Source organism: Paenibacillus assamensis DSM 18201 (assembly GCF_000422445.1).
Classification (GTDB): domain Bacteria; phylum Bacillota; class Bacilli; order Paenibacillales; family Paenibacillaceae; genus Paenibacillus_B; species Paenibacillus_B assamensis.
Genome location: NZ_AULU01000010.1, coordinates 57,672 through 115,342, shown reverse-complemented (window position 1 = coordinate 115,342; position 57,671 = coordinate 57,672). Strand labels below are relative to the sequence as shown.

53 protein-coding genes and 2 riboswitches (2 of these 55 cut by a window edge) are annotated in these 57,671 nt (G+C 43.6%); of the genes, 16 read left to right on the top strand and 37 right to left on the bottom strand.

What is annotated here, in order from left to right; genetic code table 11:
- Positions 1-759, top strand: partial view of a LysR family transcriptional regulator gene (locus H580_RS0106625; protein WP_028594078.1) — the 3' portion only. Its footprint begins 159 nt before the window's first position; the window shows 759 of its 918 coding nt (coding positions 160-918); its start codon lies off the left edge, out of view; the stop codon is at positions 757-759.
- Between the two features lie 156 nt (positions 760-915).
- Here H580_RS0106625 and H580_RS0106620 read toward each other — a convergent pair whose 3' ends face one another.
- Complete coding sequence (locus H580_RS0106620; RefSeq protein ID WP_028594077.1) at positions 916-1,581, bottom strand: potassium channel family protein; 666 nt, start codon at positions 1,579-1,581, stop codon at positions 916-918.
- Positions 1,582-1,699: 118 nt separating this feature from the next.
- Positions 1,700-3,058 carry a TrkH family potassium uptake protein gene (locus H580_RS0106615; protein WP_028594076.1) on the bottom strand — a complete coding sequence of 453 codons (1,359 nt, stop codon included), beginning with the start codon at positions 3,056-3,058 and terminating at the stop codon, positions 1,700-1,702.
- Positions 3,059-3,120: 62 nt separating this feature from the next.
- A riboswitch (cyclic di-AMP (ydaO/yuaA leader) is annotated at positions 3,121-3,278 on the bottom strand.
- A gap of 262 nt (positions 3,279-3,540) precedes the next feature.
- On the opposite strand from H580_RS0106615, the gene H580_RS23575 reads away from it, so the two are divergent.
- Positions 3,541-5,268, top strand: coding sequence for a CPBP family intramembrane glutamic endopeptidase (locus H580_RS23575; RefSeq protein WP_051217295.1), 1,728 nt, complete (start codon positions 3,541-3,543; stop codon positions 5,266-5,268).
- 177 nt (positions 5,269-5,445) lie between these two features.
- Here H580_RS23575 and uvrC read toward each other — a convergent pair whose 3' ends face one another.
- Positions 5,446-7,647 (bottom strand): excinuclease ABC subunit UvrC, encoded by a 2,202-nt coding sequence (gene uvrC, locus H580_RS23570; RefSeq protein ID WP_084509012.1) that lies wholly within the window; start codon positions 7,645-7,647, stop codon positions 5,446-5,448.
- 233 nt (positions 7,648-7,880) lie between these two features.
- Positions 7,881-8,201, bottom strand: a complete 321-nt coding sequence (gene trxA, locus H580_RS0106600) for a thioredoxin (RefSeq protein WP_028594075.1) — start codon at positions 8,199-8,201, stop codon at positions 7,881-7,883.
- Positions 8,202-8,444: 243 nt separating this feature from the next.
- On the opposite strand from trxA, the gene H580_RS26145 reads away from it, so the two are divergent.
- A complete protein-coding gene (locus tag H580_RS26145; RefSeq protein WP_157282730.1) occupies positions 8,445-8,594 on the top strand; it encodes a YqzM family protein in 150 nt (49 codons plus the stop codon).
- A gap of 267 nt (positions 8,595-8,861) precedes the next feature.
- Here the strand turns inward: H580_RS26145 and dnaI are convergent, their stop codons facing one another.
- The 5 genes from dnaI to H580_RS0106570 form a co-directional block, all read right to left on the bottom strand.
- A complete protein-coding gene (gene dnaI / locus H580_RS23565; RefSeq protein ID WP_051217294.1) occupies positions 8,862-9,851 on the bottom strand; it encodes a primosomal protein DnaI in 990 nt (329 codons plus the stop codon).
- 83 nt (positions 9,852-9,934) lie between these two features.
- Complete coding sequence (locus tag H580_RS0106585) at positions 9,935-11,506, bottom strand: DnaD domain protein (RefSeq protein ID WP_028594074.1); 1,572 nt, start codon at positions 11,504-11,506, stop codon at positions 9,935-9,937.
- A gap of 127 nt (positions 11,507-11,633) precedes the next feature.
- Positions 11,634-12,176 (bottom strand): flavodoxin family protein, encoded by a 543-nt coding sequence (locus H580_RS0106580; RefSeq protein WP_028594073.1) that lies wholly within the window; start codon positions 12,174-12,176, stop codon positions 11,634-11,636.
- Positions 12,177-12,323: 147 nt separating this feature from the next.
- Positions 12,324-14,159 carry an ABC-F family ATP-binding cassette domain-containing protein gene (locus tag H580_RS0106575; RefSeq protein WP_028594072.1) on the bottom strand — a complete coding sequence of 612 codons (1,836 nt, stop codon included), beginning with the start codon at positions 14,157-14,159 and terminating at the stop codon, positions 12,324-12,326.
- 504 nt (positions 14,160-14,663) lie between these two features.
- Positions 14,664-14,945 carry a YuiB family protein gene (locus H580_RS0106570; RefSeq protein ID WP_211224392.1) on the bottom strand — a complete coding sequence of 94 codons (282 nt, stop codon included), beginning with the start codon at positions 14,943-14,945 and terminating at the stop codon, positions 14,664-14,666.
- A 285-nt stretch (positions 14,946-15,230) separates the two neighbouring features.
- Between H580_RS0106570 and hemQ the strand changes: the two genes are divergently transcribed.
- The gene (hemQ, locus tag H580_RS0106565; RefSeq protein WP_028594070.1) at positions 15,231-15,980 is read left to right on the top strand and encodes a hydrogen peroxide-dependent heme synthase; all 750 of its coding nucleotides are present in this window, start codon (positions 15,231-15,233) and stop codon (positions 15,978-15,980) included.
- A 111-nt stretch (positions 15,981-16,091) separates the two neighbouring features.
- On the opposite strand, the gene H580_RS0106560 is transcribed toward hemQ, so the two are convergent.
- Entirely contained in the window at positions 16,092-16,346 is a 255-nt protein-coding gene (locus tag H580_RS0106560; protein ID WP_028594069.1) for a hypothetical protein, read from the bottom strand.
- Positions 16,347-16,349: 3 nt separating this feature from the next.
- Positions 16,350-17,546 carry an NAD(P)/FAD-dependent oxidoreductase gene (locus H580_RS0106555; protein ID WP_028594068.1) on the bottom strand — a complete coding sequence of 399 codons (1,197 nt, stop codon included), beginning with the start codon at positions 17,544-17,546 and terminating at the stop codon, positions 16,350-16,352.
- A gap of 494 nt (positions 17,547-18,040) precedes the next feature.
- Between H580_RS0106555 and H580_RS0106550 the strand changes: the two genes are divergently transcribed.
- A complete protein-coding gene (locus H580_RS0106550) occupies positions 18,041-19,072 on the top strand; it encodes an NAD(P)/FAD-dependent oxidoreductase (RefSeq protein ID WP_211224390.1) in 1,032 nt (343 codons plus the stop codon).
- 442 nt (positions 19,073-19,514) lie between these two features.
- Here the strand turns inward: H580_RS0106550 and sda are convergent, their stop codons facing one another.
- Positions 19,515-19,655: a sporulation histidine kinase inhibitor Sda gene (sda, locus tag H580_RS0106545; RefSeq protein ID WP_028594066.1), complete on the bottom strand. Its 141-nt coding sequence runs from the start codon at positions 19,653-19,655 to the stop codon at positions 19,515-19,517.
- A 303-nt stretch (positions 19,656-19,958) separates the two neighbouring features.
- Positions 19,959-20,621 (bottom strand): YheC/YheD family protein, encoded by a 663-nt coding sequence (locus H580_RS0106540; protein WP_028594065.1) that lies wholly within the window; start codon positions 20,619-20,621, stop codon positions 19,959-19,961.
- A 242-nt stretch (positions 20,622-20,863) separates the two neighbouring features.
- On the opposite strand from H580_RS0106540, the gene H580_RS0106535 reads away from it, so the two are divergent.
- Positions 20,864-21,079: a hypothetical protein gene (locus tag H580_RS0106535; RefSeq protein WP_028594064.1), complete on the top strand. Its 216-nt coding sequence runs from the start codon at positions 20,864-20,866 to the stop codon at positions 21,077-21,079.
- Positions 21,080-21,243: 164 nt separating this feature from the next.
- Here the strand turns inward: H580_RS0106535 and H580_RS0106530 are convergent, their stop codons facing one another.
- Both H580_RS0106530 and H580_RS0106525 read right to left on the bottom strand, forming a co-directional pair.
- Positions 21,244-22,323, bottom strand: coding sequence for a Kelch repeat-containing protein (locus H580_RS0106530; protein ID WP_169449351.1), 1,080 nt, complete (start codon positions 22,321-22,323; stop codon positions 21,244-21,246).
- A gap of 347 nt (positions 22,324-22,670) precedes the next feature.
- The gene (locus H580_RS0106525) at positions 22,671-24,173 is read right to left on the bottom strand and encodes a thiol-activated cytolysin family protein (protein ID WP_028594062.1); all 1,503 of its coding nucleotides are present in this window, start codon (positions 24,171-24,173) and stop codon (positions 22,671-22,673) included.
- Between the two features lie 403 nt (positions 24,174-24,576).
- Between H580_RS0106525 and H580_RS26960 the strand changes: the two genes are divergently transcribed.
- Positions 24,577-24,663, top strand: coding sequence for a putative holin-like toxin (locus H580_RS26960; RefSeq protein ID WP_225445992.1), 87 nt, complete (start codon positions 24,577-24,579; stop codon positions 24,661-24,663).
- A gap of 1,475 nt (positions 24,664-26,138) precedes the next feature.
- On the opposite strand, the gene H580_RS0106515 is transcribed toward H580_RS26960, so the two are convergent.
- A complete protein-coding gene (locus H580_RS0106515) occupies positions 26,139-26,498 on the bottom strand; it encodes a HesB/IscA family protein (protein WP_028594061.1) in 360 nt (119 codons plus the stop codon).
- 288 nt (positions 26,499-26,786) lie between these two features.
- Here H580_RS0106515 and mqnE point away from each other — a divergent pair, with 288 nt between their 5' ends.
- Together mqnE and H580_RS0106505 are read left to right on the top strand one after the other, a co-directional pair.
- The gene (mqnE, locus tag H580_RS0106510; protein ID WP_028594060.1) at positions 26,787-27,911 is read left to right on the top strand and encodes an aminofutalosine synthase MqnE; all 1,125 of its coding nucleotides are present in this window, start codon (positions 26,787-26,789) and stop codon (positions 27,909-27,911) included.
- Positions 27,912-28,098: 187 nt separating this feature from the next.
- Positions 28,099-29,172, top strand: a complete 1,074-nt coding sequence (locus H580_RS0106505) for an NAD(P)/FAD-dependent oxidoreductase (RefSeq protein WP_028594059.1) — start codon at positions 28,099-28,101, stop codon at positions 29,170-29,172.
- A gap of 42 nt (positions 29,173-29,214) precedes the next feature.
- Here the strand turns inward: H580_RS0106505 and H580_RS0106500 are convergent, their stop codons facing one another.
- Positions 29,215-29,469: a YuzB family protein gene (locus tag H580_RS0106500; protein WP_028594058.1), complete on the bottom strand. Its 255-nt coding sequence runs from the start codon at positions 29,467-29,469 to the stop codon at positions 29,215-29,217.
- Between the two features lie 90 nt (positions 29,470-29,559).
- Here H580_RS0106500 and H580_RS0106495 point away from each other — a divergent pair, with 90 nt between their 5' ends.
- Both H580_RS0106495 and pnuC read left to right on the top strand, forming a co-directional pair.
- Positions 29,560-29,802, top strand: a complete 243-nt coding sequence (locus tag H580_RS0106495; RefSeq protein WP_028594057.1) for a NifU family protein — start codon at positions 29,560-29,562, stop codon at positions 29,800-29,802.
- Between the two features lie 144 nt (positions 29,803-29,946).
- A complete protein-coding gene (gene pnuC, locus H580_RS0106490) occupies positions 29,947-30,594 on the top strand; it encodes a nicotinamide riboside transporter PnuC (RefSeq protein ID WP_028594056.1) in 648 nt (215 codons plus the stop codon).
- A gap of 162 nt (positions 30,595-30,756) precedes the next feature.
- Here the strand turns inward: pnuC and H580_RS0106485 are convergent, their stop codons facing one another.
- The 4 genes from H580_RS0106485 to H580_RS0106470 all read right to left on the bottom strand — a co-directional run bounded on the left by H580_RS0106485 (position 30,757) and on the right by H580_RS0106470 (position 35,424).
- On the bottom strand, positions 30,757-31,899 hold the full coding sequence (locus H580_RS0106485; protein ID WP_028594055.1) for a glycerate kinase: 1,143 nt from the start codon (positions 31,897-31,899) through the stop codon (positions 30,757-30,759).
- A 77-nt stretch (positions 31,900-31,976) separates the two neighbouring features.
- Positions 31,977-33,245: a GntP family permease gene (locus tag H580_RS0106480; RefSeq protein WP_028594054.1), complete on the bottom strand. Its 1,269-nt coding sequence runs from the start codon at positions 33,243-33,245 to the stop codon at positions 31,977-31,979.
- A 231-nt stretch (positions 33,246-33,476) separates the two neighbouring features.
- Positions 33,477-34,643, bottom strand: coding sequence for a sugar diacid recognition domain-containing protein (locus tag H580_RS0106475; RefSeq protein ID WP_028594053.1), 1,167 nt, complete (start codon positions 34,641-34,643; stop codon positions 33,477-33,479).
- 55 nt (positions 34,644-34,698) lie between these two features.
- On the bottom strand, positions 34,699-35,424 hold the full coding sequence (locus tag H580_RS0106470) for an SDR family oxidoreductase (RefSeq protein WP_051217313.1): 726 nt from the start codon (positions 35,422-35,424) through the stop codon (positions 34,699-34,701).
- 489 nt (positions 35,425-35,913) lie between these two features.
- On the opposite strand from H580_RS0106470, the gene H580_RS0106460 reads away from it, so the two are divergent.
- Entirely contained in the window at positions 35,914-36,513 is a 600-nt protein-coding gene (locus H580_RS0106460) for a DUF11 domain-containing protein (protein WP_028594050.1), read from the top strand.
- A gap of 139 nt (positions 36,514-36,652) precedes the next feature.
- On the opposite strand, the gene H580_RS0106455 is transcribed toward H580_RS0106460, so the two are convergent.
- The 7 genes from H580_RS0106455 to H580_RS0106425 all read right to left on the bottom strand — a co-directional run bounded on the left by H580_RS0106455 (position 36,653) and on the right by H580_RS0106425 (position 44,010).
- Complete coding sequence (locus H580_RS0106455; protein WP_028594049.1) at positions 36,653-37,150, bottom strand: DoxX family membrane protein; 498 nt, start codon at positions 37,148-37,150, stop codon at positions 36,653-36,655.
- Positions 37,151-37,825: 675 nt separating this feature from the next.
- On the bottom strand, positions 37,826-38,665 hold the full coding sequence (locus tag H580_RS0106450) for a MetQ/NlpA family ABC transporter substrate-binding protein (protein ID WP_028594048.1): 840 nt from the start codon (positions 38,663-38,665) through the stop codon (positions 37,826-37,828).
- A gap of 42 nt (positions 38,666-38,707) precedes the next feature.
- Entirely contained in the window at positions 38,708-39,340 is a 633-nt protein-coding gene (locus H580_RS0106445; RefSeq protein ID WP_051217312.1) for a methionine ABC transporter permease, read from the bottom strand.
- 38 nt (positions 39,341-39,378) lie between these two features.
- Positions 39,379-40,407 (bottom strand): methionine ABC transporter ATP-binding protein, encoded by a 1,029-nt coding sequence (locus tag H580_RS0106440; RefSeq protein ID WP_028594046.1) that lies wholly within the window; start codon positions 40,405-40,407, stop codon positions 39,379-39,381.
- 174 nt (positions 40,408-40,581) lie between these two features.
- Positions 40,582-40,731: riboswitch (SAM riboswitch) on the bottom strand.
- 226 nt (positions 40,732-40,957) lie between these two features.
- On the bottom strand, positions 40,958-42,019 hold the full coding sequence (locus H580_RS23560) for a glycosyltransferase (protein ID WP_051217293.1): 1,062 nt from the start codon (positions 42,017-42,019) through the stop codon (positions 40,958-40,960).
- Positions 42,020-42,054: 35 nt separating this feature from the next.
- Entirely contained in the window at positions 42,055-43,131 is a 1,077-nt protein-coding gene (locus tag H580_RS0106430) for a glycosyltransferase family 4 protein (protein ID WP_028594045.1), read from the bottom strand.
- Between the two features lie 165 nt (positions 43,132-43,296).
- Entirely contained in the window at positions 43,297-44,010 is a 714-nt protein-coding gene (locus H580_RS0106425; protein ID WP_028594044.1) for a Cthe_2314 family HEPN domain-containing protein, read from the bottom strand.
- 240 nt (positions 44,011-44,250) lie between these two features.
- Between H580_RS0106425 and H580_RS26140 the strand changes: the two genes are divergently transcribed.
- Positions 44,251-44,403 carry a hypothetical protein gene (locus H580_RS26140; protein ID WP_157282727.1) on the top strand — a complete coding sequence of 51 codons (153 nt, stop codon included), beginning with the start codon at positions 44,251-44,253 and terminating at the stop codon, positions 44,401-44,403.
- A 216-nt stretch (positions 44,404-44,619) separates the two neighbouring features.
- On the opposite strand, the gene H580_RS0106410 is transcribed toward H580_RS26140, so the two are convergent.
- Positions 44,620-45,552 (bottom strand): COX15/CtaA family protein, encoded by a 933-nt coding sequence (locus H580_RS0106410; protein WP_028594043.1) that lies wholly within the window; start codon positions 45,550-45,552, stop codon positions 44,620-44,622.
- A gap of 255 nt (positions 45,553-45,807) precedes the next feature.
- Entirely contained in the window at positions 45,808-46,146 is a 339-nt protein-coding gene (locus H580_RS0106405; RefSeq protein ID WP_028594042.1) for a thioredoxin family protein, read from the bottom strand.
- Between the two features lie 175 nt (positions 46,147-46,321).
- Here H580_RS0106405 and H580_RS0106400 point away from each other — a divergent pair, with 175 nt between their 5' ends.
- Complete coding sequence (locus tag H580_RS0106400; RefSeq protein ID WP_028594041.1) at positions 46,322-47,584, top strand: DUF2515 family protein; 1,263 nt, start codon at positions 46,322-46,324, stop codon at positions 47,582-47,584.
- Between the two features lie 146 nt (positions 47,585-47,730).
- On the opposite strand, the gene H580_RS0106395 is transcribed toward H580_RS0106400, so the two are convergent.
- The 6 genes from H580_RS0106395 to H580_RS0106365 all read right to left on the bottom strand — a co-directional run bounded on the left by H580_RS0106395 (position 47,731) and on the right by H580_RS0106365 (position 55,149).
- Complete coding sequence (locus H580_RS0106395) at positions 47,731-49,362, bottom strand: putative polysaccharide biosynthesis protein (RefSeq protein ID WP_028594040.1); 1,632 nt, start codon at positions 49,360-49,362, stop codon at positions 47,731-47,733.
- 102 nt (positions 49,363-49,464) lie between these two features.
- Positions 49,465-49,950 (bottom strand): DUF456 domain-containing protein, encoded by a 486-nt coding sequence (locus H580_RS0106390; RefSeq protein WP_028594039.1) that lies wholly within the window; start codon positions 49,948-49,950, stop codon positions 49,465-49,467.
- A gap of 59 nt (positions 49,951-50,009) precedes the next feature.
- On the bottom strand, positions 50,010-50,744 hold the full coding sequence (locus H580_RS0106385; RefSeq protein ID WP_028594038.1) for a Cof-type HAD-IIB family hydrolase: 735 nt from the start codon (positions 50,742-50,744) through the stop codon (positions 50,010-50,012).
- A gap of 629 nt (positions 50,745-51,373) precedes the next feature.
- Positions 51,374-53,446, bottom strand: a complete 2,073-nt coding sequence (locus H580_RS0106375; protein ID WP_028594037.1) for a peptidoglycan D,D-transpeptidase FtsI family protein — start codon at positions 53,444-53,446, stop codon at positions 51,374-51,376.
- Between the two features lie 93 nt (positions 53,447-53,539).
- Positions 53,540-54,703, bottom strand: coding sequence for a transglutaminase domain-containing protein (locus H580_RS0106370; protein WP_028594036.1), 1,164 nt, complete (start codon positions 54,701-54,703; stop codon positions 53,540-53,542).
- A complete protein-coding gene (locus tag H580_RS0106365; protein WP_342663181.1) occupies positions 54,703-55,149 on the bottom strand; it encodes an ATPase in 447 nt (148 codons plus the stop codon). The genes H580_RS0106370 and H580_RS0106365 overlap by 1 nt, the downstream gene beginning before the upstream one ends.
- A 183-nt stretch (positions 55,150-55,332) precedes the next feature.
- Here H580_RS0106365 and H580_RS0106360 point away from each other — a divergent pair, with 183 nt between their 5' ends.
- Together H580_RS0106360 and H580_RS0106355 are read left to right on the top strand one after the other, a co-directional pair.
- Positions 55,333-56,550: an MFS transporter gene (locus tag H580_RS0106360; RefSeq protein WP_028594034.1), complete on the top strand. Its 1,218-nt coding sequence runs from the start codon at positions 55,333-55,335 to the stop codon at positions 56,548-56,550.
- A 420-nt stretch (positions 56,551-56,970) separates the two neighbouring features.
- Complete coding sequence (locus H580_RS0106355) at positions 56,971-57,336, top strand: toprim domain-containing protein (protein WP_425414115.1); 366 nt, start codon at positions 56,971-56,973, stop codon at positions 57,334-57,336.
- Between the two features lie 22 nt (positions 57,337-57,358).
- Here H580_RS0106355 and H580_RS0106350 read toward each other — a convergent pair whose 3' ends face one another.
- A protein-coding gene (locus H580_RS0106350) for an SCO family protein (protein ID WP_028594032.1) crosses the window boundary here: on the bottom strand, positions 57,359-57,671 show its 3' end. 341 nt of this gene lie beyond the right edge of the window; 313 of the gene's 654 nt are visible here — the last part of the coding sequence; its start codon lies beyond the right edge, outside the window; the stop codon is at positions 57,359-57,361.

The window sequence follows — 57,671 nt, the reverse complement described above, 5'->3', positions numbered from 1 at the left end:
CTAGAGCTGACAAAAGTCGGTCAAATGACCTATGAATTCGCACTCGATATTCGCAGCAGGCAGCTAAACTTTATGAAATCAATCGCCGCCTATAAATCAGAAGGACTATCTACGGTAACGATCGGGGCGAGTCTCACGACACTCCAAACAACACTGCCTCTATTTGTTGAAGTGTTTATGCAGCAATGTCCTGATGCCCAATTAAAGGCCGTTACTGGCAAAACCCACGAAATCATTTCGTATGTAAGAGAGAAACAAGTGGACTTTGGTTTAGTTGCAGATGCTATTAAGGAGCAAGGGCTCGTATCGATACCACTGCTGTCTGATCATCTGATGCTAGTCATCCCACGCACGCACGAAATGGCTCTATTAGAACAATGGAAAATGGCCCACCTGCATGCACTCCCGATGGTTCTGTTCTCCCATGGAACTTGGTACCGCAAGTTAATCGATGACCTATTCCGTAAACATCGAGTTATGCCGGACATACGTATGGAGATTGACTCTTTTGAAGCGATCATTCGATTGTTGTCCACGACACAAGCTGTAGCTTTACTGCCTAAGTCTTATTTGCGGAGAGCATCACTAGAGGACAACAACTTAATTGCAATAGATATGGAGGAACTCGAACATACAGAGCGCATAACTTCACTCGTCTACGCTGAGCAAGCACCATTAGGTGAAGCTCTCCGCCTATTTATATCAGAAGCTGCCCACCGCTCAGAATCATGGAATATGGACGATTTGGCTTCTTCCTAAAATATAAATGGATCTATTGCTGTTAGACAGCATCAAGTCTATCTGCCTATAAATTACAATTGATGCAATCCACAATTATACTCACTAAAAAAGAACTGCTTCATTTAAGAAGCAGTTCTCATTTCATATACTCACACATTTATACTTTAAAAATAATTAATGCATCATATCTTCTTCAAATTCCTCGATCTGCTGATTTTTCCCTATCATAACCATTACATCGTTCGCAGCCAACACATCATCTGCTGTTGGAGCGATAATCACATCACCATTAGGCTTGTTCAAAGCAACTATGCTGCAACCGAAACGTCCTCGCGAGTCGAGCGTCTTGAGACTTATACCATCCAAGCATTGTGGCACACTCAATTCTGCTATCGTGTAATCTTTAGACAACTCTATATAATCAACCAAGTTTGGTGAAACCAGATGATGTGCCATACGAATCCCCATATCTCGCTCTGGATAAACAATACGATCCACACCTAGCCGCTCTAGCACCCTGCCATGAAGCTCAGACAGTGCCTTGCAGACAACCTTCTTCACACCCAGTTCCTTCACTTGGATACTTACTAAGATGCTTGTCTGAATGTTATCCCCAATACCAATAATGACGCAGTCGAAGTTGCGAATCCCTAGTGAACGCAGCACTTCTTCGTCAGTTGCATCAGCAACAACCGCATGGGTAATATCATCAGCAACTTCTTCAATTGCCTCTTCACTTTTATCAATGCCGAGCACTTGATGACCCAGTTCCATTAACTCACGAGCTAAGCTGGAGCCGAAGCGTCCCATTCCGATAACAGCAAATTGTTGAACTTCCATAGTGTATAAATTCCCCTCATCCATTAAAGCTTCTTTTAATTCTTTTCTAAGTTATAAATTCTAAGTTATAAATAAACATCTATATTGGTCGTAATACATACAATTACCCACTTAATTATTAGCCTATCGTTATTTTGCCTTCTGGATGTCGGTATAATTCACGTTCCGACTTCGGTCCTAATGCATACGCCAGCGTAAGCGGCCCCAATCGCCCTGCAAACATCGTCAAACTAATGAGCACCTTACCGAACGCAGATAACTCCGGTGTAACCCCCATAGACAAGCCTACTGTACCGAAGGCCGACGTCGCTTCGAATAGTATCGCAAGAAACGGCTGATCTTCTGTTGTTGACAGAATCATCGATACCAATAATACAAGGCTAAGGGCAAGTAGTGTCAACGTTACCGCTTTGAAAATCCGATCTTTAGCAAGACGGTATTTAAACATCACGATATCTTCCTTACCTCGAATCATAGCCAGTACAGCACCGATTAGAATCGAAAAGGTCGTCGTCTTAATACCACCCCCAGTAGAGCCTGGAGACGCACCGATAAACATCAAGATGACGATAAAGAACTGAGACGCCTGCCTCATATCAGGGATATTTAAGCTGTTAGCCCCCGCTGTACGAGGTGTAACCGACTGAAAGAAGGAAGCCCAAATCTTATCCATTAAAGGCATATTGGCAATTGTCTTCGTATTAGTGAATTCAAAAATGAAAATGACGATAGCACCAATCACAATGAGAAAACCTGTCGTCGACAACACGACTTTACTGTGCAAAGACAGTCTACGTGTACGTCGATAATCATACAATTCAGATAGTACGATAAATCCGATCCCCCCGGATATGATTAAAAACATCGCCACCACGTTAATGATCGGATCACCCACATAGCTGGTCAAGCTTGAGAAAGGTCCAGTAATTGGTCCGAACAAATCAAAGCCTGCATTGTTAAACAGGGAAATCGCATGGAAAATACCATAATAAATAGCTTGTCCATTTGGCATGTCATAAGAAAACCGAACAAAGAACAACAACGCAGCTATACCTTCTATGACGAGTGCATATCCAATAACTTTGCGAATTAATCGGACAATCCCTTCCATAGAGCCCTGATTCATCGCTTCTTGAAGAATAAGGCGCTCACGCAGCGATATTTTTTTCCGAAACGCAATCGCAAACATTGTAGCCATCGTCATAAAACCAAGACCGCCTATTTGAATGAGCATCAACAGTACGATCTGACCAAACATTGTAAAATGAGTACCTGTATCCACCACAACAAGCCCTGTTACACACGCGGCTGAAGTCGCTGTGAACAGCGCGTCAATAAAGCTCAATGTTTTGCCATCTGCATTCGATATTGGAAGCATAAGCAAGAACGCGCCCAATAAAATAATAAAAGCAAACCCGCATACAAGCACTCTCGGAGGCGTTAACCGCCAACGTCGTTTTTTGTTGGGATCTCTCATGAGAATCACCTCGTTAATGTAAAAACATCACAAAAAAAGCACGGGATACCCCAATGCTTGCGGAATCCTGACGCCATTCGCCTACGAGGTTAGCTGACGGATTCGGGCACGTCCAGGCTGCCCTATTCACGATACGACCATTGTAATCGTTTCGCAAAATTCACCCCTACTAATCGGGTCCCCCGCTTTCATCAATGATGAAACTCGGCTCTATATCGCTCATAACGAGATTATATATCTTTCATGTCACACACACAAAGTCACCAATTGTGCAAAAACTTAGTAAATCAGCGGAAAACGCCATCATTAAGCGCTTACAAAACCTTGTTTTCTCTCCGTGGTTCATCCGCGCGCGTGTTTGCTTGACGTAGCTATTTCTAATCGGCTAATCTGGTTGGAAACAGAGAAGACGATACAGGCAAGTCGTGTTGGGTACTATGTAATAGCAACCATAATCATTTCGTTAATAAGGAGGATTGAAATTGTCCATTTCATCATCTGACTATTCTCACCACTCCAAGGCGCGTAAACGATTGGGCGTATGGATAGCTATATCCGTACTCGGTTTCATAAGCTTTGTATTATTCCAAATTATTTTGCCTAGTGTAAAAAGTAATGAAGCAGCTGAAAAAAGAATTTCAGAGCAGCAGGCCATACAGCGAGCAGAGAAATTTTTGCTGCAGCCGGAAATAGCGGCGTTTATTCAGCCCCCTACAAAAATGTCGACGACAAAACGAATCGAAGCTTATTACCATACCAATGATGAGCTGTCAGGTTATATTAGCCACTCAGGTACAGAAAACACCTATCGTTCTTGGGAGAAGAAAGCCCCTTATGACATGTATCGTGTTCTTGTTCTTGAGCAAGAACATAGCGATCCGTTACTATCCTCTTTCCCTTATGAACGATTAACAAAAATAGATATACATATGAAAACAGGACAAGTCGTAGGATTTCAAACGGAGTCCAATGGAAGCCCACCAGATCAAGACAATCGAACCGAACCAAATGATCCATGGAAACAGTCCGATCAAATATTGCGTCTATTCGGCTGGTCAACAGAGCAAGTGAAGCGAGTGCCACTAGCATCGGAAGATGGGAACTCTGTTTATTATGAAGTACCTCGTGCTGCTGTAGGTGAAGCCAGACTGGAGCTTCAGTTGGAATGGAAAAATCGCTCATTGCTGCAGATGCTGCCTAGCTGGGAAATTCCATCATCCTACAGCACCTTAATCGCACAACAGCGTGCTAGCGCAGAGCGCATACACAACATTGTATACGTGGGAATGTCATTACTGCTTTCTATAGCTTCCATCATTATTACGGTCCTTTACCGTAAGCCAATTGCGTTCCGCTCGCGAACATTAATTTTACTAACCGTAATTTCTTGTTCCATTTCGCTTGTTCACGTCTGGAATATGACCGAAGGCTATTTTATGGTATCTGAACATCAACTTTTGCCAGAAAAGAACTTGCAAACAGCTATCATTATCCAAGCTGTTATTACACTTATACAAGCCGGATTGGCCCTGTATTTCTCGCTTGTAGCCGGGCGGTGGATGTGGCGGCAAACAAAGTTCAACAACATTATGCCTGGTTGGAGCGATGAGAACTTTGGCGAACATCTCGTCCAAGCCTTTTGGAGGGGAATTGGTTGGACTGGTATACTGTTGGGAGCACAAACTCTTATTTTTAGCATCATGGAAAAAGGCTTGGATACATGGGTGTCGACAGAAGCGCTTAACTCACCGATTAATCTTCATGCACCTGTATTGTTTCCGCTGCTAGCATGGGTTGCTGCCATATCGGAGGAAGGATTTTTCCGTTTATTCGCAATCGGTCTATTCCATCGTTTTATTCGAAACGTCTGGATCGCAAGTCTTATACCAACGTTTGTGTGGGCAGCTGGACATGTCATGTACCCTATCTATCCGTTCTATTCCAGACCAGTAGAGCTGATGATTATCGGGATGTTGTTTGTATGGATGATGCTGAAGCATGGCTTCTGGACTGCCGTAGTGGCACATTTAATGTTTGACACGGTATTAATGGCCATCGGATTCTTATTCGGCACCGATTGGACAGATGTCCTGATTGGCGTTGCCTATATCCTATTCCCACTAGTTGTTGTATATGGACTTCGCTACTTGCACAGCAATCGGAAGCAAGCAGCACAGATGGCTTATTCTCAGCCCCCACCCTCATCGTAAATGACAATAACGAAGTAAGATCGCCGCTTACGACCAGCACACTATTGTACAACTTTATTACTGACGCACACTTACGCATTTTTGTAACGAAACAACAAACAGGCTCCCTACAGCAGACATCATGTCGGACTGTAGAGAGCCTGTTTGTTATGAACTACATCAACAATTTCGTAAGTTTTACTCTGCCGATTGCTCAAAATCTAATCCCGTTTCTGATGCCTGTTCAACCTCTGCTTGCTCATCGCGTAACGATGACAAAATCGTGCGAGCTAATTTATCGCCTATTCCAACTTGACGGAACTCTTCTACGGAAGCTTCGCGAATTTTCTTCAATGATCCGAAATGCTTCAGCAGCATTTTGCGGCGCTTCTCCCCAATACCAGGAATAGAATCCAAAGTAGATGTTACCATCGACTTCGCCCGGCTTTCACGGTGGAATGTAATTGCAAAGCGGTGAACTTCTTCTTGGATACGATGCAGCAAGTAAAACTCCTGACTATCTCGCGCAAGCGATACAGGAACTGGAGGGAAGCCTGTCAGCAGCTGCGCTGTCTTATGCTTCTCGTCTTTGACCAAACCGCATACAGGCAGGTCCAGTCCAAGCTCATTTTCCAATACGTCTAAGGCAACGGACATTTGTCCTTTACCGCCATCCACGATAATAAGATCGGGCAGTTCCAAGCCTTCCTTTAATACACGCTCATAGCGGCGACGGATAACCTCGCGCATCGTTTCGTAGTCATCAGGCCCTTCTACGGTACGCACCTTGAATTTGCGATACTCTTTCTTATCTGGCTTGCCATCGATAAAACACACCATCGCAGATACAGGATTCGCACCTTGAATATTGGAGTTATCGAATGCCTCAATACGCCGCGCATTACCGATACCCAATGCTTCACCTAGACGCTCCGCTGCTCGGGACGTGCGCTCTTCATCACGTTCCAGCAGTTTAAATTTCTCTTCCAGTGTGACACGAGCATTATCGACAGCCATCCGTACCATCTGCTTTTTCAAACCGCGCTGCGGTAGACGTACTTTTACGCTTAACCATTGTTGAAGCGCTTCTGCACTCGACAACTGCTCATCACCATCACCAGAAGTTGAAACATCAACACTCCCTGTATCATTGACAGCAGCATCCGCATCAAGTCCTTCATCTTCTTCATCCGCAGCCAATAGCTGCTCCTCAGACCAGAATAAAGGCCGTGCGAGAGCTTTCGCATGAGGATCTACAATCCGAGGGGTAGATGATTGCTCTACTCCCTCCTCTCCTATAGACCACTCACTGCTGTTTGCTTGCGGCAGCAAAATTTCCTTCGGCAGCGCAGGATTATCGCTGTAATATTGCGTAATGAACGACATAAAGTCTCCATAAGCATCTCCATAAAACGGAAACGTAGTAGTATGCCGCTCTACCATCTTACCTTGGCGAATATAAAGAATTTGCACACACATCCAGCCTTTGTCGATAGCAAACCCAAATACGTCTCGATCTTTTAAATCCGCTGAATTGATCGTCTGCTTCTCATTGATTGCTTCAATCGCTTGCAATTGATCACGATATTCCTTGGCACGTTCGAAGTTCAGCTCTTCTGCAGCCTCACTCATCTTGCGCTGCAATTCTTTCCGCACTTCTTCTTGCCCACCGCTTAAAAATTGAGTAATCTTCAATGTCACCGCTTCATACTCTTCCGGCGATACCTCACGGGCGCAAGGCCCTATGCATTGACCAATGTGGTAGTACAAGCAAGCTCTACCCTCTGTGCCGCTGCACTTTCGCAAGGGATACAAACGATCAAGCAGCTTCTTCGTTTGGTGCGCCGCATAGGCATTCGGATAAGGGCCAAAATACTTCGCCTTGTCCTTCAGCACACGTCTTGTCACTTCCAACCTTGGATGACGTTCATTCGTTATCTTAATGTATGGAAAGCTCTTATCATCCTTAAGCAATACATTGTAGCGCGGATGATGCTTCTTAATTAAGTTGCACTCCAAAATGAGTGCTTCCATATTGCTCCCCGTGACGATATATTCAAAATCCCGTATTTCCGATACGAGACGCTGGGTCTTGCCATCATGACTTCCCGAAAAGTAGGAACGAACTCGATTTTTCAGCACTTTGGCTTTTCCGACATATATGATCGTTCCATCATTGTTTTTCATCAAATAACAACCCGGCAAATCCGGCAGCAAAGCTAATTTGTTATGAATCCGCCCCAATGCTTGCTCCCGCTCCGCTATATCCTCAGCTGTTAAAGCCTGTTCTTCTGAAGGAGCATAGCGATCGTTCCAACGTTCCTTCCAGCGCTCTGATCGCCAGTTAGCTGCGGACTTGTCTTCTTTAGCAGCTTGATCATTCGAATGTTGCTGACTCAATCCGTTGCCTCCTCTCCATTTCGTAAAACAGCATACCAGCACACAGTTCTCTTCTCTATTTTAAACGATAGACCTATACAAACAAACTCCTTACCACTCGAAATATTTGGGTCAGTTAGTAAGGAATCCACTTAAAAAGTTGATAAGCCTTTACAGGTTACTTAATCATAAAAAAATAACCCCTCATTCCGCAACGATTGCGAAACTAAGGGGCTATTCCTGCAAATTAGCTCTTATTTGTGCTTGTCGATAAGACCTTTAAGTGCATCTTTGGAGTTAAGACCAACTACTTTATCAACAGGTTGACCGTCTTTGAAGACGATAATAGTCGGGATGCTCATTACACCAAAACGGGATGCAGATTCAGGATTCTCATCCACGTTGATTTTAGCAACAACTGCGCTGTCACTTACTTCTGCATCAAGCTCTTCAAGAATAGGAGCGAGCATTTTGCAAGGTCCACACCAAGGAGCCCAGAAATCAAGTAGTACTACACCTTGCTTATTTTCTACGTCTGCTGAAAAAGACTGATCAGATACGTTTACGATAGCCATAAGTAACTTCCTCCTTTATAGTAAATAACAGATTATCACCTTATACATGTAAAGTATACCACAACTCGAAAAGTTATGCGCAATATAGATGTTGATTTGTACAGAAATTGTCACAAAGTTGACAAGGTTAAACTTTACAGTGCCTAGTGTGTTCGCTATACTAAAAAATAATTGGATTAAAATACCTGTTCAGTTCATGACCTATGTCACAGCAGCTGAACTATACAGATAGGAGGAACGTCGATGAAAGCGAGTACAGTAGATCCTCGTGCGCATGTGAATGAAGAACCACGCAATGACTTCTCAGATACGTTTATGGGCTTCGGTGTTATGTTTGGCTTTATGACAGTTGTTTTTTTTGGAATGGTCATTATTAAGCTCATCATATCTTAACCTTCATTCGACGTTATCCGGATATACCTTGAACATTCAGTTACATCAGAACTTACCTAAGTACGCAAGAAGTCCGGCTATCTACTCGATCAGCACGGACTTCTTTGTTGTCTATATCCTATTATGCTCCATCATGTCCAGCTCATGTGTACTGGTACAAACTTCACTTGGCTTCCATTATACACATGTACCCGCGTACGGCAGATGCAAATCACTGTCTTGATTTGCCCCACCCCCGAAGCAGTCCCGCAACCGCATCGTTCCTCTTTACATATAGTGGTTTGGATTTGAGCTATCTGAGCTACCTCCGCTGCCACCACGCTTGTTCCGACCACTAACTTGTACAACATCAACATACGGTCTAATGCGATCCATTAACCGCTCTGCCTTATGAACATCTTCACCTTCACGCGTATAGCTGAAATGTCTCAGCAACGCATCAAAGTCATAATTTGAAGTAAAGAACGTCGGCTTATTGTTCATTCGATAGTTCAATATCGAGCCAAGTACATGGTCACGTACCCATGGCGTCATATTTTCCGCACCAATATCGTCAAAAACGAGTAAATCCGTCTCTTTCATCATTTCGATCGTTTCACGAAGCCTTTGTGGTTCTTGGAACATGGACTTTAGATCTTCCACGAAATCTGGCATATAGACGATAACGCCTGAATGATTCTCCTGGGCCAACTTATGCAGCATATATCCCATCAAGAACGTTTTTCCCGTACCGAAAGAACCTGACAAATACAAGCCTCGTGATGTTAGTCCATGCTCTTTCGCTTGTATGACATAGTCCATCACCTGTTGAACAGCAGGTCCACGCTCATAGTCGATCGTTATCATCTCTGCTGCTGAATACCCCTGCTTCAATGCTGTTTCATCGACAAAGAAGGAACGGACACGCTTGCGTACAGCCTGTTGGCGATCGTGGGCTGCTTGTCTTTGGCATGGTACTTTGCGGTCATCAATAATAACCCGCCCATTCAACGTAGAAGCAGACAGCTTCGTGAAATGCCCCGGCATATCATTGCGGCATTCCTCTAAACTCGGACAATTGCTGCAGCCGTCATGTTCTTTTACATATTGATACAGCTTATTAATGTTCATTCTCATCGTACGCTGGTCAATATCAGGATGCTGCTTCCACCATTCCTGAACAACCGGGTGCTGCAGCAGTTCTTCAATCTTCGCTTCTGCTTGCTGACGCCGATGCGAAAGCGGTAGTTTCTTCAACACACTACCTAGTGATTCCATATTGTTCACCTCTACGTTCTCAACAACAAGGTTGCATGCTGCTCGCAATGCCTAGCAGCATAGCACCTTATGCTAATGTAGCATCAACTATTTTCATCCAATCGACGAGCCAACTCCAACGCCCGCTCCCGATCCGATTGGGACCAAGCAACGGATTCCGTGGAAGGCTGTACGACAGGGATTGCTGGACGCTGCTGCTTCGCATAGCGTGAGTTGTTGCCTCTTCCACCTGCCGCACGCGGCTTCGATCCAGCTTGTCCTGTACGATTAGCCGATTCTGTCGTTACGGATGCTTGAGTTCGAATATATTGAACCGCTTGTTCATACGTTTGAACTTGTTTGACAAGCATATTGGATGCAATACGCTCAACGAAAGCGCCACTAATGCGCTGTGTTCCTTCTTGTGCAGTCAACATCATAATATAATGAATAAGGACATTAATCACTTCGTCTGGCAGCTTGTAGTTCAAGTCAATTTTCGTAAACATGTCTAGGAATGAATCTGGCACTGCCCCAGGGAAATACTTCTCCAACAGCTTCGTATATGGAGCATTGCGCAGCATCATATTGTATTGATGCACATCGCACTTGTCCTTACATTGAGGTGCTACTTCTACATAGAACTCCATCTCAACAGCGACTTCCTCTTGGATTTGAGCAGCAGCTCGATCTGGTGAATGCATCTCATGAGAAGCTGAACGTTGAGCCTTCTGATCCTTCTGCACTTGTTCTATCTTCTGCTGCTCGCGCTCACGCCATTCTCCGCGGCGCTTCGTCTGACGGAATTGCAAATGAGCGCGGTGCTGAAGCTCATCAAGGACTAGACGTCCTTCCGTATTAAACACACCATCTTCATCAAGCAAGCGACAAATCTCTACAGGAGTAAGCTCGAACTTGCGGGCGATATAATCTAGAATACCCATCCCTTCACGATCCAAGCGCAGCTTCTCCACATAAGGTCGATTATACGAGTATTTTGGAAAGCGCGTTATAATATCTGCATAATTCAGTACGGGTTCTTCTTGTGCAGAATCTTGCGCAGATCCGCCTCTCCGGCTTGGAGTTACTTCATGCAGCGCCTGCTCCAATTCATAATCAATCACATGTGTATTTAAACGGAACATTTCATAGAAAGGTACAGATATATTTTCACGATGTGCATCTGCTTGAAGCTGCGCAAATGGCTCATCTGTAATAAATTGTTCTCGCAAGGACAACACCGTATACTTCCCAACCTTGTCACGAAGCAGCAGCGTTAAATGCTGCGTATTGAAAAATTCATCTGGTGACAGTGGAGACTGCAATGCATATTCGAACATGTAATCTTCAGAATCCTGAAACATAAGACGGGAAGTTTGCAGCAAGCCAACAGCCTCCAGCTTCGTTGTCTGCTCAATAAAATAAGCTCTTCCCTTTTCGCTAGGCTCAATCCCTAGCAGCAAGAACAGCTTGCGCTGCGAATCCATCGCAGAATATCCTACCTTATCTGCGGAGATATGCTGATACAAGAAGTGATACAAACCAATAGCAAATGCACCTATTATCGGCTGATATACTTGTGAGAGCATACGTTGATCCAGTTGACTAAGGCTAAATTCTCGGTAGGCAACGTATCGATGATGCTCAGTAAAATGAAATAGGTTGTTCATTCGCATTGGTAGTACCCTCCCCTTTCCGTAATCATTTCTCTAGTGCAACTATTGTAACATAAAAAAAGTCCATTCGTCTGACAAAATGGTGGTAACAGACGAATGAACACTATTGTTGTCTACTGCTGTCTAATTAGCTTTGCAGCTGACGAAATTGTATATTAAGCTGCTGAACTTCCGCAATCGTTTGCTTATCTTCCCATACATCACCAGGCTTAGATCCGCGCCCGATAACCCATCCTTCAAACGACATTCCCATGAACTCGCAAATATGACGGAACTGCTGTACGAACGGTAATCCTGTCATTTTAGCATTCGGTCCACCTACGACAACAAGGTACACTTTTTTGCCCTTCATCCGCTCCTTGAATTGAAGCTGCTCATCGCGCAAACATTGCGACCAACGATCAATGAACACTTTCATCAATCCAGACATGCCGTACCAATACAGCGGTGTAGCAAATACAAGCGTGTCATGTTCCAGCATCTGCTCTACAAGGGTACGCAGTTCGCCCTCTACAGGTGCAAACCCTTCAGACGCGTGGCGCTTATCTACAATTTGCTCAATTTCATATTCGCGCAATCGGATAGTAGTCGCATCCACTCCTTCTGTAAGAAGCTCCGTCAACTGCTCCGTATTCCCTTGTTCACGAGCACTGCCTTGAATAATAAACATCGTATTTCCCTCCAAATCTCCTGTTATAAGAATTCATTTATCGTCATCATAGCAAGATCAGGGGACAGCAACAAGCAGCGATCCGATTAGCCGAGCTATCATTTCTTCTACCGTCCCCCACAACTGCTTGTTAACAAGATCACGCTCTTAGAAGTTCAACTTTCTCCGATGCACGAGAAGCTGACTGTACTGCTGTTCCAGTTCGGCTTTGGCCGAATCAGATTGAGGAAGTGATAAAGCTGACAACACCCGATTCCATTCCAACTCAAACCTCATACGCTCTTCATCAGTCGTTACATTTCGCTCTTTACTATCCGCAGTTCCACTGGCCTGCCCGTTTGCTTCAACGGCAGACCGAGTAACATCGCTCTCTCCCTTATTTATTTCGTCCATTGCTTTAAAATAAGGTGCTGTGTGATCAATTCGAAGCTCATGCGTAGCTACCGCCGATACGAATGCACGGTCATGAGAAACGAACAATACGGTGCCCGGGTAATCTTTCAATACCCGTTCCAGTTGTTCACGAGCTTGAATGTCCAAATAATTTGTCGGCTCGTCAAGAATGAGTACGTTGCAGCCACTTAGGAGAAGTTTAATAAGCTGCACTTTTACTCTTTCCCCACCGCTTAATGTTCCAACAGGCTGCAAGGCCAAACGCCCAGACAGATGCAGCCTTGCGAGTGCAATTCGGACTATCGATTCTGAATAAGAAGTCGTTGCTCGCACTTGCTCCACAGCGTGCTTATTTCTATCCAATTGGTCTACACGCTGATCAAAATACCCTACTTGCATACGGGGAGATAGTCGCCATTGCCCCGCTGCATAAACTCCATGATCATTCGGCTCAGCTGATCGCTTCCATTCTCCATCATGACAAGCTTGATCATATGCGCGCAGCAGCGTATGCAGTAACGTTGATTTGCCTGATCCGTTGTTTCCTGTAATCGCTACTTTCATGCCCGGTCGAATGCGAAACGACAACGGAGACAACAATACTCTGCCATCACAGGTCGCAGTATCCATACCTTGCTTTTGAGAAACTGTAGGATGAGAATCTAAATTTGATAATTTCGAACCTGAAGCGAGAACAGAAGACAGCCTTAGCTGTAAACTCTCCCCTTCCAGCAGTGTCTTGCTTCGTATAGGGTTATGGTAGTTCACATCGAATACAAGCTTTTCTTCTTCATATGGCCTTGGTAAAGACTCCAATTTGCTAAGACGCTGCTCCATCGCTTTGACCGTCTTTTCCTGCTTCGCTTGCTTGCGATTAAAGTGAGGTCGAGCAAGGCGCATTTCTTTACTCGTCAAACCCTTTTTAGGTCTACTTGCTTTACTGGCACTGCTCTGCTTCTCGCCAATCATCTCTTGAAGTCGGTCTCGCTCTGCTTCTCGGTTATGATAAGCCCGCCACATTTCCTTGTTTATTCGCTCTTTCTCTTCTCGATATTGCTTATAAGCTCCCGGTCGCTCACCACTGTATATATGAAGCTTCTGATCTTCAAGCTCCCAAATTCTCGTACATACTTCATTCAAAAACGTTCTGTCATGTGAAATAACGATTATGAGACCATCATACGCACGTATTTGCTGCTCCAACTCACGAATCGATTGAACATCTAGATGGCTCGTTGGCTCATCCAGCATCAATATATCCGCTTCTGTCGCCAAGGCCGCTGCAATACGTCTTTTCGTCCACTCCCCGCCGCTTAACGTTTGAATGTCAGCTGACGGCTGCTCCATTTGACTGCGTTCATCCCATTGGCTAACGACCTCAATCGTACCGCGACATCGTACATGGCCCGCGTCAGCTTCTAGCTGCCCTGCCAAAACACGCATTAACGATGTTTTACCTGCCCCATTTTCGCCAATTAAACCAATACATTCTCCTCGATACATACGTACTGCATCTGGGATATGCGCAATAAGTCGGTCTCCGTAATAGACCTGAAGTGCATGTATTTCAAGTAACATAGTTGTTGTCATAAAAAAACCTCCCTAGGATGTCCTAGAGAGGATAGCTATGCGATATTTACATCACCTGCAAGACGAATAGGCAGGATGTACGACACTTCTGCAACACGTAATTATACCCTTCATTCTTCCACACATGCATAAAATACACACATGAAAAATGGATTGTACACAATTACGCAATCGCATGGCTTACTGTACATACGTGTACAGCGCCCAAGCATCATCATCAAGAGTCGTACGAGTCGATGTAAATAGACAGACTAATCCCCTCAGAACTATCATTAAAGAATCGATATGTGATTCAAAAATGCAGTTATTAACTGATTCGGAAATTAGTTATTATCCATCGTCCGGCGTACCTTACCCTTTCCTTCGTCTTATACAGTCATACAGTAATTAATACTAAGCACTGTTGTCATCAGTATATAAAAGATGCAATAAGCCGTCAACCCGCAGATGCCCCATACGATATTCTTCCTATATAGGCCAAATTATTTTCGCCATTTAGAACAATTAGAACATTTTATATCCGCCAGCTCGCAAATAGCCAATCGTCTTACCACTAATGTACGCCCCAACCAATCCTGCTATCGCGATTAAGATGTCAACAAAGCCATAGTTCGTGACATTTCCTACAAATGTCAAGGAACTATCCCACATCGCCCACATCGCTAACGGTATAACTAAGACAACATACAGCGCCATCGGAAACCAAGTTGTTTTCATAAGCATATTTAAAATAAATCCGATGCCAAACATCATAACAAATAGCAGTACCATTAATACGATGTACATCAACCATTCCACTTATTTATGCCCCCTCTGCTGCAATCATTGAGTCTTGACTTCAATTGCTGAGAATAACTACGCTTCCGTATCTTGATCGACATTTCTCAACATTTACCTATTTCGCGATTCATTTTACTTTTCCTTCCTTGAAAAATCAACGAACATTCGGTGACATTTCTCACAGGTACATTGCCGCGCCTACTTAGATAAGCTACAATGTGGATAATGTTTGGAAACGTAATCAACACTATATATAGACAATTCTCATGATAAAGGATGGTGGCTTACATAATGAGTGAGGCAACAAAAACACTTGAAGGTTGGTACGCCCTGCATGATTTCCGCACGATGAACTGGGCGCTGTGGAATAAAGCTGACGAGGAAGAGCGTGCTCATGCATTAGATGAGTTGCAAACGTTATGGGAGCAGTGGAAGCAAACAGAGAACGACAATCAAGGCAGTACAGTCGTGTACAGCATTGTTGGTCAAAAAGCGGATTTTGTTATTTTCCACCTGCGTGAAACGCTGGAAGAACTTAACGCACTAGAGACTGAACTAAACAAATCTGCATTTGCTCGCTTTACAATTCCTACTTATTCCTATGTAAGTATTGTAGAGCTCAGCAACTACATGACGAAGCCCGGATCAACAGAAGATCCGATGGAAAACCCAGAAGTGCTTGCACGTCTGAAGCCGATCCTTCCACAGGCGAAGCATATTTGCTTCTATCCGATGAATAAGAAGCGTGATCTAGAGGACAACTGGTACATGCTGTCCGTCGAAGAGAGACGCGGCATGATGCGCAGCCACAGCATGATTGGTCGCGGATATGCTGGCAAAGTGAAACAGATTATTACTGGTTCTGTCGGCTTGGACGATTGGGAATGGGGCGTAACGTTATTCAGTGACGACCCGCTTCACTTCAAGAAGCTTGTATATGAAATGCGCTTCGATGAAGTTAGTGCTCGCTTTGGCGAGTTCGGTTCCTTCTATGTTGGTAATCGACTAACACCTGACCACCTTAAAGATATGTTGAAATAATTTCAATACGCATCACACGAAAGCCCCTTAATCTAATCAGATAAAGGGGCTTTTTCATTGGGTTAGCAAAAACCGCCCCAGGATCACTTATCCTGGAGCGGTACCTATCACTTAGTGATCATCGTCGTCATCTTGTTCATCCATGGATGCCAAATATTGCTCGGTCATTCTATCCCGTTCACGACTTTTTTCTTTCAGTCGTTCAATGCCTGGCTGAATGAGCAGATCAACTTCTTTCTGCACCGTATAAGCCAGATCATGACGGTTCTGCGACTCTAGAAAAGAGCCAACTTCCATAAGCGCGTTATAGCGATCCAGCTCATCACGCGTCAACAATCCTCTAACTTGCACGCTGCAGTGTCTCATCGCTTAGAAGAACTTCCCTTTGCGAAGCGCCAAAGAAATACCGCCAATGATGAACAACCAGCGAATATCGATTACTTTTTTCAATTGTGCTGCCAAGAAGCCTGTAAGCTTCGTATTGCCGACAACACCAATCGCTTGGCCTTTACCCAAAGATGCCACTGTACCTTTGTTATGGAACGTGAACGTCTTGAGTGGTTGCTTACGAATGGAAGCAACGATATTGCTTGCTGCAACAGGTCCTTGCTGCATCGCCATTTGAGCTGTTGGCGGATAAGGACGGTCGATAGCTGTATTGATCATCAAAGAGTTGTCTCCGATAATGTATACATCTTCATATCCTGGAGCACGCAAATGCTCATCCACTTTAACACGGCCGCGCATTGCTTCGAAGCCAGCTTGCTCGATCAAACGGTTACCACGTACGCCACCTGTCCATACAACAGTAGCAGATTTGATCTCTTCTTCAGTAGCCAAAAGTACGCCTTCTGGTGTGCACTCTTTAATCGCAGTAGCGAGTTTGAACGTTACACCTTTGTCTTGAAGCACTTTCATCGCATAGTCAACCAATTTAGGGTCGAAGCCAGGAAGAGCTGTTGGAGCTGCTTCAATGTTGTATAATTTAACCAAGGAACGGTCGATGTTATGCTCACGGCAAAGCTCAGGAATACGATCTGCTAGCTCACCAACGAACTCGATACCCGTGAAGCCTGCACCACCGACAACAAATGTCAAACGATCAACACGAGTTTGATCTTGTTTGAACAATCTGAATTGCTCTTCGATATGCTCACGAATTGCTTTAACAGAGTTGATGCTGCGGATAATCATTGCATGCTCAGCCAATCCTGGAATGCCGAACGTTTCCGGCTCGCCGCCAAGACCGATAACCAAGTAGTCATAGGACAAAGCGCCATCTTCAAGAATAACCTTCTTCTCTTCAGGACGAATTTCTTGAACAGTAGACTTCACGAAATCAATTTTGAATTCATCAATCAATTTTGTAATTTCTACATAGGAGTTCTCCAACTTGTCCGTACCAGCAGCTGGCATGTGGAGATGAGTTGTGAAGTAGTGATACTCATGTTTGCTGACGAGTGTTACATCAGCCTCGTTATAATTCAATTCTTTTTGCAGACGCTTAGCGGCCATAAGACCACCGTAGCCTGCACCTAAAATAACAACCTTAGGAATATGGCTCATTATTGTCTCGTCTCCTTCCATGTTCGATTCGGCTGAGCATCTCTGTTGCTGCATCATTTGCCCGATATATTAATGTGTGAAAAACACCACATAAACGACTACAAAAATTCATGGTCCTGTAATATGTCAGGCTTACAGTATTACATCGATCACATACAACACCGAACGATCCCGATACGATATATTGGGGTAGTACATACAATTTTCATCATTCGTGAAAATTGCAAATCTAACTGCAATCATAACGATTTTCTACTGAAAATACAAGGAAAAAATGATCCAACACATTTTTGTAAGCGCTTTAAATAGGAGCTTATTAATAAATTGTAACCCATTTTTTATTTGAATACGTTGTCATGATATAGCTTTTGCACGATTGAAGGTTTTTATTTCGGGGTGTACCTGCATATTATGTAAATGTGCCGTTTGATAATTAAAACGATAGGATTATAATAAATACATATTTATATCTTAACCAATGTGTATCCATATTTATGGTCACCCACTATTTGGAGGTGTGCAATTTGACGACAACATCTACGCATCAAGATATAACAGACATCATTATCATCGGCGGCGGGCCTGCAGGTATGTTTGCAGCTTTCTACGGTGGAATGAGGCAAGCATCAGTACGAATTATTGAAAGTATGCCCCAACTTGGCGGACAGCTTGCTGCTTTATATCCGGAAAAATATATTTATGACGTTGCCGGCTTCCCTCAGGTTACTGCTCAACAATTAGTAGATCGCCTCAAGGAACAAATGGATCACTTTAATCCTGACGTACGTCTTGAGGAGAAAGTACTTCTCGTAAATAAACTCGATGAGCGGTTATTCGAGGTCAAGACAGATAAGGAAACGCACTACGCACGTGCTGTAATCATTACAGCTGGTATCGGCGCTTTTGAACCACGTAGACTCGACTTGCCTAAAGCAGCTGCATTTGAGAAGACGAACCTTTACTATTTCGTAAATGACTTGCAAAAGTTTAAAGGACAGAAGGTTCTCATTAGTGGTGGCGGTGATTCCGCTGTAGACTGGTCACTTATGTTGGAGCCTATCGCTGAACAAGTTACTCTTATTCACCGTCGAGACAAGTTCCGTGCCCATGAGCATAGTGTTGAGCAATTGATGAACTCCAAAGTTAATGTGGTTACACCTAAAGAAATCGTACAGCTGCATGGAGAAGAACGCATTGAGCGAGTAACGATTAGTGATGTAAAAACAAAAGAAACGACTGATATTGAAGTGGATGCGGTTATCGTCAATTTTGGATTTGTATCTTCATTAGGGCCTATCTCAGATTGGGGAATACATATCGAAGGCGGTTCAATCGTGGTCGATTCACGTATGGAAACGAATGTGGCAGGAATTTTCGCAGCAGGGGATGTTACCACTTATCCGGGTAAATTAAAGTTGATCGCGGTCGGCTTTGGTGAAGCACCTACTGCTATTAACAATGCAAAAGTTTACATTGACCCTACAGCTAAGCTCTCGCCAGGACACAGCAGTAATATGAAACGCTAAGCCTATACCAGCCAGTCCATAAGAGACATGCATAAGAAAGCTTTACGCCTTCACTCTCATAATAAGCATAAAGGAAGGGTATCCTACTCCATATATCTATGTGTGGAGGTAGATACCCTTGTTTAATGTTTGTCCACTATGCAACGGCTTCATCAGTCCGGAATGGTTATGCCCTAACTGCTTGAACCCGGCCGTCGATTGCGGCAAACGAGATGACTATACTGGACCGTATGAACCTTATCAAGAGTTGCCGTCAGTACCATCTCCTGCATTATCAAATGCCACCATCACAGGAGAAGACAACAACGGAGTCTGCCTGCATTTGTTCTATTGTGCATCCTGCCAAAACCTCTCTTACGTAAATGGTCATACATTCGAGGACGGGCAGCATAACATATAGAACAACAGGATTCTCTCTATTGGTAAATGTGAATCATGAGGATTAATGATACTGCGGGATGGTCGGACGAAGACGGCGTCTTTGCATTTCCGCGAGCAACAATGCAATGAATTCTTCATCCAACTGCAAACGTACCGCTTGAGAATACGATTCAAAAAGCATCTCATCGGAAAGTAATGCCATCACAACCACAACCTTTCCTCATATTTCCTTGCAAATTCACTATAGCACGGTCTTATTTCTCAGAACAAGCGTTCTGTTATCCACAGCAAATTGTGGAAAAATTGTGCATACGATGTTGATAACTGTCGGAATCGCCCATCCAGCAGGTGGTATAATGTGGATATTTATATTCACATCATTTTTGCTGCTTTCTTACATAAAAATGTTTAATCACTCTTCCATTCTATAAAAATAGAATCTATCAACTTATTTTGAAAGCTGATAGATTCCCTTTCTATTTCAAATTCTGTCTTCCCAACCTCATTACCGTGGCCTCGTATTTACTTCCAAAATCCATATGAACCCTTCTCGATCAATGCCATAATCAAATCCCAATCTACCTACACCAGGGAATTTCGATTCCATTATTTCACTGCAAATCCGAGTCAGCTGCTTCATTTCCTCCCTTTTCGTATTTACCACATCCTCAGATAGCGAGAGGCCGAGTGCCTCACTAGAAGTAAGCTGTGTACCGCCTTTACTTAAATTCGTAACGAATAGTCCATCTTTCGCTAATCGACCTACAATCGCCCGAAACACCCAAGTACTATCTTTCTTCACAACTTTGACCCTATAATCAATTGGCCTTCCTAAAATAGTAGCCAAATGAATACCTTGCTGAATCAAATACTTACGCTTCTTTTTAGCTTTACCTAAAGCTCGAGCAAGAGTCTGAAAAGAAGAAAAAGTTCGCGTACTTGATAACGAGGTAAAGGAGTAGAAACTATGTGTTTTCGTGACTTTTATAACACCGTAACCACCACCACCTACGACTGGCTTAATTACCACAAACCCAAACTCATTCAACATCTGCAGCAAATGTGCTGGCGAATACATACGAGTTAGTGGTATGTGCGAGGCTACACGAGCATCGGATAGAAGCGCCTCTGTCTTCAACCACTTGCTGGCAACTTGTGTCCCTTCCATTCCGATCCCCCTTTCCCGTACCGTCATTCTATACAGTACTCAGTGTACATGCCCGCTTCTTGTACCCTAGTCCAAGTTGAGAGCCTATTTATTTCAGATGAACTTCGCTTCAATCATGTAATCAGGGATTGTCATTCCCAATATTAGGGTGGTATCGTAGAGTAGATAGTTACAATTAGGCTTAGTGAAGAATCTTGAATCCCTATTTCAAAATAACTTTTCATTAGCAAGGAGAGAACGAGATGGAGACAGCCGAACTTTTTCGAGTTTTATATTGGATTGCAATCGTGTCCATGTCCATTATATTGGTCGTTGTTAACGCGGGAATATTCATTATTAGCATTCGTTTTTTGCAGCAGCGCAAAATTGGTCTCGGTATCGGGGCTGGTTTGTTCTCTGTATTTTGCTTCTATCTCATTGTCATCATGCTGGGCAAAACATTCCCCGGATTGTTTTAGCCATACAGCCCGAATCGCTACAAACAGTATCGCTCACATTTAATTTTTAGCACAATCGTTATATAAAATAAGTGCATGAAAAATAGAACCTTACGTTCCATTCCTTCGGAACGTAAGGTTCTATCTCTTTATAACAACAATATTTATAACCCCATCGTTATCTATTAATACTCATCGATATCAAAATTAACAATTTTATCGAACGCCACATATTCCGTTCGTGCTTTGAATGGACCTAAATGCCAAGTTTTCACGAAACCATAACGTTCTGATCCTATCCCCGTTGCGCGTGCATCATACCAAGTAAGGAATGCATTTAACTGCTGTATGGTTAAATCATATTCTTTTACTTGTCCATTCATTAAGTAGAGTGTCAACAAACCTTTGGAATGATTGCCCGGCACTTCAGGCGGTACACTTTTAGATAAAACTAATTTCTCGGTTGTAGGGGTGTGAGTATGGCTTAATTCATGACCACCTATCGCATAAATGGTCCCATCCACTACCCCAGCGCCAAATGCCCATCTGGCATTAATCATTTCTGGACCCGTCGACCAACTATCCGTAGCAGGATCATAAATTTCAACGGTTTTAATCCCATTGAGACCAGAATTCATCAATCCACCTAAAACGTATATCTTTCCATCATAGACTACCGAGGCGGTTGTATCTCTTGGAGTAGGCATTCCATTTTTTACGGTCCAAGTGTCACTCTTCGGGTCGTATTCCTGTAGATCGTTGTAGTTAGGTTTGGCCTCTCCTCCGCCGATTGCATACATTTTTTCACCTACAACAGCTAAGCTAACAGCATGACGACCTCTTGGCAGAGAAGCTTTCGTCGTCCATATATCGTTAACTGGATCATACTCCTGCACAAGATTAGAGTTATTCGATCCACCTACTACATAGATCTTTCCGTTTAACTCAATAGAGCTTGTCCACACTCTTGCATAAGGCATATCTTTTTTGGCTGTCCATGTATCAGTAGCAGTGTCATACACCTCAACTTTTGCTGATGCTGCTTCTACTGCAGACTGACCCCCAAACGTATATATCTTACCTCCCACAGTAGCGGTACCGAAGTAAGCACGGGGAGTCGGCATACTCTTCTTATTAACAGACCACTTATCACTCTTCGGATCATAAGATTCAACAGTGCCATCAAATTGCGACCCTACTCCACCTAGGGTATAAATAACTCCATTTACTGTAGCTACACCACTACCACCTCTCGCGAGGCTCATATCTGAAACTCTCTGCCATTGGGAAGAAGCCGACGTTTCTTTTATTGATAAAGACGAAACAAATAGAATCAAACAAAATATTTTGAGTATTCTCCATTTTTTTATCTGTAACATATAAGCACTCCTCCTAAGTAATATAGTAAAATTTTACCGATCACATGGAGAAAAAACAGTCTGTTTCTTACGCTTCTATCAACGTAAACTGAAAGGTTAATGTCAGAAAAACATAGTATTATTGAAAATTTAACCGCTAAATAGCCCCCATCTGAAGACAGGCAACTGCTCATGATGGGAAATAACTATTCACAAAAAAATCTCCCCAGTAAGGGGAGATTTTTTGAAGTAACTTAATAAGTAATTGATCCTGTTGGGTGCAGCGTTGTTCCACCAATCGAAACTTTTATATGACTTGTTAACGGAACATCCGTTTCATGTATAACGGTTCTCCACCAATCCCATGCAAGACCTGTGCATTCTCTTGCTAGGATCTTTATATTTCTGGCGTTAGGTGGAAGTGGAATCTCTGTCGAGAAAGATGCTGTTTTGTTCCAGCCACTTTCTTCCCACACTTTAGAAGTGATAACTTCTTGTCCATTTGCATCATAAGTTACTTCGTCCCAAGACACTTCAAATTGAGCTACATAAGCACCCTTATGATTGAGCGTAATTTTACCCTTCGTATATTCAGTCGTTTTCGTCTCAATATACTCTGTGTTGTTGCGAACAGCAGCAACCGCATTGTCCTTTAGAAACACACTTGTATAGGAAATTGGGTAGGCTGGATTTTTGGGGCTAAATTGTGCATTGTCTTTAATAATATTTTGGATAACATTAAAGTCTTTTGTCACAATCTGATTATGTGTGTGCGCATCCCCACCCAATACAACAGCAGTAAAGGAACTGTTCTCATAAATATCTTTGTACTGTCCACTTGACTGCACGGAAGAATCACGAAGCAGTGCCTTAAATGCGGCTTGCACATCACTGCTCTTCGAAGTAGTCTCCAACTTTACATAAATGGTTCTGCCATAAGCAACATTGGATACCATAAGAGGTGGCGCATCATTGCTTACGCCTTTACGAACTAATTCGTTGAACGTCACATTTTGATCAAATAGATCTGATGGATTATTAGGAAGAGCTGCATTTACAGTATAGAAAATTTGTTTATAAGCAGCTACCATCACTTTTTTCTCGCCGCTTTCAACTGCATTAAAGTCAATGCCTAGCGTATTGTTAAGCACTTGAGCATTCACATTTAGCGCACTGGCGATTTGATTTTTGCTGTGAACCATAGATTCTGCATATTGCAGTCTTGCAGGTAATGTATGCGTGGATGAATATTTATCAACCCAAGTTGACACTAACTGATCAACTGCACTAGACACACTGCTGTAAGTTGGATGTTGAACGGTAATCGTATTTTCATTTTTCAACCCAGGTAAGTCGATGCTAATATCTAATGGTTTCCGTTTAGCCATAACCAAATCCGGTTGGTTATCCACGAACGATTGATTAGCAAGCTGGATGGCGCCTGGATACGTCCGATTGGTCATCGAATCAATAATAGATATATCTACTGGTGAAGTAGCGAGTGATTTTTTCTCACGTTCGACCACAATAAATGTACCATTTGATTGGAGACCTTCTTTTGGAACAAAGCTACTGATCTGATCGCCATTTACAGCCAATACTGCATTTCGATCATAATTCAGATTTGTGATACCGGTATCGATATCATGTAACTCATTCGCAGCTGCTACAGAAATGTTGGAATACGTAAACAAATGCAGCATAACTAATAAGCTAGCGAGCCATTTTGCTCCGTTTGCAAGTTTTGAAGTTTTCATACAAGACCTCCCCCTTTTTCTCTAAATATTTTGTAAAATAATAGTGTGCATTACACTAAATATATCGGTAATTTCACGCAAAAATATTATATTTTCCGATAAGGAGTGAGCTAATGCGAAAGAACGCTACTAGTAATTCTCTCCGTGCTACCAGCTGTCGTACTACAGTGGAGTACAAGCAAGAAGTTGAATGGGAGGTCGAAACAGGGAGACGGTTTTCACCTATACAGGTTAAAACATTTATTTATCGCATGAGAAGCGAGTAACGCGAAGAAACCCGCCAACGGATGAATTCCGCGAATTGGCCAATATAGTAGTTTACGTCCAGTTAATCAATAGGATATAATTACCACACAGTAGAAGGCTTATAAGGGCGGTCGGCTAGCCTCTCGGAAGGGAGGTGATGCGCGTGACAGTATTCGAAGCATTAACTTTGATGCTTGCGTTCGGAATGTTAATCATTGCGATCCTGTCGTTTAAACGCAAATAGACCGCCCCCTCGCAAAGGATCGGTCTATTCTCTAAAGCCGAATGTTTGCAGCCGACCGCTCTTAAAGCGGCTACTGCGGGAGTCGTGTTGACAGCACGACTCCTTTTATAGTTATATATTACCACGAAGGATATTATACGTCTACTTGCGGATACAAATTGAAAAGCATCCTATAAATGTGTTACGTTAAAACTTTTTTTTGTGTGCCATCGCTTATTTTTTGCGGTGAATTGGACGTCTTACTATCGAGGAGATACACCGCATTACTCGAGGTTTAATGTAGTATTACATCCGTTAAGCCTTCGCCAAACAACGTGTTGATTTCGTGCTGTTCATCCGTAAAAAGATACGCCACTTGTTCAGCAGTCGTCGTTCCTTGTTAACCGGCTTACATTAACGTTAGCCTATTACGAATGAAACCGGTAATCTCTTCCTACTTCTTCGGTCTTCCCTGGGAAATCGGCAATCTTCTGAATTCCACGGAGGTAGTAATGGGTTTAATTTAATTCTGCTCGTAGTATTATAGGAATTGTAAGAACGTTGAGAAGTGAGCTAATGCGAAAGAAAATAGGTGCCATGTGTGTTATTGCCGGACTTGGAATAGCAATATATTTTCTTATAGCGAGCAACCACGCTTCCGTTTTTCAACTTCCTACAATCGTAAATGACCCAATAACTAATGCCTAAATGCCTGTAAAAGAACAATATTTGATTAATGGTCAACCTGTTCCTTACCAAAAAGAAGTCATAGAAATTTCACAAGAAGAAGCAAAAAAATGGAGAGAACATGCAGGTTTATCGTCAGAGGATGTTACCGGAGGCATAATTGTCAGGATGAAATAAGAATAAGCCGTTCAAATTTGTATCTTTTATACCTAGGTCATCAATTAGTTACATGCAAACGACTATCGGATGTGATTACAGCTATATTGCAAGCGGACGAATGCTACGTTAAGTCCTCTAACGAGCGTCATAGACGTTATTTCTCTAAAATTGCCGGTATTAGAAATGTAACGGTTGCAGGTGAGCTTATCTAAGCTAAAATGGTCGCTAAACTCCCCATATCTCATAAATAAGCTCTCTGACACCCTTTAAAAATTAAAATTGGCCTTTTTCCACAAAATAGGCTCTACAGCAACCATTAACGCATGCCTATGACAGCATTACGCAGTACAACATGCGGAGTACAACACACAGAATACAGCACGCCAAACTTTAATATTTCCGTTAGCATTTAGAGCTTTAGTTAAAATTCAGAACTTTCGTTAGCTCTAATAACTCTCGCTGTTGCGCTTGTTGCATACTCATTACATTGTTGCATGAATGATATCCGTTAACACCACAAAAAATAGACCGGCCCTGTGGTCACAGGTATCGGTCTATTTTGACGTACTATTGCAGCCCACCGACGTTACAGCGGCTACTGCCAGAGTCGTGCCCTCAGCACGGCTTTTACTCATTTTTCAACAAAGCAATTAATCGTCACATTTCTCCGCTTTACCTTCTGCTAGTGCGGTACGGAAAGAAGCTCCACAGCCGCAAGTCGCTGTCGCGTTAGGGTTGCTTATCGTAAATCCGCCGGACATGCCGGATTCTTTATAGTCAATTTCCAAACCTGCCAAATGCGGAATGCTTTCTTTATCCACAACGACCTTCAATCCACCTGTTTCTACAAATACATCTTGGTCTGTTTCTTCATCATCTAGCCCCATACCATAGGAGAAGCCACTGCAACCGCCTGGATGAACACCAACACGCAAGAACATGTTAGGGTTTTCCTCGTTAGCGAGCATTTCTTTTATCTTCTCAACCGCGAATTCGCTGATTGTAATCATGCATATCCCTCCTCATATTTCTAAGTATAACCATCCTATTGCATCTATACAAGATAACCTCCGTCCATGGAAAATGATGTCGATTGTCTTTGCTGGATGTATTGCCCCCGTGTGAAGGCAGGGGTATAATGGAGAGGTATGTGATATGATTCACTGCATGCTCAAGAGGCTTCAATTTTTTATATATTGTATATGCAAGCCCATCGAATGAATGCATAGTGAGCAGTTCCGTATAACGTAACGATGTGCAATTATATACGACTTACTTTTCAAGAGGGGGGTACACCAATGATTCTTACACCAACAAGACATGCAGATCCACGTATGGCTGAAATCGCTGATAAAGTAGAGCGAGGCGAACGTCTAACCCTAGAAGACGGCGTGTACCTGTACCAATCGGACGATATTTTGACCCTTGGTCAGCTGGCGAATCTCGCCAATATGCGTAAGAACGGCAACAAAGTTTACTTTATCGAGAACATGTCTCTTTACTTCACCAATGTGTGTGAGGCGCACTGTGCTTTTTGCAGCTTCAGACGCGATGCTGATGCAGAAGGAGCCTACACCTTAAGCGGAGAGGAAATGATTGCCTATGTGGACCAGCATATTCACCCAGAAGTGCGTGAGTTCCATATCGTAGGTGGACACAATCCTAACGTACCGTTCCAATACTACGTTGATTCCTTGAAAACTCTTAAGGAACGCTATCCTCAAGTAACACTCAAAGCGTACACAGCAGCTGAAATCGACTTCTTTACACGCATAAGCGGATTAAGTATTAAGGAAGTTCTTACTACCCTTGTCGATGCTGGACTAGAATCGTTAACAGGCGGCGGTGCTGAAATTCTTTCTGATGAATATCGTAAAAAAATGCGTGTAGATAAAGCAGGCGTTGATCGTTACCTAGAAGTTCACCGCACTGCGCATCAGCTTGGCATCAAGACGCATACGACAATGCTTTATGGTTCGATTGAGACACATGAAGATCGTATTCGTCACTTAATCAAAGTTCGTGAACTTCAAGATGAGACCAATGGATTCCTTGTTTTTATTCCATTGTCCATGCAGCCAAAAAGCCCGAAAGCAGGCATCAAACGCCGCAACTCGGCTTATGAGGATCTCAAAACGATCGCGATTAGCCGCCTCATGTTGGACAACATCCAGCACATTAAGGCGTACTTCATAAATATCGGTACTCAGCTCACTCAGATGGCCCTTACATTCGGCGCTTCTGATGCACACGGTACGATTGTGAAAGAGCGTATCAGCCATGCCGCAGGTGCATTAACACCTGAAGGTTTGACGCGCGATGAGCTAATCTGGCTTATTCAAGGAGCAGGGCGCATCCCAGTTGAACGAGATACGTTCTACAATGAAATCAAAGTGTATGAGCCAAAGTCTAACAAAAAATAGCTACTATTAACCAACTTACAGATAGAAAAAGTCAGACACTTCACACAAGAAATCTTATGAAGCGACAGACCGAGTAAAGGATTCGTGGGTGGAGCCGTATCATGCTGTACATCAAGTTTCCCTGTTCTCATCATTGGGTGAACAGCGGACAGCACATATTAACGGCAACATAGGGGGATATCCGGATATGAAACGATTTGTAGTATGCGGCGGCGGCTATGGTGGACTTGCGATCATTGATCGTTTGCTGGCAGGCGGAATGCCTGAAGATGTGGAAATAGTTCTCATTGATCGTATGCCATTTCAGGGTTTGAAGACGGAATATTATGCATTAGCTGCTGGTACAGTAACTGATCTAGACATTCGCGTTGCTTTCCCGAAGAACGATCGTGTTCGAATACACTATGGACAAATTACAAGCATTGATCTAGACCATAAGCTTATTCATTTGCATGAAGATGATCCTATTTCTTATGATCAAATGGCTATTGCACTCGGCTGCACAGACCGCTACCACGGGATAACAGGCGCCGAGGAATTTGGTAATAGTATTCAATCCTTATCTAGCACTCGACGTACGTACCAATTGTTGAACGATATTAAGCCTTATGGACAAATGACGGTTGTCGGAGGAGGACTAAGCGGTGTTGAGATGGCTGCCGAACTGCGTGAGAGCAGGCCCGATCTCAACATTCGTATATTGGACCGCGGACCGCGTGTGCTGTCCTCATTCCCAGTGAAGCTGTCCAATTACGTCTCTGACTGGTTCATCGAACATGAAGTAGAGCTTCGCTCTCATATTAACGTGTGTCAGTTGGAGCAGGGCGTTATTTATAATAGACGCGAGCAGGATACTGAGGCGATTCAGTCCGACGTAACGGTATGGACAGCAGGTATACAACCGGTGAAAGTCGTTCAAGATTTGAACGTTCCAAAAGACCCGCAAGGTCGCGTAATCCTTAATTCCTATCACCAAATTGAACAATATCCTGAGGTGTTTGTCGTTGGCGACTGTGCCAGCCTGCCGTTCTCGCCAAGTGCGCAGGCAGCAGGTGCACAAGGCGAGCAAATTGCTGATGTCGCACTTGCCTTGTGGAAGGGTGAAACCCCTAAGCTTGGACGTATTAAGCTTAAGGGCGTGCTCGGATCACTCGGCAAGAAGTCAGGATTCGGCATGTTCGGCAAACGTCCTATGGTTGGATATGTACCACGGGTCATCAAAAGCGGCGTGCTTTGGATTTCCAAAAATCATTTCGGATAAGTCATCATATGTTTTTCTTACAACAATGGGAGCAAGTCGATGTTAATCTACATCGATTTGCTCCCATGCTTTTAGTTCTGCAATTTTTTCATTAATTTTTCCCGTTAGTAACTCTGCGCTCTCTGCAACGATAATTTCGCCTTCCACGTAAGCAAATGGAGCTAAATAACATTCACCACAATTACCAAGGCAACCATACTCCACCACATCGTAATCTGGATTTTGTTCAAAATGCTTCATTACTTCATCCGTGCCATGATGCATATTATTAACGCAAAATTCGATGATCGGCCTCACTGTATATCCCCCTTTTTGCGTGTATCTCTTTGATTTCATTTAGCTTTATAATATAATAAAAGCAGTATGTATGAAAGGAGTTGGAACAAAATGAGTGAACAAGTACAAGTCAATTATGACGACGTATTGGAAGTGTTAGATAAACTTCGTCCGTTTCTGCAACGTGACGGCGGCGATGTTGAGTTGGTAGACGTAGAAGACGGTATCGTTAAGCTTCGCCTTATGGGCGCATGCGGTAGCTGCCCGAGCTCTACAATTACCTTGAAAGCAGGTATCGAGCGCGCGTTGGTTGAAGAAGTGGAAGGCGTGAAAGAAGTCGTTCAAGTATTCTAAGTTGAATGTACTTCCATGATTCAGCATATGAATAAGAGGCTTCGACGAAGGAGTCATCCGAATATCTCGAATCGTCTCTAATGACGGTTCGAGATATTTTTGTGTGCACCCACATCGTGCCTAGCTTCGACAGGAGAGAACTATATGTTAAAAAATCCGTTATTTCTGTTGTTGGCCAGCCTTATTACCTTATTTATAGGTTGGTACATGGGATCAAGTACGATCGAAATTGTTGCTTCCGTTATAGGAATTATTAATGTTTGGCTTCTCGCAAGAGAAAAAGTACTTAACTTCCCGTTTGGCATCGTTGCAGTAAGTTTGTTTTTATACATATTTTGGGGACAAGGGCTGTACGCGCTAGTTGTTCTAAGTGCGTGCCAACTCATCTTTAATATTTTCGGATGGTACTACTGGCTTACGAATAAAGGAGAAGGTGACGTTCGCCCAACGGTTCGCCTAGATGCTAAAGGCTGGATTATTTATAGTTCTGTCATCCTTGTAGGCTGGCTTGCCTGGGGATACTATCAAGTTCAGTATACCGATTCTTCCCTCCCATACTTGGATGCACTAACTGCCATTCTCGGTCTTATTGCACAATTCATGCTCAGTAAGAAGATTTTCGAAAACTGGCATTTGTGGATTGCCTATAATATAGTTTCCATGGTCATTTACTCGATTTCAGGACTTTATGTAATGATTATTTTAGTAGTTATTAATTTGTTCATTTGCATCGATGGATTAATGGAGTGGAAACGCGGCTACATGCAGCGTACAGTAAAAAGCAACACGTAATGAAGTATTTTCTGCGTCATAAAACGAATCCCCTAGCTCCTACGAGCAGGGGATTCGTTTTTTGGCTGCGGCTCTCTTAATGTCTGCCCTTTACAACCTTAATATTCACATTGCTACTCACCATATTCCGAGCCTATTTCTTTCGGCACCCCCCTATCACCTTTAACGGAGCTGCTGGCCTACCTGTATCACCGCCGCGACATTACGTGCTGTACGTTCCAAATGAACAGCTGCCCGCTGGAGCGCTTCATCCAAGGTACATATTCCCGGAACAAGGGAAAATACGATATCGATACCGTGTTCGTGTACGACTTCATAATCTGCTCCTAGGGAACCTGCAATCGCAACCACTTTTACCTGATGTGCTTTCGCTGTCTTGGCAACACCGATCGGTGTTTTTCCAAATACCGTCTGGCCATCGATGCGCCCTTCTCCGGTTATAACCACATCCGCATCCTGCACGTGATTTGCAAGACCAGTTGCTTCAATTACGATATCCACACCACGCTTCAGCTCTGCATGCAGGAATGCAATTACACCTGCGCCAAGCCCACCTGCTGCGCCCCCTCCAGGCACTGTTGATACCTCCAACCCTAAGTCCGTGCTTATACATGCGGCCAAGTGCTGCAACTGTCGATCCAGCACTTCAACCATGACAGGAGTTGCTCCCTTCTGCGGACCAAACACCGCTGATGCTCCTTTTGGACCAATCATCGGATTGTCCACATCACAAGCAGCAATAAATGTCGTCTCCGCCAATCTCGGGTCTACATCATCAGTGATGATACGCTCGATTTGACCAAGATTTCCGCCACCTGCCAACACTTCATTTCCATTTGCATCAATGAATCGATAGCCAAGTGCTTGAGCCATGCCTACTCCGCCATCATTCGTAGCACTTCCACCGAGGCCAAGCATAATATGCCGCACACCTGCTTGCAGAGCATGACGAATGAGCTGTCCTGTGCCATATGTTGAAGTAAGGAGAGGATTACGCAAATCCTTTGGCACAAGAGCAAGTCCCGAGGCCGCTGCCATTTCGATAATGGCAGTCTTCCCATCGCCTAGCAGTCCGTAAAATGCCTCAATCGGCTGGCCCAGCGGATCCAATACACTACATGTAACAATACGCCCGCCTGTCGCATCTACAAGTGATTGAACCGTCCCTTCTCCGCCATCTGCCATTGGTACTTTAACGATTTCTGCCTGAGGATAGACTCGTCTAAATCCTCGTTCAATCGCTTCACAAGCTTCTAATGCAGTCAGACTTTCTTTATATGAATCGGGAGCTATTACTATTTTCATCTCTCACCACTCCTCCGCTATGCTGTCTTCATGCTATCTATCTACATGTGTCTACGTCTAAGTCATTCACACTTCATTTATAAAAACCAACCGAATACGCCATAAATCAATGTCGACACAAGTGCCAGCACCAATCCGATAGCTGTCTCATATGGAATGAGTCGAAGGCGCTCCTTCATTTGCATATTCACGCTGCCACCTGTCGCATGGAAGAAGCTCCCGTGCGGCATATGGTCAAATACCGTTGCCCCTGCATGTATCATTGCTGCTGCACCTAGTGATGCAATCCCTAGCTCCATAATCGTCGAGCCGAACACCGAACTAGCTACCGCTGTACCTGCAGTCGTCGAAGCCGTTGCCAGTGACATAAATGCACCACTGATTGGTGCCATCAAGTATGCTGGCAGCCCAGAAGCCGATAGGCCATTCGTAATAACATCCTTCAATTGCGAGTTGGAGATAATCCCCGCTAGTGTACCTGTTCCGATAAGCATCACGGCAACACCAGTCATTTTGTTAAGCCCAGCAATCGCATAGTTATTAATTTGTTTCCCTTTTCCCATCACAACCGCTCCTACTAAACCTCCAAGCGGAAGAGCAATCATCGGGTCAATCACGATACCGGCAAGCGGTCGAAGTGCAAGCAGTACAATGGCTACAACTGGAGCTACAATCGATGCAGCAAAGCTAGGAAGCTTGCTGTCTGTCTTGTCTGCTATTTCAGACAATGCGACCATAGAGCCTTTGTTAGTGAGTCGCTTCGCCAATACATACGTAATCGCAAGTCCAAATATCGCTGGAATAATTCCTGCTGCCATGACCGAAGTCAACGGTACATTAAATGCATCAGCTGCTGCAATCGCATTTGGATTCGGAGACATAATGTTTCCTGCTTTACCTCCTCCAATCATTGCGAGCAAAATAGCTAGCTTAGACAAATTCGCACGCTGTGCGATTGCTAAAGCAATAGGAGCTACCGTAATAACAGCTACGTCAATGAAGACGCCAACTGCGGTCAATATCATAGTTGCAAAGGCAAGTGCGAACAAAGCACGTGTCTCACCGACTTTTTTGACGAGCGTTTCAGCTATCGTCTTCGCTGCGCCCGATTCAATCAAGACACCCGCTAAAATACCGGCTGCTAATATACGAAGCACCGCTGGCATCATCGTCTTGGAACCATCCATCATGAGCGTTACGGTATCCACTAGACTAACTCCACCAACAACGCCACCCACTAGAGCACCAATCATCATGCCATATGCAGGCGGCACTTTACGCAAAATCAACAAAATAGCTACTACCAAAGCAGCCAATGCCCCGAGAACGCTTACAGAAACCGTCATAAGTCTCATCTCCCTATGCAAAATCTTGTCGTAATGTAAGAACAAAGAACTTTATGCTACAAATTAGAGATTGATTTATGTTACACATATAATGTAACTCAAAGATGTAAGCGCTTCATTGGGCAAAAAAATAAACTCCCCTCTGCTCACAGCACTATTTTTTGTGCATTTGAACAAAGAGGAGCAGCTCGTGAATCTGCTCTATATTGGCATCCTGATTTCCGATAAAAATTATACGCTAGTCGTACGAATATTCCCTTGTAGCTCATACAGCCAGTGTGCGCTAATGAGCGAGAATAACTCATCATAACGCTTCGGATCTTTACCTGTTAGCTCTTGAATACGCTGCAAACGATAACGCAGCGTATTGCGATGAATGACCAGCCTGTCCGACACCCGATTCAATTCTCCGTGCTCTGCAAAGTATACAATAAGTGTTTGGCGTAATTCCCCACTGCGATCAGCTTCTATAAAGGAAGACCATAATTGAACTAACTCATCTGTTACCCAGCTCGGGTTTACGTTGACCATCAATGCTTCATTAGGCAAATCCTCACTATAATAAACCGTTTGGTTAGGATTAATGGCTCTGCCTGCACGCATCGCATCCTCAGCCGACTGATAAGATGCGATCATACCTGCTATACCGCTGCCCGATCTCCCTACCGCGATTCGCATAGAAGTAATTTGTTGTTCCGCAAGCCAAGTTCGTATTTGATGAATGCCTTCACAAATATCTTCCCCAGGCTTACGTGTATGCTGCTTCTCTTTGAACAGTACAATTTGACGTACATTGCGGATCGCAATTAAACGAATCATCGAACGTTTCTCAAGCACACGGACAACTTGCTGCAGCGTTCCGATTGCTAAATCATGACTTTCTTCTTGCAGCTCTATTAGACAAGCCGTATGCACTTGGTTAACTTGAAAACCAATCCGTTCTGCCTGTGTACTCAGCGCCTCATGCTGTTCTTCTTTTGCATGTACGATAGATAATACGAAGTCCTCTTTGATACGCTTATCCCACTGCGCCTGCTCAATGAGGTATGCCTGCTCCAAATGCATCTCTGCTGTCATTTTTACAAGCTCGCCATACTTGGTTACTTCTCTAGGATCACCTGTAATGCCAATTACACCGACGATCTCTCCTTGAAAATAAATGGCCAAGTTCGTTCCAGGCATAACCCCTTGCAGCTTAAATGCACTCTCCTCATCAATCTCGAACCTTCCGCGACGTTGAATGGCAATAAGTGCCCCTTCATGAGACTGATGGAGCCGACTCCGATCACCTGAACCAATAATTCGGCCATTGTGGTCCATTACGTTCACATTATAACCGATAACATGCATCGTACGATCTACGATATTTTGTGCGAGTTCCTTCGTCAACCGTCCCATGTGAGACACCTCCATTTCAGCATCAGTACAGAATTAAGCCTATATTACGAAGCAGCTAAGCTTGCTTGTCGATCATGACACGAATTGGATCTAAGCCGCCAGATACATCAATCGTGTTGCCTGTCACAAAATCTGATTTATCTTCACATAAGAAACGAATCACTCTTGCAATATCCTCACCAGATCCCGGACGGCCTCGTGGTGAAGATTCATCTTCAATATGCAGAACCTCATCAATATTTTTTTCTTTATAGTCCCCACGGATATCACCAGGACAGATCATATTAACGGTAATGCCAAACTGCGCCTCTTCCACAGCTAAAGTCTTTGTAAACGATACCAAACCTACTTTGGCAGCAGCGTATACGGCGCGGTGCGGCCAAGATCTAGCCTCCGCAGCATGTCCAAATCCATAATGAATAATCCGCCCCCAACCCTTCTCACGCATCGAAGGCAATACCATATGATCAAGCAGCATAACACCCGTTAAATTTCCGTTAACTAAATATAAAATTTCTTCTCTCGAATAATCAGCAAAACGTTTACGCTCCCTTATAAAGGGACCTGCATTGTTAACGACAATATCCGGCATGCCAAATGTACTTTGCACAGTATCAATAAGATGTTCAATTTCATCAGGATTTGCAATATTAGCCTGTACACACATACACCTTACACCGAACGCCTCAATGTCCCGCTGAAGCTCCAGCGCTTGATCGGCACTATGCACATAATTGAGGATAATATCGCAGCCCGATTCAGCTAGCGTAAGTGCAGTCATCTTACCTAACCCCTTTGCGCTTCCAGTGATTAGCGCTACTTTCCGCTGTTGTTTCACGTCGATTCCTCCTTTGAGCACTACGAACGATGTCAACGATCAGTATAAAATATTTGCCAACTTAGAACAACATAACATCTGCTTGCGCCATCTTTATTTTCTGCCAATCATGAAAAAAGAGACAGATGCTATATCCGCCTCCCTCTGTTATCTATTCATATTCACGGATTGACACAACTATTCCGTCGTTACATGTAAATACTCCGTATCATTATAAACCCAATGCAAAAAGAAAAGATAAATATAGACTTGGAGCATATATAGCTGCCGTTCCCTTACTGGCTAATCTTGCATTTACTATCGTACAAGCTGTTACATCCATCGCGATTGCGAGATTTATAGATGAACAAAAACGGCTACAAGCAGCGAAAGTCGCTCGCTACCCAGCCATTAGGGACGAGCTGCTTTCCCAATAAACAAGGGGGGAGTGACGTGCCACCAGATCTGCATCCCGTCAAGTTGGTTGACCGCACCATTGCGGTTCCTAATCAAGTTTTGAAGTATACGTTTGTCATTTTTAATTGTGGCGATGAAGATGCGAACAATGTTATTTTTACAGACACCGTCCCTACAGGAGCTACCTTCGTCGCAGAAAGTTTCTGCTTAAACGGTGTAAACCTGCCACTTGCCGATCCGAATGCTGGTGTAAATATCGGTACCATTGTAGCAGGTGGATTTTCTACCGTGAATTTTCAAGTACGTGTAGATTGCCTTACGACAACTATACCGTTAATCAATCAGGCCTTTACCTTTGATGGAATTATTAACGTACCGAGCAACACGGTAACAACGTATGCCGTTGGAGCTAATCAAGCGTTACTGCTCATTGCATTAGAAGAGCTTAATATGGCAGAATTGATTAATACACAAGGTGAATTGATACAAGCTGCTATCCAAAGTTCTGCTCCAATTACCCAATTGCTTGAAGTAAACAACAATGCGGCAGCAGAAGTACAGCAAATAGCCGCTCAAGAATGTGAACTATTAGCTTTACTTCAAGGTGTGCTTACCTGCATCAATACAACACCGTAACTGGATTAAACATCGACACTTTCATCTATATCACTATATATGGTAGCAACGTAAAGAGGCAGCTTATGCTGCCTCTTTTACGTTCATCACTGATTCGTAATTATTACTCTACGAAATAGTCACACTATCGAAGCACAAGCTACACGGCACTCGTTTGACCACGCTTGAAGAGTGTAATTTGCTTCTTTCTTAAGATGCCGTCTACGCCTACTTTACCTGACTCATGCAAGGAAACGAGAACGAATAGCGATAAAATAATCATGACCGGATTCGCACTTACTGCTCCGCTCAAGACGAACGCAAAGTTCATAAAGAGACCGAAGAAAATCGCCGTTCTCGTAAACAGCCCAACAATCAAACCAATACCAACCAATACTTCACCAAGAGGTACGATAAAGTTAAATAAATCAACATTTGGCAGTGCAAACGATTCTAAAAATCCGCCCCACCAATCCGGGATGGTTGGTCTTTCGCTATTTGCATTAGCGATCGCGCCTTTCAATAAACCGCTGGAATCGAAGCTTCCGCTTTGATATTTCTTAATCCCTGCGCTGAGCCATTTCCAGCCCAAATATACTCGAACAAACAGCAGTACCCATTTTACAAACGGATTTGTACGTAAAAAATCAATCATTATTAATTCCCCTCTCCTCATTTGAAATTACAAAAGCTGAATAACCTAATTAGAAAAAGTAAATCACCTCATTTTATGGATATTTTTTTAGGCAATAGAAATCACATCGTTCAACCGCTTACATTTTTAATGTAATCAATAATCGTGATGAAAAATGAAATTGCTTCGTGATGAGAATTGAAGAGGTTAAAACGAATGTGGTAACAACAATAGGAATGCCTTACGTGGTTGTAACGAAAGCATGTATAGTTCTCGTTAATCGTTCGGCAGAACTAACTCAACTCACTTATAGCAGCATGTTCGCTATGACAGTTTCTAATTATGTAGTTCCGCCACTATACGTGTACAGTCGGCTGTATCACCCCTTTCAATCGTCTGCTTTACCTCGATGAACTTATAACGCTTTGCTTCTTTCCTTCATGCTACTCAAGATACCATCAGATGGATATATTTACAATATGACAAACGACACATATCTTCTTACTTCTTTAAGTTGGGCTATGCGAAACATGTTATCGGTTAGATTTTTGCGAGGAACGGTTAATATAAAAAGTCCCCGGCGCCGTAAGGCCCGGGGTAGAGTTTAGGAGGAAAGCAAGAAAACCTGTCATGCTAGTAATACGTTTCATTCCAGTACTTCAGTACTGCTTGTTCAAAAAAATTCTTTGAACGATATGATTAGAACGCAGGCAAGATAGCGCCTTTGTACTTATCTTCAATAAATTTCTTTACTTCGTCAGACTGAAGCGCAGCTACTACCTTCTTGATCGCTTCATTGTCTTTGTTATCTTCACGAGCTGTCAAAATGTTCGCATACGGAGAATCTTTCGCTTCAATTACTAGCGCATCCTTCAACGGATTCAGTCCAGCGTCGATAGCGAAGTTCGTATTGATCAATGCCAAGTCCACTTCAGGTAGCACGCGAGGAAGCATTGGTGCTTCCAGCTCTTTGAATTCCAAGCCTTTAGGATTGTCTACGATATCTCTAACCGTAGCAGACAAACCAGCGCCTTCTTTGAGCTTAATCAAACCTTCCTTTTCAAGTAGAAGCAAGGAACGTCCACCGTTCGTTACATCATTCGGAATAGCTACAACAGAACCATTTGTCAATTCCGCAACAGCTTTAATTTTTTGTGAATAAGCCCCGATTGGCTCCAGATGTACACTTCCAGCAGACACTAGCTTGAAACCATTTTTCAAGTTTTGATCGTCCATGTACGGAATGTGTTGGAAGAAGTTTGCATCCAAATGTTTCTCATGCAGTTGAACGTTTGGCTGAATATAATCTGTGAACGTCTTAATTTCAAGCTCGATTCCTTGCTCTTTAAGCTTAGGCTTAATATGCTCTAAAATTTCAGCATGCGGCACTGGAGATGCACCAACAACAACCTTCGTCGTTTGAGCAGCACCACTTTGAGCACCCGAAGTTGTATCTTTACTTTCACCTGGTTTGCTGCCACATGCAGCCAATACCGCTACTAAGCTAATTAACGTCAATACGATTGCCCACTTCTTCATTTTCATCTGCTCCTTCCAAATTCACAATGATTTATAGTTTGATTACTTGCGTGTATAGCGACGAACAAGTGCATCGCCAATCCATTGCAAGAGTTGAACCAAAATAACTAAGACAACGATAGCTACGATCATAATCGTTAGCTCATAACGGTGATAGCCATAGCGAATGGCTAAGTCGCCAAGTCCTCCGCCGCCGATCATACCGGACATTGCAGTATAGGAAACGAGTGTTACAGCCGTAATTGTCGTACCTGCGATAAGACCTGCACGCGCTTCCGGCAACAGCACTTTGTAAATAATTTGCCACGTATTCGCACCCATCGCCTGCGCTGCCTCAATAACACCACGATCCACTTCACGAAGTGAAGTTTCTACAAGACGAGCAAAAAATGGTGCTGCCGCAATGACGAGCGGTGGAATCGTTCCTCTTACCCCAATCGCAGTACCGAATACTTCACGCACAATCGGGATAAGCGCCACCATCAAAATGATGAAAGGTACGGAACGCAAAATGTTGACGATAAAGGATACAACCGTGTTAATAGCACGTAACACAACGTTCTCGGATTTGCCGCTTAAGAACAACAGAATACCTAGTGGCAAACCAAAAATAAAAGTGAAAAAGACGGAAAAACCAAGCATGAGCAGTGTATCTGCGCTTGCTTCCATAATCATTGTCCAGTCAACGCCTGAAAAATCTAACTCGAAGTTATTCACGCGATCACCTCCACTTCAAGCCCACGCTCTTGCAGCGCGCTCAATGCTCCTTTAAGCTTTTCAGCATCGCCATCTAAGCGAATAACGAGTTGACCATACGGCGTATCTTTCATCTTCGATATCGTTCCCTGAAGAATCGCATATGATAGGCCTGCTGTGTTCAATACATGATGGAGCACAGGCTCGTACGTAACATCTCCCAAGTAATTTATCTTAACCACTTGTGAACCTTCACCTGCCTGAGTCTTAAATGCTGACCAAGGCTGAACTTCATCAGACTGTGATTCTTCCATAATAAATTCCCTTGTAACCGCGTGCTGCGGCTTCAAGAAAACATCCACTACATTGCCTTCTTCTACGATACGGCCACCGTGGATGACAGCAACCCGATCACAGATGCGCTGAATGACATGCATTTCATGAGTTATCAGTGCAATCGTAATTCCGAACTCTTTATTAATTTTCAGCAGCAAATCCAAAATGGAGTTTGTCGTTTGCGGATCAAGAGCCGATGTCGCCTCATCACACAATAGCACTTTAGGATCGTTCGCCAGCGCACGAGCAATACCGACTCGCTGCTTTTGACCACCTGACAATTGCGCTGGATATTTATTGCGGTGATCTTCCAGTCCCACTAAATCTAAGAGCTGGTCCACCTTTGCCTTGATTGTCTGCTTAGGTGTACCTACAAGCTCCAACGGAAATGCGATATTATCATACACCGTTGCTGAGGACAGCAAATTAAAATGCTGGAATATCATCCCGATTTTGCTGCGCTGCTTCTGCAATGCCGCTGTAGATAATGTGGTTAATTCCACTTCATCGACGATGACCGTTCCTGACGTCGGACGCTCAAGTAGGTTCATACTGCGCAGCAATGTACTTTTACCAGCACCTGAATGCCCGATAATACCATAAATTTCTCCTTTTGCTATATGAAGATCAATGTGATCCAGTGCTAGCATTCCTTCTGCGCCTTTACCCTGAGAAGGATAGCGCTTGGATAGATGTTGTATTCGTATCAAAGATCGATTCCCTGCCTTTCCTGTTGCTGAGCTTCCTTGATCAATTAAATTCGGCAACGGTCAATTACCTCTATAGTGTGTGAAGATTGCTACAAAAAAAGCCCCCTTTTGGCAGGTGCCAAAAGGGGGCTTCGTCGTTCACATTAAATGTCGAAATAAATCGAAGCTCGCCTTTTCTCATCTGCCAGAACATATAAATGTCCTGAAGGATTTAGCACCATAGACATCATGCGAACTTGCTGCGCTCGTGCGCTGCAATGACCGGGTCGCATAATCGGTTGCCGGGCTTCATCGGGCCTGTCCCTCCGCCACTCTCGATAAGAAAACTGATTATTTGCTATAAAGTTAATACGAAGTATACGGCACGTTTTTGCATATGTCAACTGCAAAAATCATATTATTTCTGGAATTTACATGAAACAAAGGAAATAATCGCGGAACAATCATAGCCTATTCAATACAGGTAACCACAAAAAAGACAACCCATTTTCAGTGGTTGCCCATAATTAATAAAGACATGAATTCTTGTCGATATGACGCTCTTATTCCATTAGGATTGGTACGTAAATGAGGGAGAAACAGGCTCATTTCCAAGCGGTTTCCGGAGCTTTTTATTCGAATGTAGTCGTATCACTTTACTATAAATGTCCAAATAATTTTCTGTCATTTTCGCATTTGTAAACCATTTTACAACGTATCGTCTTAGCACACGTGAACTCGGATACTTTTTCAATTGCACTTTCCGAATCATCTCTCCCACCGTTTTGCACACAAATGAAGGAAAGCCTGCTAACACCTCTGAAACCGAGCCATTATTTAATGCTAATACAGGCGTACCACACGCTAATGCCTCAATCATCACTAACCCAAACGCCTCTTCCATTAACGTAGGAAATAATACACATTCGGCATGCTTCAATAAATTTTGTTTCTGTCTGCCTTGTACTGCGCCTACATAGTGAATATTAGGGTTTCTGGCAATACGAGGCTTAATTTCCTGCTTAAAAAATAACTGCGAATTGACTGGCCCTGCAATGATAAGCCTCTTCCCCGTCTTTTCTGCTACTTCTATGGCCTTTAATACACCTTTGCTCTTAATAACCCGTCCCATGAACAGTAAATAGCCATGTTTGTCAGAGCTAAACTCGTACTCGTCTGCATTAATTCCATTATAAACATAATATCCTCGATTTTTACCATTCACTTTTCGTGCTCTTTTACTTACATAGATAGGATAGTCTACTTTGTTCTTTACAGGCATGTGAATCGTACAAACAGTAGGGACCTTACGGTAACTACCTAGCGCAGAGTGAAAGGTATGATCGTGAATAATATCTGTATGTTTTGGCAATTTGCTTAGCACATAAGCTGCAATAGCACTTTTTTTCAATGATCTGGGATATTGGATAAGCTTAGCACTGCTCTTGCTGCCTTGCGCCGCAAATAAATATACATCATGTCCTCGCCGAACCAGCTCTTCTGTCAGCTCATACACGATCTTCTCCGTTCCTCCTTTATTTGACGGCACCGGGTGAGCATTAGGAAGATTAGAAATGACTTGAACGATCGTTAAGCGCTTTTTGTTCAATCGAATTCCGTTAGATTCTTTCATTCAAGCTCTCCTTCCTCCTTACCATCCCTCAGCCTTCATCCTGCAATGATGCGCTTATATACCTTTATTAAATTTGCAGCTGTACGCTTCCAACTAAAACGTTCGACCGCATCCTTCCTGGCTTGCTTTGCAAGCTTATCAGCGACCTTCTTGTTCATGGCAAGCGATATAAGCCATTTAGCATGGGCTTCAAACTTTGTATAAGGATTAACTAAGTATCCGTTGGATTCATGCTTTACGATTTCTTTTATTCCACCGATATTGGACGCTACGATAGGCAGTCCAGATGACAGCGCCTCTACATTGACTAACCCGAAGGCTTCATGCTGCTGGGACGGGCAGACAAAGCAATCTGCGGTTCGGTACATACTGCCCATATTTTTATGTGACACACGTCCCTTAAACTCAACATCTACGTTATGCATCTTCGCTAGCTCTTTTAGTTCTTTCAGATAACTTGCTTTGCCTGTACCGACAATGATGAGTTTGGCATGCGGGACCTGCTTGCGGACAATGCTCATCGCTCGTACAATAACAGGCACTCCTTTTCGCGGAATAACCCTTCCTGCAAAAAGAACATGAAAGAACTTTCTACGTCCCCGCTCAGGGGATGGAGTAAAGACTTCTATATCAACACCAAGATGAATTCGGTTAAGTTTATGCGCCACTTTAGGGAATCGCTGTGCTACTCTGCTCTTGAGCGAGTCACTGTTTACAATGATGCAATCGGAGAAAGCTATACTTTTGGATACAGCTTTTGAAGCTGGTACGAAAGTTAGCGAATGGAGAAATAAAGTAACAGGGGTATTAGGCTTTGCTTGTTTAATAGCCGCCATATAATGCGGACGATTATCTACTTGAATCAGATCATACTGCTTATCTTCAATATAGTGAAGAACCGATGAGAGATACGTCTGTGAACTTCCTCCTAGGACACGAACAATAGTTAGATTACCCAACTTGCTTAACGGCTGCAAACCTGCGCTTTGACGGCTAACGATTGTTACTTTCTCGGTTTTGGCGAGCCGCTTCGCAATCGCAAGCATACAAATTTCCACTGAACCGTTACCCGGAACTGGTATTTGCTCAGGTGCAACCATTAGAATGTTCATAACGAATCCCACCCATTTGGTTTCTATTATCTTATCTCTTTACGATATGCATAGAACATGAATTTGTCCTAGTGAAACGGTGGAATATGCGATTGCAAATGAAAAACGGTTCAAGCACCGCCATCTTTCTCGGATACTTGAACCTGTTGCTAATCCTTTCATTTACTACGGTTTGGATCGAATCTTCACCTGACATAAATGTTCAAAAATATATACGATCGTCTCACAAACCATCGTTAATCCTTTCTGCAAATCTCGCATATTGGCTTGAATATCTTCTAGTTCCACCTTGTCATTAAGACTTCGATGCCGCTGCCATAAATCATCCTGCATTTCTGTATTCATATGATGGATTTCCATGTTTCTGCGTTTGCGAAGACGCTGCATCTCTTCTTTATACGTCTCCTTAATCCCCGAGAGCTGCTCTAGAAGAACTGGAGCTGTATGTAAATAGCTCATTTGACGTAACACGGTAAAGAAGGAGAAATGCTGCTTTACCTTCTGCGTATGCAATGACAATACCTCATTCAACAATGTCCCTAATTTGTCCAAAATAGAAAACACGCGAATGAAGCCATTTTTATAGAAATAGACATGCCGATAATAATCGTCAAGCTCGATATCACTCATCTCCGCTTGATAGTGCTTCGTCACGCGATCAGCAAACCGTCCTGAAGCATATACACTTTGCTCCAGCTCGTCCAGCGATGTTTGTAATCCAACCGCCCATATCTCCACTTTACGCCAGTCATGATCAGGATCACCGCTCTTAGCCATATGTTGTCGAACCAATGACAAATACTGATCCATGCTTGCCCACGCATCTTTTAATTCACCCTCATCTATGCGTGGTGCTTCACCGAACAACATTCGGAGCATAATACGTCCTCCATCCGTTAATGAAATGACGGGAACCCTCTCCCTCACTATTGTTAACATGACTCTAACAGCCTCGCTTCATACTCCAGTCTTTTGAAGCGAGTCGCCAAGTTACGATATTGTAAGCTTTCAGTAAGTCCTTTCGATGGTTCGTCACCATACGAAACGATACAATAAAGTCATCAAGAAACAGCAACCAATAAAACAGTACACAAAACAACAAACATGGAGGTACTATTTATGAAAACAACTCAGATCGTAACAACTACTCATAAGGCAAACATTCAGACGCAGGGTCAACAAGCCCACGCAAACTTAATATGGAATAACCGCTGGATCGTTGCAGCTAAGGCTGTGGCAGCTGTCGTATTTTTAGGCCGCATGGCAGATTAAGTTACAAGAAACACGAATCTTCTATATGCTGCATCGAAAGGAGTGAATGTAGGCAATGATAGGGAACGATGATTCATTGCGAGCCTACTATTTCATTACGTCTCAAAAGATGAACATAGTGCTCGCCGTGTTAGAACATCAAATCCAGATGACAAAGAAGCAGACCAGATGACACGTATCCCAATGATAAACGTGCAACGGTCTGCTTTTGTATTATTATCTCTTCGTTCGCAGCTGCCAAACGCGAATGCCAAGATGACAAAGTACGCTAAATAATAAGCAAATAAGTACAGTATGAAGCAATCCTGTGAACAGGAACCAGTTCTTGTTGGTCACAGTGAACACAACGAGCGCGCCACTTAATACTTGCATAACGGTTAGAATAAGTGCCCAAATACCGCAAAGCTGAATTTCACGATTATCTTTATGAGAATGGTAAGCAAAATGAGACATCGCTGCTACAACGAGGAGTAACAAAGCTGCAGCAACACGGTGCAAGAAGGCAATAAGCGTACCACCCGTTAATTCAGGAATAATTTCTCCATTGCACAGCGGCCATCCAAGACAGCCCCCACCTGAATCGGTATGTCGAACAAATGCGCCTACGTAAATCACAATATATGTATACAACAAGGTAAACCATACTCCATACCGGAATGTGTCGTTAACAGGCGCTCCCCCAACAACCTCAGTAGCTTCTGGATCGTTCGCATACCTTCGTATCGCTAAACTAAGTAAAAACGATGCCGCGAATGCTATAATGGAAAAGCCAAAGTGTAACGCCATAACCGCTGGAACTTGCACATACATAACTGCAAGCGCTCCCATTAACGCTTGAATCACGGTAAAAATCAAGGTTAACGATGCATAGAACACTGCATCTTTTTTCTTAAGCCGACGGATAACCCATACAAAAATCGCAATGACCAGCAGCCCTTCAATCCCACTGACTAATCGGTGCGAATATTCGATCATGGATTCAATCGTGTACGCTGGAATAAACTCTCCGTTACAGAGAGGCCAGTCAGTCCCACAGCCTTCGCCTGATCCGGTCTTCGTTACGACTGCTCCGTTAAGAACGACGAAGAACATCCCAAAACAGACGAGGTAGGCAAATCTCTTCATCTTGGTGAGCTGTTTGCTATCCACATTATTCACCTGACCTGTCGTTCATCTCAATTTCAATTCATTTTCATTTCTAGCTCATCATAAATGCAATTCGTCCATCACCGAGCATTCTGCCCCCAGAACGCTCCATGGGGAAATATGACAAACTGTGCCAATGAATTTCATTATAACGGAAAACCTATATAAAAGAACGACTTTTTTGTGACAAAAATTGCAAAACAATAGCCCCCTATCTTTATATAGCAATAGGAGGCCTGGCTGCGTTACTACATTTCGTTAATTTAGCGCTTCAGCGACAGCAATTGCGCGTTGAACAAACTCTTCAATTTCGGTGCGGGATTTGCGCAGCTTATTCACGAAGCGAATCGTTTCTTTACCGTTTTTATAAGCAACAAAGCTCGGAATGCCCATAATGTTATATTCAGAAGCAACATCTTGCAGCGCTTCAGCATCAACCTCAATAAAGGTTGCTTTATCATACGTTTGTACCACTTCCGGCATAAATGGATCGATAAAATGACAATCCGGGCACCAGCTTGTCTTAAATACAGCAATCGTTGTACCTTCTTGCGCAATTACTTCATTAAAACGTTCCGTTTTTGATACTTTTTCCATAACGATTCACTCCTCTTTGTTGTACCATAAGCTATTATTCATTTATTGTTTCATTATTTAGCCGCTTCTGTCAAACCTCTTGTTACAAACTTACTTCCAATGGGTATACTAACTTCATCATCTCACTTCGGACGAAAATCAACTATTCTTTATTTGGAAGGAGCCTTGTGCTGCTTTGAGCAAATTAAAGGGAATACCTTGGAAAGAAACCATCAAACTCGCACAACAGTTTATTCGTACCGCATGCAGCGCCATACGTCGTTTTATCCAAAATACAATGGCTCGCTGGCTGCCTCAGCGTCCACGTACATTAGAATGGAACGACGCCCATGTGATACGCATTGAGGATAACCTTAAGCGCTATTTCCTGGAACAAGGAAAACAAAAGAGTGCCGACTCCTTGTTTCACACCATACACCGCCACCATCTCAGCCGCGATGAACGAGAGCTTATTCAGTATATTAAACGCAGCGTACGCAATGCGAATCGGAGCAATATTACTCGTACGGCTGCTTATTTACGTATATACACGTCGCATCCAGAATTGCACTGGGCATTGCTCGCCCATATGGTATCCCGCAATGGAGGCTATAATATGACAGATCTAAAAGGAGAATGGCTGCCAGCTTTCATGAACAGCGAATATCGACACTGGATTTATCGCATGTTGGAAAGATGCAACGCTTTAATTTTTCATGATGCTTATTGCCAGTTATTGTTGTATGCATCGAGCCGTAAAAGTGGTAAAAGCCTGTTTCATTTGCTCCCGTTCTTTGACGTATCTGCCTTTATGACACCAGTATGGGATACGTTTTGGATTCAGCCGAACAGTCCTTTACTGACCATCTCGCTCATTATTAACGAACAAAATGTGATTGAAGGTAGAGTGATTCAGAATCCTACCTTTCAGCAGCATATTATACAACGCAAAGACTTTTTAGCTCACGGTCTGATGCAAATGAATCAAGTTATTTTTCCGACCCAGACGCCTCACGCTACTTCTCCAGCGCGATTGGTGGGATTAACGTTAGAACGCTTCGATAATCTTGAAGAGCGCATTGCTTTCGGAAAACAATTGTATACCATGTTGTTTGACATACCGGACGTACTTGAAGGAGTTCAGAAGTTTGCCCGTGCCGTGCCGCACACTGGATCGCGAGCAGACTATTGGCCGCACAGATTCACGCTTGATAAGCTCGCTCTACGTCGTGATCGTACCATGACTACTGCCTACAGCCCACGCTTGGTAGAGGTATGGCAGGACGAGCAGCATGCACCAATCGAGGTCGGTGATTGGCTCCATGATGAAGGAGCCGTGCATAATCTATTTCTGCCAACGATCCCTCATGGAATCGACATGAACGATGCTCATAACCAACTGCTAAATGAAATGCAGTCTATGGCTCGAATCGCAGCCAATAGCAACCGTATGCTGTGATATCGTAAAGCATTCTAAACTAAAGTACAGTAAATACTCGAACGAAAAAGACCATCTCGCAAAAGAATCAGCTGCTAGCTGCTCTTTTATCAAGATGGTCTTTTTTGATCTTATCAACGTATCAATCAATCATCGAGTATTACTGACTACTTGCTCGCACGGCTTGGCTGCAGACGCATAAGTGGTCGCAGCAGCTTCTGTACCGCTTTCGGATAGCCTGATAGTTCCTCACTCCGTATAACACGGAAAATAACCAAGCCAGCCACAAACAGTACAAGAACGGTAATGGATACAAATGCTGCAGTGAAGAATAGGCCAAGCTTATCAGGTACTGCTGTATGCAATGAAATTTGTTGGCCGATATACTCAACTGCATAACCCGTACCGCCTGCTACCAACGTCGCCAATATAAATCCTGGCCAACGTTTGCCGATAACCGAGAATTTGACTACTTTCTTCAATACGCGCAAGTTTAAATAGGTAATGACGAAAAATGCGATCATCGTCGCTGCAATAATGCCGTATATGCCTAGGAACGGTGCTAATACGAAGCTCATCACAAGCTTTAAAATGATGCCTCCTGTTACACTGATCATCGCGATATATGGCTTGCCTAGCCCAATCAAAATCGAGCTGGACGTCATCATAGAAATTTGGAATATAGTTGCAAGCGTCTGCATCGAAATGATGCTTGCCCCATCCATTGTACTAAAAATAAATCCATTCACAGAGAACGCCCCAACGCTGAGTGCAAGCACTAGCGGCATGCCGCTCAACACAGAAATGCGCATCGCTAGCGTAACCTGACGCTGTAAATGCGGCATATCCCGCTTCGCGTAAGCCGATGAAATAACCGGAATCAAGGATGTACTAAGTGCGATTGCTAAGATTGGCGGTATTCCTGCAATAGACTGCCCCCGTTGTCCAAGTATGCCGTACAAGTACGTTGCTTGAGCTTCCCCAATGCTAGGCGTCAATAACGGTATCGTGAACGTAGAGTCAATCATATTTACAGCAGGAACAGCCAGCATCGAGATAACAATTGGAACAGAAAGAGTAAAGATAGATGCGAAAATATCACGCAGGGGAACAACTTGTCCACCCATACTGCGAGCACGAAGCCCTGCTTCGCGATCCGCTTTGCGCAATTTGCGCAAATAGTAAACCATGACGACAAAAGCACCGATGCTGCCGAATACGCCGCCGAACGAAGCGCCTGCCGCAGCATATCCTTGCGAAGCACCGCTATTCACCAAGATCAGCGCAAGCCCGATAGCTGTAACCACCCGCAATATCTGCTCTACAATTTGTGATATACCGCTTGCTTGCATCATATTGCGACCTTGTGTGTATCCCCGCATCATCGCCAACAGTGGGAACAACAGCAAGGCAGGAGCCAATGCTCGTATCGCTGGTGCCGCTTCGGGCTGTCCAGCAAAGTTAGCATACCAAGGCGCAAACACGATAAGCAGAACGGTAACGACAATACCAGATACTAAACCGAACAACAGCGCTGCATAATAGATGCGCTCAGCTTCTCGCACTTTGTTCAATGCGTATTTTTCCGACACCATCTTGCTTAATGTACTTGGTATACCAGCAGTAGCAACAGCTAGAATAAGCAAATATACATTTTGCGAGGTGGCGAAGGCGGCATTGCCTACAGGTCCCAGCATATGCTCAAGCGGTACGCGCTGGAATACGCCTAACAGCCGGGCTACGAGCGTAGCCGCAGCAATAATAAGCGTCCCCTTGATGAATGTTTCTTTTTTCGCCAACAAGTTTCCCTTCTTTCTCTATTAATGCACCATTCCCAAAGGCAATTCATTATTTGTAACTCGTTATTCCTATATGACTCAAATCAAATATAATGTTTTAAATTAGAATACAAAGATCCAAATAAAGAACAAAACAATCATAACAAGCTGCAAAATAACTGTAATAACCGAACTCGTAAACAAGCCTACAACCGCGCCCAATGATGCCTTGGCGGAACGCTGCACATCAGAGCCTGTAATCATCTCTCCTATAAATGCACCAAGAAACGGACCAATAATAAGACCGAATCCAGGAATGACGAACGGACCGATGATGATCCCAATCGTACTGCCGATAACCGATGGGCGTGATCCGCCAAATCGCTTGACCCCCCATGCACTAACTGCATAATCCGACACAAACAACGCTACGACGATTAGCGTTTGAATGGTCCAGAACAACCAGTTAAACGATTCGAAACCGAAGAACCATCCATATACGAAAAATGCCCCATAAACCGCTACTGCTGCTGGCAATATTGGAAATATAGCTCCTGCCATACCAATGGCAAACAACGCGATTACGAGTACCCAACCGAGAATGTCCATATGTGTTTCCCCTCACTGTCTCTATATTCTATTGTTCCAAACTAGCACTACAGCGCGTGTTACAAAATAAAGCGCCGTATGACTTCAGCTACACCATGCTCGTTATTTGAAGCTACGACAACATCCGCAGCTTGCTTCACGGCATCCTGCGCATTCCCCATCGCAACCCCTAATCCCGCTTGTTGAATAACAGCGAGATCATTCAAGCTATCGCCTACTGCGACAACTTGGGACATGTCTATGCCAAGCAATTCGCAAACGGTGCGTATGCCTGACGCCTTCGATATGCCTGCTGGATTGATCTCAATATTGGTTAGCGCGGAATTCGTCAGCTCTAAGCAACCTAGTGCTTGTAGCTCTGTCAAAATGGACGATAGCACGTCAACATCTTCATTGTAGTAGCCGAACTTTAGCCAATCTTCTTGCTCAACTTCCCCAGTCCACTTCTCACGGTTGTACAGCGCCTTCGTGGAATAAGCCCAGAACCAAGTATCATACTTTTCCGACAAATTCAGCATTTGTTGAACCGCTTCACGATCCAGCAAATATCGCATGTACAACTCCTGTGGATTGCGCCAAATCTCACTTCCGTTAACAACAACTAAAGGTCCATTCAAGCCCAACTCCTCTGCGTAAGGAAGCGCATTTTGAATCGCCCGACCTGTTGATAGCATTACCGTTACTCCTGCCTGTTGTGCTTCGGCGATGGCTTTGGCTGTCTCTTGACTTACAACATGATCATCATCCAAAAGCGTCCCGTCCATGTCGAGAGCTAATAATGTATATTTACTCATTGCTGTATTCACTCCCGTCTATATGACAATTGCTTAGCTTATCAACCCTTCGTGTAACCATTGGCGACAAGCTATGTCAATGATTTGTTATCCAATTACACATAACGATATTGTAACATAACGGAACCTGCACAACCAAGCAATTCGTAGGTCGCTGTCCCTACAAAAAAGAGACTGCCATAGAAGCAAATCATTAGCTTCAAGCAGTCTCTTCAGCATGCATACATGCATAATATCGAATAATCATCCAGCACCACCTGTAGTTTCTTACATCGAAGACATAAACATTAAAAATAATACCGTCATGACAAAGCGCTTGATGGCAGAACTCCATTTGACTGATTTCTTTCTCATCTTCTTCTGATCTGTCTTCACCTTGTCATCCTCCCACATTCAAAATCGTTGATCTTCCTTTTGTTCGCATATTAGTATTCACGCAATAATGTTACCTTCACGCTTCTTTTTTCCATTTACACAATACTGTTTCTCTAATGCAACATTTACTCCAAAAAAAATAGATTTATGATTCTCATTCTTATGTTACAACCGTCCCAACTGTGCGGATTAGCTCTAAAAATAGGCAATAGAGACCCCTCCACAAGGGAGAGGCCTCTCAAATCTTCTGTCTTTTACTGTTGTCCTGTTAATTGCTCGCTATTTGCAGCATTTGATGGGCTTTCCGCCTTTTTGCGCGGCGTGCCTGTCAAACCAACTTCTTCATCATAAGCATCAAAGATAGCACGTGCAATTGGAGCTGCGGAATAAGAACCATATCCACCTTCTGGGACAACCACTACTACCGCCAGCTTAGGCTTATCCGCTGGAGCGTAGGCAATAATTACCCCGTTCTCAACAAGCTTGCCGCCAACCTGCTGCTGGGACGTACCTGTTTTACGATAGAAAGAATATGGGAAGCCATCGAATCCATGCGCAGTTACATTGCTCATGCCATCTTCGATTTCTTTCCAATATGCATCGTTAAATTGAGCCTCGTTCAGTATTTCCGGCTGGAACTCCTTAACGGTATTGCCCTCGCCATCCGTAATTTTGCTTACAAATTGAGGCTTCAGACGTTTGCCGTGATTGGCCAACATCGCTGTATACTGAGCAAGCTGCAGCGTCGTATATTTACCCATTTGACCGAAGGATGCACTTGCAAGTGCGGATTGAGCACTATAACGCTTCGCATCTTCAATATATTCCTTAACCCCTGTACTTTCACCAGGAAGACCGCTACCCGTCAATACACCGAGTCCAAACATCTCCATGTAGCTATCCCATACTTCCAACCCGTTTTTGTCTGTACGACTAAACAATCGTTTACCGATCATGTCGATCATGAATGGGTTCGAAGACACTTGAAGAGCACGAGCAGCATCCATCGATCCGTATACTCGGCGATTGGAGTTCCAAATTTTACGCTCGTATCCTTTACGACCGATTTCGGCATATCCACGGTCATAGTACGAATCGTGCAGACCAAACATTTGCTCTTGCAAACCAACCAGGACCGTTAGAGGCTTCATAACCGACCCAAGATATACTAAGGAAGAAGGATGCTTCATACGTTCTCGATCATCTTCATAGGGTGGATACACTTCTCGTATCGTACCATTCCCCATATAAAACTGATTCGCCTTATGATCCTCAGGTGAGATGGAACCATTGCGCCATACGTTCGGATCGTAGTCCGGCATACTTGCCATGGAAACAATATTCCCCGTATCCACTTCCATCGCTACGGCATAAGCCGTCTTAGCGTAAGGTGCTCGTTCAATCGAATTTGGCGAATTGCGAAGTTTCTCTAAATGCTTCGTAATCGCTTCTTCCGTCTTTAACTGCACATCTCGGTCGATGGTCAAATGAAGATTATGACCGCGCTCTGGCTTCGTCATCTCCATTTCTCCAATAACTCGTCCTGCAACGTTAACCGGGAATCGCTTCAAACCGTTCTTCCCGCGCAGTTCTTCTTGGAACATATACTCTAGTCCGTCTACACCGACATCCTCATGTTCCAAATAGCGCAATTCATCCGGCATCGTGTCTCGATTTTCATGGATGTTCTTATAGTAATCGTAACTCTCACGAACACCTTTGAATTTCTTCAAGTAACCAACGAGCTGAACCGCTACGCCTTCTTTATCATAATTACGAACGCTGTCCTCAATAACCTCCAGCCCTTTAAGATCAGGCTTATTCTCAAGGAAGAAGGCAACTTCTTTCTGACTGAGCCCCGTCTTAATTAATCGTGGTACAAACGTATAGTTGACGCGCCCCGTCAAATCCATACTCTTCACGATTTCATCTGCTGTAGGCTGCTTTACATTTGGATCTCCGTAATTTTTGAAAATGGTTTCCAATTGCTTGGCCAACTGCTTCGCTTCTGCCAAATTCTCTTCCAACTTATAGTTCTTCTCAATCGTGAAGTACAAAGATTGTGTAGACGTGGAATAGGCAATCGGTTCATTAGATGCATCGTATATCGTTCCACGCAGCGGTGGAATGGCCGTTGTTTTGTAACCTAGGCGAGTTTCTTTCTCTTTCATGGAAGGCCCTTCAACAAATTGAAGGAAAGCCAATCGTATGATAAGCACGCTGAACACCGTAAAGGTTATGAAAAAGAACGCGTTCAAGCGAAACGAAAAGTGGCGCCTATTGATTATTTCCCGCTTCTGCGGATCATCTCTGTGTGGATGACTCAAGCCTCTCATCCTTCCTGCTGTCATCTATCATCATTACTGTAAAATAAAGTGTAGCACATTTGTAGGACAAGCTTCAAAGGGTTACGTGCTTCACTAGTCAGGAATATGAGTTTTGGAAAAATCAGGGCGGTCAAACCAATCTCCAGTGCTGGCCCAGGTTGTATCGAGCAAGATCCATTTCTCTTCCTCAGTCAAATACACACTGTTCCAAGCATGAGGACCATAACCGCCTCTGCCGTCGTATCCGACACCTGTAATCACCTTAACTTGGAGATCCACCGTACGCGCCATCATCGCATATAGGCGTGCGTAATCAATGCACACCCCTGATTTAGACTTGAATGTATCCGTGGGGGATTGCTCTTTCCACACACCTTTTTCTAAATAGTTATTCGCTTTATCCCAATCATATTGAACACGTGTCCCGATCCAATCGTACAACTTTCTAGCCTTCTCCTTATCAGAAGCAGCGCCTTCTGTTATCGTCACCGCCGCTTGTTCAATATTTTGCGGGATGTATTGATCAATTACTTCATAGCGACGATGCATCATCTCCTTGAACTGCTGTTCTACTTGAGATGACAGCACCGGCAGCTTCTCTGTAATCCAACTTCCAGCCACTGGCTTCACAATGCGATTACTGACTTCCTGATACAGGTCGGAAGCTTGAATGGCCTGACTGAAGCCGCCGCTTGGCTGCAGCGTTACGACACCAAACAGCACGGCCACAATAATGACTAAGCGTATGACACCCGTCACGATACCAACAAGCGCTCCAATTGAACGGCTAAACAATCGCTGCAGCCCTGTGCGCTTCCGCGCTGTTCTTGCAAGCTCATCTCTTTCATCTACAGAAGGCGCCCATATAACAATTAATAATCGCTCAACAACATTCAGTAGAAGTCGGATTACAAAATACAGCACGATAAATAATAACAACATACGCATAAAATCAAAGTCACGAATGCTGGTCATGACAGTGAAATAAGAACGTTCCCACCAAGATGGCTCCGCTGGAACTGTAAACTGCATATCTTGAATCCAAGCCACCACTATAGGTGATAGCTGATTCGCTAATTGGTAAGCGATGAACATAGATACCAACGTTAACACAGCATGAATAGCAAAAAAGAAGAGGTGCTGCATCGACCCCGAAGCGCCTCTGCTCACCCCTTGCCACACACTGACGAATAGAACAAGGGCAAGCAGGAGTGTAACCATCATGCCAGTTCCCCCTTGCATCAATCCATCCATCATTATTTCTTAGCCCCTTCGATGAATTGACGAATCATCTCTGTAGATTCCCACTCACCTAGTGAAACTCCGCCAAGAGAAACGTGTACCTTCGTGCTTCCTGCTTGTCCTTTTAGCTCTAAGCTTGGCGTCTTAACCGTGTAGGAACCGTCTTTATTGCGCTCATAAGTCGCTTTACTCGCTTCATCCTTCATCGCTTGGATAGCCTGATCTTTTAGTTTAGCTACCGTTTCATCTTTCACTGTTGTAACTACTTGATCAATGTCTTTCCATGTAACCCCACTATATACGGCCACGCCAGCCACAATGACAACAACGAGCGCCCATTTAATCATCGTCTTCACAAAGCTGATAATAACAAGCAGCACAATAAGTGCAATTAGAAACAGCAGCCAGTTCTGCTTAATGAACTCAAATAACGTATCCATCTGTATATCCATCTTGTGCATCTGTCCTTTCTCGTTTTTCTTAGCGTATTATACATCATTTCCAATATCGACGTAAGAGCATACATTCATCCTTCAAGGCCAAGGATTCCTCTTATTTCAATCGCTGCACTCTCTGAAAGTAATAAGTTCGTCCCATTACGCGTACAAGTATAGAATAAACGAAATCCATAGGAGGTGAAAACATTGCGTTCTGTCGTATGGCTATATTTATTTTTGTTCGTAGCCTTCTTCGATTTGCATGCCCAATATCCGATATTAACGCCTTTTGCTGTTTCCCTTGGTGCGGCCCCTTCCTTTATTGGACTTATGATGGGCTTGTATTCCTTCACCCATTTACCCGGGAATATACTGGCAGGGTACGGTGTCGATCGTTACGGAAGTCGTATATTTATTATGTGGAGTCTGATGGGGGCTGGAGTTCTTTTAATTTTACAAGCCCATGTTACTGATCCATGGCAACTGCTTATCGTACGTTCGATCAGCGGTTTTGTATTGGCCTTCCTATCCCCTGCATGCTTGGCACTGCTCGCTCGCTATGCAGAAGATCAAGTGCAGCAAGGTAAGTTGATGGCAGGCAATGGACTCATTCATACCCTTGCATCTGTTGTATCTCCGGCCGCGGGGGCATACCTCGTATCCAAGCTTGGATTCACGATGGCTTTTCAGGCTCTAGGTATTGGTTTGCTAGTTATCGGTGCACTTGCATCCGTCCTTATACGTCCGCCACAGCTTGCAAACCCAGCAAGAGGATTGACCGAAGCCAAGAAAACAACAAATGAGTCTCACTCCTCTCAAGCTGGTCACAACATCACCGCAGTCCAAACAAGTGCTCAAGAAGCCCAAGTACAACCTATACCGCTTAGATTTTTTCTACTTCCTTTAGCGATTGCCTGTTCACAAGGCATTTTATTTTTTGAGCTTCCCTTTGCAGCGAATGCGCTACAGTCCGTTGTAAAGACTGGCATGTTGTTCACCGCAGTCAGTTTAGGTGCCTTATTCACACTAAGTTTGTTGTTTTTAAACCGGTACTCCGCCTTCCTTAGAACTTGGCTTGGTTCTTTTTGCTTATCTATCCTTTTCTTCTGTATGGCGATTGATGCACCAATACCGCTATACGTTACTTTATTTCTAATCGGCATGACAAAAGGAGTTACGCTGCCTGCGCTTTCTGCCCACCTGCTACAACTAAGTGGAGGCGCTCGATATGGACGTATTTTCTCAACGTTGTCTATCGCCTTCTCCATCGGATCATTTCTTGGTCCCATGTTGGCAGGGCAGCTTCGATCTTATGTGTCTCCCTTTTTCATCGCCTTCATCATTCTAATGACTGCGGTCACATTTATACCGTGGTATCGCCCTTGGCAGGCGATTCCTGCAAGCTCCAATCTGCAGCGTACCTAAATCCATTCATCCATATTACAAACAGGCGAATACCTATCTTCGTTAGATCTGGGTAAACACACAGCACGACTGCTGCCCTGCTTCATACAATACATTGTGTTCGATGATAAGAGCTGAAAGAGGTGAACAGAATGTCTCATTGTGTGGATCCTTGCAATGTTAATCCTTGCTTCGGTGGTAATAATTATGGTGGATTAACAGGAGTCGGTTGCGTCCTTGTCCTTTTCATCTTATTAGTTATCATTTTAAGAGCTGTCTGTTTCTAACAGTGTCACACTCTCTCCCTCATGCGGCTTGCTGGCTAAGCAAGCCGTTTATTTTTATTCTGTACGTTCCGTGCGCAACGTTTTACTGCCGTTGTGATACACTATATAGAACAAACGGACATGTTTAATCTTTGTATGGTAAGAAGGTGCGCACATGAATATGAATGATACAGAAATTGTGATTATTGTAGAAGGCAAAAATGACCGCAGCAGACTGCGTCGCTTATTGAATGATTATGTTGTTATACTATGTACATTCGGAACCTTGAACACAGCCAAGTTGGAAACCCTTATCAAGCAGGTGGGTGATCGAGAAGTTTATTTATTTATGGATAATGATGCTTCAGGGAAAAAAATAAGAGGCGTGCTAAGAGATGCTTTCCCAGATGCTGAGCATATTTATACACGTAGAGGCTACGCAGGGGTGGAAGGAACGCCTGATGAATACGTCATTCAGCAGCTAGAAAAAGCGGGGCTAGAGGAATACATCATGTATCCGACTCCAACCCCGTTTGAGTAACAAGTATTCAACATATAAAAGATTACGATTCAAGAAGCTTCATAACACCAGCGGTGATTGTTTCTGCGGTAACGTCATCCGAGTCCATTTTAACGTTATAAACTTTGCGAATATTGCCCTCGCTATCTACTAACGTAACATAGTTCGAGTGTGAGAAGTTGCCGTCCTTGTCCTTAATGACGAGTGAACCAAACTGTTCCATCCATTCAGCGGTCTTCTTCTCTTCTCCTCGCAAAAAGTACCAGCCGCTTAAATCCGCTTTATTTTTCTCCAATGCCCATTTCTTCAGCACTTCTTTCGAGTCTCGCTCTGGATCAAAGGTGACGGAATGAAAT

What these genes read in the sequence shown, in the direction of transcription:
- H580_RS0106480 (WP_028594054.1), bottom strand. Translation starts at nt 33,245, where the DNA reads ATGACGGTTTCTGTAAGCGTTCTCGGGGCATTGGCTGCTTTGGTAGTA.
- H580_RS0106540 (WP_028594065.1), bottom strand. Translation starts at nt 20,621, where the DNA reads ATGGAAGGGACACAAGTTGCCAGCAAGTGGTTGAAGACAGAGGCGCTT.
- H580_RS0106370 (WP_028594036.1), bottom strand. Translation starts at nt 54,703, where the DNA reads ATGATGGATGGATTGATGCAAGGGGGAACTGGCATGATGGTTACACTC.
- mqnE (WP_028594060.1), top strand. Translation starts at nt 26,787, where the DNA reads ATGATTCTTACACCAACAAGACATGCAGATCCACGTATGGCTGAAATC.
- H580_RS0106365 (WP_342663181.1), bottom strand. Translation starts at nt 55,149, where the DNA reads ATGCACAAGATGGATATACAGATGGATACGTTATTTGAGTTCATTAAG.
- H580_RS0106570 (WP_211224392.1), bottom strand. Translation starts at nt 14,945, where the DNA reads ATGTACATCGTATTAATGGTACTGCTATTTGTTATGATGTTTGGCATC.
- trxA (WP_028594075.1), bottom strand. Translation starts at nt 8,201, where the DNA reads ATGGCTATCGTAAACGTATCTGATCAGTCTTTTTCAGCAGACGTAGAA.
- H580_RS0106405 (WP_028594042.1), bottom strand. Translation starts at nt 46,146, where the DNA reads ATGGAAAAAGTATCAAAAACGGAACGTTTTAATGAAGTAATTGCGCAA.
- H580_RS26145 (WP_157282730.1), top strand. Translation starts at nt 8,445, where the DNA reads ATGAAAGCGAGTACAGTAGATCCTCGTGCGCATGTGAATGAAGAACCA.
- H580_RS0106550 (WP_211224390.1), top strand. Translation starts at nt 18,041, where the DNA reads ATGGTCACCCACTATTTGGAGGTGTGCAATTTGACGACAACATCTACG.
- H580_RS0106535 (WP_028594064.1), top strand. Translation starts at nt 20,864, where the DNA reads ATGGAGACAGCCGAACTTTTTCGAGTTTTATATTGGATTGCAATCGTG.
- H580_RS0106475 (WP_028594053.1), bottom strand. Translation starts at nt 34,643, where the DNA reads ATGGGACGGTTGACGAAGGAACTCGCACAAAATATCGTAGATCGTACG.
- dnaI (WP_051217294.1), bottom strand. Translation starts at nt 9,851, where the DNA reads ATGGAATCACTAGGTAGTGTGTTGAAGAAACTACCGCTTTCGCATCGG.
- H580_RS0106555 (WP_028594068.1), bottom strand. Translation starts at nt 17,546, where the DNA reads ATGAGCCATATTCCTAAGGTTGTTATTTTAGGTGCAGGCTACGGTGGT.
- H580_RS0106485 (WP_028594055.1), bottom strand. Translation starts at nt 31,899, where the DNA reads ATGAAAATAGTAATAGCTCCCGATTCATATAAAGAAAGTCTGACTGCA.
- H580_RS0106585 (WP_028594074.1), bottom strand. Translation starts at nt 11,506, where the DNA reads ATGCGAATGAACAACCTATTTCATTTTACTGAGCATCATCGATACGTT.
- H580_RS0106575 (WP_028594072.1), bottom strand. Translation starts at nt 14,159, where the DNA reads ATGACAACAACTATGTTACTTGAAATACATGCACTTCAGGTCTATTAC.
- H580_RS0106580 (WP_028594073.1), bottom strand. Translation starts at nt 12,176, where the DNA reads ATGTTTATTATTCAAGGCAGTGCTCGTGAACAAGGGAATACGGAGCAG.
- H580_RS0106525 (WP_028594062.1), bottom strand. Translation starts at nt 24,173, where the DNA reads ATGAAAACTTCAAAACTTGCAAACGGAGCAAAATGGCTCGCTAGCTTA.
- H580_RS0106445 (WP_051217312.1), bottom strand. Translation starts at nt 39,340, where the DNA reads ATGATTATGGAAGCAAGCGCAGATACACTGCTCATGCTTGGTTTTTCC.
- H580_RS0106390 (WP_028594039.1), bottom strand. Translation starts at nt 49,950, where the DNA reads ATGGACATTCTCGGTTGGGTACTCGTAATCGCGTTGTTTGCCATTGGT.
- H580_RS0106620 (WP_028594077.1), bottom strand. Translation starts at nt 1,581, where the DNA reads ATGGAAGTTCAACAATTTGCTGTTATCGGAATGGGACGCTTCGGCTCC.
- H580_RS0106560 (WP_028594069.1), bottom strand. Translation starts at nt 16,346, where the DNA reads ATGAGACACTGCAGCGTGCAAGTTAGAGGATTGTTGACGCGTGATGAG.
- H580_RS26960 (WP_225445992.1), top strand. Translation starts at nt 24,577, where the DNA reads ATGCGCGTGACAGTATTCGAAGCATTAACTTTGATGCTTGCGTTCGGA.
- pnuC (WP_028594056.1), top strand. Translation starts at nt 29,947, where the DNA reads ATGTTAAAAAATCCGTTATTTCTGTTGTTGGCCAGCCTTATTACCTTA.
- H580_RS0106515 (WP_028594061.1), bottom strand. Translation starts at nt 26,498, where the DNA reads ATGATTACAATCAGCGAATTCGCGGTTGAGAAGATAAAAGAAATGCTC.
- H580_RS26140 (WP_157282727.1), top strand. Translation starts at nt 44,251, where the DNA reads ATGAAAACAACTCAGATCGTAACAACTACTCATAAGGCAAACATTCAG.
- sda (WP_028594066.1), bottom strand. Translation starts at nt 19,655, where the DNA reads ATGGCATTACTTTCCGATGAGATGCTTTTTGAATCGTATTCTCAAGCG.
- H580_RS0106430 (WP_028594045.1), bottom strand. Translation starts at nt 43,131, where the DNA reads ATGAACATTCTAATGGTTGCACCTGAGCAAATACCAGTTCCGGGTAAC.
- H580_RS0106615 (WP_028594076.1), bottom strand. Translation starts at nt 3,058, where the DNA reads ATGAGAGATCCCAACAAAAAACGACGTTGGCGGTTAACGCCTCCGAGA.
- H580_RS0106470 (WP_051217313.1), bottom strand. Translation starts at nt 35,424, where the DNA reads ATGACTGCACTTACGCTAGCTGAATCGGGCTGCGATATTATCCTCAAT.
- H580_RS0106505 (WP_028594059.1), top strand. Translation starts at nt 28,099, where the DNA reads ATGAAACGATTTGTAGTATGCGGCGGCGGCTATGGTGGACTTGCGATC.
- H580_RS23560 (WP_051217293.1), bottom strand. Translation starts at nt 42,019, where the DNA reads ATGAAAGAATCTAACGGAATTCGATTGAACAAAAAGCGCTTAACGATC.
- H580_RS0106385 (WP_028594038.1), bottom strand. Translation starts at nt 50,744, where the DNA reads ATGAGTAAATATACATTATTAGCTCTCGACATGGACGGGACGCTTTTG.
- H580_RS0106495 (WP_028594057.1), top strand. Translation starts at nt 29,560, where the DNA reads ATGAGTGAACAAGTACAAGTCAATTATGACGACGTATTGGAAGTGTTA.
- H580_RS0106355 (WP_425414115.1), top strand. Translation starts at nt 56,971, where the DNA reads ATGAATATGAATGATACAGAAATTGTGATTATTGTAGAAGGCAAAAAT.
- H580_RS0106530 (WP_169449351.1), bottom strand. Translation starts at nt 22,323, where the DNA reads ATGAGCCTCGCGAGAGGTGGTAGTGGTGTAGCTACAGTAAATGGAGTT.
- H580_RS0106425 (WP_028594044.1), bottom strand. Translation starts at nt 44,010, where the DNA reads ATGCTCCGAATGTTGTTCGGTGAAGCACCACGCATAGATGAGGGTGAA.
- hemQ (WP_028594070.1), top strand. Translation starts at nt 15,231, where the DNA reads ATGAGTGAGGCAACAAAAACACTTGAAGGTTGGTACGCCCTGCATGAT.
- H580_RS0106450 (WP_028594048.1), bottom strand. Translation starts at nt 38,665, where the DNA reads ATGAAGAAGTGGGCAATCGTATTGACGTTAATTAGCTTAGTAGCGGTA.